General features: G+C 61.2%; 54 protein-coding genes and 1 tRNA gene (1 of these 55 only partly in view). 25 read left to right on the top strand and 30 right to left on the bottom strand.

Annotation, left to right across the window (positions count from 1 at the left end; translation table 11 throughout):
• The 9 genes from purD to AC1DUR_RS16795 all read left to right on the top strand — a co-directional run.
• On the top strand, window positions 1–823 hold the 3' portion of the coding sequence (gene purD, locus AC1DUR_RS16835) for a phosphoribosylamine--glycine ligase (protein WP_477717281.1). The gene continues 470 nt to the left of window position 1, outside the view; only the last 823 of its 1293 coding nucleotides appear in the window; the start codon falls outside the window, past its left edge; the stop codon is at window positions 821–823.
• A gap of 105 nt (window positions 824–928) precedes the next feature.
• Window positions 929–1849 (top strand): oxygen-dependent coproporphyrinogen oxidase, encoded by a 921-nt coding sequence (gene hemF, locus AC1DUR_RS16830; protein ID WP_477717280.1) that lies wholly within the window; start codon window positions 929–931, stop codon window positions 1847–1849.
• Between the two features lie 53 nt (window positions 1850–1902).
• Window positions 1903–2511 carry a nicotinate (nicotinamide) nucleotide adenylyltransferase gene (gene nadD / locus AC1DUR_RS16825; protein ID WP_477717279.1) on the top strand — a complete coding sequence of 203 codons (609 nt, stop codon included), beginning with the start codon at window positions 1903–1905 and terminating at the stop codon, window positions 2509–2511.
• Between the two features lie 28 nt (window positions 2512–2539).
• Complete coding sequence (gene rsfS / locus AC1DUR_RS16820; RefSeq protein ID WP_477717278.1) at window positions 2540–3373, top strand: ribosome silencing factor; 834 nt, start codon at window positions 2540–2542, stop codon at window positions 3371–3373.
• Entirely contained in the window at window positions 3370–3837 is a 468-nt protein-coding gene (rlmH, locus tag AC1DUR_RS16815) for a 23S rRNA (pseudouridine(1915)-N(3))-methyltransferase RlmH (protein WP_477717277.1), read from the top strand. The genes rsfS and rlmH overlap by 4 nt, the downstream gene beginning before the upstream one ends.
• Window positions 3838–3914: 77 nt before the next feature.
• A complete protein-coding gene (locus tag AC1DUR_RS16810; RefSeq protein ID WP_477717276.1) occupies window positions 3915–4523 on the top strand; it encodes a Maf family protein in 609 nt (202 codons plus the stop codon).
• A gap of 45 nt (window positions 4524–4568) precedes the next feature.
• Window positions 4569–6080, top strand: coding sequence for a ribonuclease G (gene rng / locus AC1DUR_RS16805; protein ID WP_477717275.1), 1512 nt, complete (start codon window positions 4569–4571; stop codon window positions 6078–6080).
• Complete coding sequence (locus AC1DUR_RS16800) at window positions 6077–6853, top strand: polysaccharide deacetylase family protein (protein ID WP_477717274.1); 777 nt, start codon at window positions 6077–6079, stop codon at window positions 6851–6853. The genes rng and AC1DUR_RS16800 overlap by 4 nt, the downstream gene beginning before the upstream one ends.
• Window positions 6850–8064: a glycosyltransferase family 4 protein gene (locus tag AC1DUR_RS16795; RefSeq protein ID WP_477717273.1), complete on the top strand. Its 1215-nt coding sequence runs from the start codon at window positions 6850–6852 to the stop codon at window positions 8062–8064. The genes AC1DUR_RS16800 and AC1DUR_RS16795 overlap by 4 nt, the downstream gene beginning before the upstream one ends.
• A 35-nt stretch (window positions 8065–8099) precedes the next feature.
• Here the strand turns inward: AC1DUR_RS16795 and AC1DUR_RS16790 are convergent, their stop codons facing one another.
• From AC1DUR_RS16790 to AC1DUR_RS16780, 3 genes are all read right to left on the bottom strand, one after another.
• Window positions 8100–8972 carry a glycosyltransferase family protein gene (locus tag AC1DUR_RS16790; protein WP_477717272.1) on the bottom strand — a complete coding sequence of 291 codons (873 nt, stop codon included), beginning with the start codon at window positions 8970–8972 and terminating at the stop codon, window positions 8100–8102.
• A gap of 82 nt (window positions 8973–9054) precedes the next feature.
• Complete coding sequence (gene msbA, locus AC1DUR_RS16785; protein ID WP_477717271.1) at window positions 9055–10773, bottom strand: lipid A export permease/ATP-binding protein MsbA; 1719 nt, start codon at window positions 10771–10773, stop codon at window positions 9055–9057.
• Window positions 10774–10826: 53 nt separating this feature from the next.
• Window positions 10827–12086 (bottom strand): O-antigen ligase family protein, encoded by a 1260-nt coding sequence (locus AC1DUR_RS16780; RefSeq protein WP_477717270.1) that lies wholly within the window; start codon window positions 12084–12086, stop codon window positions 10827–10829.
• Between the two features lie 174 nt (window positions 12087–12260).
• Between AC1DUR_RS16780 and AC1DUR_RS16775 the strand changes: the two genes are divergently transcribed.
• The 10 genes from AC1DUR_RS16775 (at window position 12261) to AC1DUR_RS16730 (ending at window position 20029) form a co-directional block, all read left to right on the top strand.
• The gene (locus tag AC1DUR_RS16775) at window positions 12261–13031 is read left to right on the top strand and encodes a glycosyltransferase family 2 protein (RefSeq protein WP_477717269.1); all 771 of its coding nucleotides are present in this window, start codon (window positions 12261–12263) and stop codon (window positions 13029–13031) included.
• On the top strand, window positions 13028–13870 hold the full coding sequence (locus AC1DUR_RS16770; protein ID WP_477717268.1) for a glycosyltransferase: 843 nt from the start codon (window positions 13028–13030) through the stop codon (window positions 13868–13870). The genes AC1DUR_RS16775 and AC1DUR_RS16770 overlap by 4 nt, the downstream gene beginning before the upstream one ends.
• A 13-nt stretch (window positions 13871–13883) precedes the next feature.
• Window positions 13884–15164 carry a Tol-Pal system beta propeller repeat protein TolB gene (gene tolB / locus AC1DUR_RS16765; protein WP_477717267.1) on the top strand — a complete coding sequence of 427 codons (1281 nt, stop codon included), beginning with the start codon at window positions 13884–13886 and terminating at the stop codon, window positions 15162–15164.
• A gap of 53 nt (window positions 15165–15217) precedes the next feature.
• Window positions 15218–15760 (top strand): peptidoglycan-associated lipoprotein Pal, encoded by a 543-nt coding sequence (gene pal, locus AC1DUR_RS16760; RefSeq protein WP_477717266.1) that lies wholly within the window; start codon window positions 15218–15220, stop codon window positions 15758–15760.
• Window positions 15761–15781: 21 nt separating this feature from the next.
• Window positions 15782–16537 (top strand): tol-pal system protein YbgF, encoded by a 756-nt coding sequence (gene ybgF, locus AC1DUR_RS16755; protein ID WP_477717265.1) that lies wholly within the window; start codon window positions 15782–15784, stop codon window positions 16535–16537.
• A gap of 80 nt (window positions 16538–16617) precedes the next feature.
• Entirely contained in the window at window positions 16618–17742 is a 1125-nt protein-coding gene (locus AC1DUR_RS16750) for a YeeE/YedE family protein (protein WP_477717264.1), read from the top strand.
• A 20-nt stretch (window positions 17743–17762) separates the two neighbouring features.
• A complete protein-coding gene (locus tag AC1DUR_RS16745; protein WP_477717263.1) occupies window positions 17763–18608 on the top strand; it encodes a tRNA threonylcarbamoyladenosine dehydratase in 846 nt (281 codons plus the stop codon).
• A 78-nt stretch (window positions 18609–18686) separates the two neighbouring features.
• Window positions 18687–18762: transfer RNA gene (locus AC1DUR_RS16740), tRNA-Lys, on the top strand.
• 457 nt (window positions 18763–19219) lie between these two features.
• Window positions 19220–19522: a hypothetical protein gene (locus AC1DUR_RS16735; RefSeq protein ID WP_477717262.1), complete on the top strand. Its 303-nt coding sequence runs from the start codon at window positions 19220–19222 to the stop codon at window positions 19520–19522.
• Window positions 19523–19819: 297 nt separating this feature from the next.
• Entirely contained in the window at window positions 19820–20029 is a 210-nt protein-coding gene (locus AC1DUR_RS16730) for a DUF1059 domain-containing protein (protein ID WP_477717261.1), read from the top strand.
• A gap of 170 nt (window positions 20030–20199) precedes the next feature.
• Here AC1DUR_RS16730 and AC1DUR_RS16725 read toward each other — a convergent pair whose 3' ends face one another.
• The 8 genes from AC1DUR_RS16725 to AC1DUR_RS16690 all read right to left on the bottom strand — a co-directional run bounded on the left by AC1DUR_RS16725 (window position 20200) and on the right by AC1DUR_RS16690 (window position 29799).
• Window positions 20200–20739 (bottom strand): hypothetical protein, encoded by a 540-nt coding sequence (locus AC1DUR_RS16725; protein WP_477717260.1) that lies wholly within the window; start codon window positions 20737–20739, stop codon window positions 20200–20202.
• 56 nt (window positions 20740–20795) lie between these two features.
• Window positions 20796–22826 (bottom strand): ABC-F family ATP-binding cassette domain-containing protein, encoded by a 2031-nt coding sequence (locus AC1DUR_RS16720; protein WP_477717259.1) that lies wholly within the window; start codon window positions 22824–22826, stop codon window positions 20796–20798.
• Window positions 22827–22921: 95 nt separating this feature from the next.
• Window positions 22922–23812 carry a 50S ribosomal protein L3 N(5)-glutamine methyltransferase gene (gene prmB, locus AC1DUR_RS16715; protein ID WP_477717258.1) on the bottom strand — a complete coding sequence of 297 codons (891 nt, stop codon included), beginning with the start codon at window positions 23810–23812 and terminating at the stop codon, window positions 22922–22924.
• Window positions 23809–25098 (bottom strand): succinyl-diaminopimelate desuccinylase, encoded by a 1290-nt coding sequence (gene dapE, locus AC1DUR_RS16710; RefSeq protein ID WP_477717257.1) that lies wholly within the window; start codon window positions 25096–25098, stop codon window positions 23809–23811. The genes prmB and dapE overlap by 4 nt, the downstream gene beginning before the upstream one ends.
• A 23-nt stretch (window positions 25099–25121) precedes the next feature.
• Window positions 25122–26312 (bottom strand): PilT/PilU family type 4a pilus ATPase, encoded by a 1191-nt coding sequence (locus AC1DUR_RS16705; RefSeq protein ID WP_477717521.1) that lies wholly within the window; start codon window positions 26310–26312, stop codon window positions 25122–25124.
• 48 nt (window positions 26313–26360) lie between these two features.
• The gene (dapD, locus tag AC1DUR_RS16700; RefSeq protein WP_477717256.1) at window positions 26361–27200 is read right to left on the bottom strand and encodes a 2,3,4,5-tetrahydropyridine-2,6-dicarboxylate N-succinyltransferase; all 840 of its coding nucleotides are present in this window, start codon (window positions 27198–27200) and stop codon (window positions 26361–26363) included.
• Window positions 27201–27223: 23 nt separating this feature from the next.
• Entirely contained in the window at window positions 27224–28441 is a 1218-nt protein-coding gene (gene dapC, locus AC1DUR_RS16695; RefSeq protein WP_477717255.1) for a succinyldiaminopimelate transaminase, read from the bottom strand.
• A 305-nt stretch (window positions 28442–28746) separates the two neighbouring features.
• A complete protein-coding gene (locus AC1DUR_RS16690) occupies window positions 28747–29799 on the bottom strand; it encodes a quinone-dependent dihydroorotate dehydrogenase (protein ID WP_477717254.1) in 1053 nt (350 codons plus the stop codon).
• A 109-nt stretch (window positions 29800–29908) separates the two neighbouring features.
• Between AC1DUR_RS16690 and rpiA the strand changes: the two genes are divergently transcribed.
• Window positions 29909–30592, top strand: coding sequence for a ribose-5-phosphate isomerase RpiA (gene rpiA, locus AC1DUR_RS16685; protein ID WP_477717253.1), 684 nt, complete (start codon window positions 29909–29911; stop codon window positions 30590–30592).
• Between the two features lie 36 nt (window positions 30593–30628).
• Here rpiA and AC1DUR_RS16680 read toward each other — a convergent pair whose 3' ends face one another.
• From AC1DUR_RS16680 to AC1DUR_RS16670, 3 genes are all read right to left on the bottom strand, one after another.
• A complete protein-coding gene (locus tag AC1DUR_RS16680; protein WP_477717252.1) occupies window positions 30629–31279 on the bottom strand; it encodes a glutaredoxin family protein in 651 nt (216 codons plus the stop codon).
• A gap of 80 nt (window positions 31280–31359) precedes the next feature.
• Window positions 31360–33420, bottom strand: a complete 2061-nt coding sequence (locus tag AC1DUR_RS16675) for a M3 family metallopeptidase (RefSeq protein WP_477717251.1) — start codon at window positions 33418–33420, stop codon at window positions 31360–31362.
• Window positions 33421–33562: 142 nt separating this feature from the next.
• Window positions 33563–34036 carry a YhbY family RNA-binding protein gene (locus AC1DUR_RS16670; protein WP_477717250.1) on the bottom strand — a complete coding sequence of 158 codons (474 nt, stop codon included), beginning with the start codon at window positions 34034–34036 and terminating at the stop codon, window positions 33563–33565.
• A gap of 42 nt (window positions 34037–34078) precedes the next feature.
• Here AC1DUR_RS16670 and AC1DUR_RS16665 point away from each other — a divergent pair, with 42 nt between their 5' ends.
• The 4 genes from AC1DUR_RS16665 (at window position 34079) to glmM (ending at window position 39394) form a co-directional block, all read left to right on the top strand.
• On the top strand, window positions 34079–34822 hold the full coding sequence (locus AC1DUR_RS16665; protein WP_477717249.1) for an RlmE family RNA methyltransferase: 744 nt from the start codon (window positions 34079–34081) through the stop codon (window positions 34820–34822).
• A 166-nt stretch (window positions 34823–34988) separates the two neighbouring features.
• Window positions 34989–36911: an ATP-dependent zinc metalloprotease FtsH gene (gene ftsH / locus AC1DUR_RS16660; protein WP_477717248.1), complete on the top strand. Its 1923-nt coding sequence runs from the start codon at window positions 34989–34991 to the stop codon at window positions 36909–36911.
• A gap of 117 nt (window positions 36912–37028) precedes the next feature.
• On the top strand, window positions 37029–37886 hold the full coding sequence (gene folP, locus AC1DUR_RS16655) for a dihydropteroate synthase (protein WP_477717247.1): 858 nt from the start codon (window positions 37029–37031) through the stop codon (window positions 37884–37886).
• A 176-nt stretch (window positions 37887–38062) separates the two neighbouring features.
• Window positions 38063–39394 carry a phosphoglucosamine mutase gene (gene glmM / locus AC1DUR_RS16650; RefSeq protein ID WP_477717246.1) on the top strand — a complete coding sequence of 444 codons (1332 nt, stop codon included), beginning with the start codon at window positions 38063–38065 and terminating at the stop codon, window positions 39392–39394.
• A gap of 18 nt (window positions 39395–39412) precedes the next feature.
• Here the strand turns inward: glmM and AC1DUR_RS16645 are convergent, their stop codons facing one another.
• From AC1DUR_RS16645 to AC1DUR_RS16575, 15 genes are all read right to left on the bottom strand, one after another.
• A complete protein-coding gene (locus tag AC1DUR_RS16645; protein ID WP_477717245.1) occupies window positions 39413–40399 on the bottom strand; it encodes a tripartite tricarboxylate transporter substrate binding protein in 987 nt (328 codons plus the stop codon).
• A gap of 85 nt (window positions 40400–40484) precedes the next feature.
• A complete protein-coding gene (locus AC1DUR_RS16640; RefSeq protein WP_477717244.1) occupies window positions 40485–41933 on the bottom strand; it encodes an aldehyde dehydrogenase family protein in 1449 nt (482 codons plus the stop codon).
• Window positions 41934–41938: 5 nt separating this feature from the next.
• Window positions 41939–42169 (bottom strand): hypothetical protein, encoded by a 231-nt coding sequence (locus AC1DUR_RS16635; protein ID WP_477717243.1) that lies wholly within the window; start codon window positions 42167–42169, stop codon window positions 41939–41941.
• 36 nt (window positions 42170–42205) lie between these two features.
• A complete protein-coding gene (locus AC1DUR_RS16630; RefSeq protein ID WP_477717242.1) occupies window positions 42206–42505 on the bottom strand; it encodes a YciI-like protein in 300 nt (99 codons plus the stop codon).
• Window positions 42506–42514: 9 nt separating this feature from the next.
• Entirely contained in the window at window positions 42515–43420 is a 906-nt protein-coding gene (locus tag AC1DUR_RS16625) for an amidohydrolase family protein (RefSeq protein ID WP_477717520.1), read from the bottom strand.
• Window positions 43421–43503: 83 nt separating this feature from the next.
• On the bottom strand, window positions 43504–44511 hold the full coding sequence (locus AC1DUR_RS16620) for a TRAP transporter substrate-binding protein (protein ID WP_477717241.1): 1008 nt from the start codon (window positions 44509–44511) through the stop codon (window positions 43504–43506).
• 42 nt (window positions 44512–44553) lie between these two features.
• On the bottom strand, window positions 44554–45498 hold the full coding sequence (locus tag AC1DUR_RS16615; protein ID WP_477721761.1) for a YncE family protein: 945 nt from the start codon (window positions 45496–45498) through the stop codon (window positions 44554–44556).
• A 40-nt stretch (window positions 45499–45538) separates the two neighbouring features.
• The gene (locus tag AC1DUR_RS16610; protein WP_477717239.1) at window positions 45539–46507 is read right to left on the bottom strand and encodes a DctP family TRAP transporter solute-binding subunit; all 969 of its coding nucleotides are present in this window, start codon (window positions 46505–46507) and stop codon (window positions 45539–45541) included.
• Between the two features lie 70 nt (window positions 46508–46577).
• Window positions 46578–47855, bottom strand: coding sequence for a TRAP transporter large permease subunit (locus AC1DUR_RS16605; protein WP_477717238.1), 1278 nt, complete (start codon window positions 47853–47855; stop codon window positions 46578–46580).
• Window positions 47856–47870: 15 nt separating this feature from the next.
• Window positions 47871–48374, bottom strand: a complete 504-nt coding sequence (locus AC1DUR_RS16600; protein ID WP_477721760.1) for a TRAP transporter small permease — start codon at window positions 48372–48374, stop codon at window positions 47871–47873.
• A 21-nt stretch (window positions 48375–48395) separates the two neighbouring features.
• Window positions 48396–49379 carry a TRAP transporter substrate-binding protein gene (locus AC1DUR_RS16595; protein WP_477717236.1) on the bottom strand — a complete coding sequence of 328 codons (984 nt, stop codon included), beginning with the start codon at window positions 49377–49379 and terminating at the stop codon, window positions 48396–48398.
• Between the two features lie 43 nt (window positions 49380–49422).
• Window positions 49423–50340: a dihydrodipicolinate synthase family protein gene (locus tag AC1DUR_RS16590; RefSeq protein WP_477717235.1), complete on the bottom strand. Its 918-nt coding sequence runs from the start codon at window positions 50338–50340 to the stop codon at window positions 49423–49425.
• 5 nt (window positions 50341–50345) lie between these two features.
• Complete coding sequence (locus AC1DUR_RS16585; protein WP_477717234.1) at window positions 50346–51518, bottom strand: L-rhamnonate dehydratase; 1173 nt, start codon at window positions 51516–51518, stop codon at window positions 50346–50348.
• Window positions 51519–51591: 73 nt separating this feature from the next.
• Window positions 51592–52635 (bottom strand): 4-hydroxythreonine-4-phosphate dehydrogenase PdxA, encoded by a 1044-nt coding sequence (locus tag AC1DUR_RS16580; protein WP_477717233.1) that lies wholly within the window; start codon window positions 52633–52635, stop codon window positions 51592–51594.
• A gap of 4 nt (window positions 52636–52639) precedes the next feature.
• Complete coding sequence (locus AC1DUR_RS16575; protein ID WP_477717232.1) at window positions 52640–53623, bottom strand: Bug family tripartite tricarboxylate transporter substrate binding protein; 984 nt, start codon at window positions 53621–53623, stop codon at window positions 52640–52642.
• A gap of 170 nt (window positions 53624–53793) precedes the next feature.
• Here AC1DUR_RS16575 and AC1DUR_RS16570 point away from each other — a divergent pair, with 170 nt between their 5' ends.
• Entirely contained in the window at window positions 53794–54744 is a 951-nt protein-coding gene (locus AC1DUR_RS16570; protein WP_477717231.1) for a LysR family transcriptional regulator, read from the top strand.
• Between the two features lie 11 nt (window positions 54745–54755).
• Here AC1DUR_RS16570 and AC1DUR_RS16565 read toward each other — a convergent pair whose 3' ends face one another.
• Window positions 54756–56456 (bottom strand): hypothetical protein, encoded by a 1701-nt coding sequence (locus tag AC1DUR_RS16565; protein ID WP_477717230.1) that lies wholly within the window; start codon window positions 56454–56456, stop codon window positions 54756–54758.
• Window positions 56457–56886: the final 430 nt, after the last annotated feature.

The following is a 56886-nucleotide window of genomic DNA, read 5'->3' as shown; positions in this document are numbered from 1 at the left end:
GACGCTGCATGAGGCGCATGAGGCGATCGAGTTCATGTTGGCCACCAGCCCGGACCACAACGTGCTGGGCGTCACCCACAACGAGGGTGGTGCGCGGGTGGTGATTGAGGAGTTTCTCCAGGGCGAGGAGGCCAGTTTCATCGTCATGTGCGATGGCAAAAACGTGACCGCCATGGCCACCAGCCAGGACCACAAACGCCTGCTGGACGGCGACCAGGGCCCAAATACGGGTGGCATGGGGGCGTATTCACCGGCCCCCGTGGTGACGCCGGATGTGCATGCCCGCGCCATGCGGGAGATTATTCTGCCCACCATCAAGGGCATGGAAAAAGACGGCATTCCCTTCACCGGTTTCCTTTACGCCGGCCTCATGATTGATGGCCAGGGTCGGCCCAAGACGCTCGAATTCAACTGCCGCATGGGCGACCCGGAAACCCAGCCCATCATGATGCGGCTGAAAACCGATCTGTTTGACGTGATGATGGCGGCCACTTCCGGCACCCTTGATCAGGTCGAACTGGAGTGGGACCGTCGTCCGGCCCTTGGTGTGGTGATGGCGGCGCACGGTTACCCGCTCAACCCGCGCAAGGGCGATGTCATCCATGGCCTGCCTAAAGCCGCCGAAGACGCCATGGTGTTTCACGCCGGCACCCTCAAGCAGGACGGCGCCACCGTTACTGCGGGTGGTCGCGTGCTGTGCGTCACTGCGCTGGGCGGCACGGTCAAATCGGCCCAGCAGCGCGCTTACGAGGTCGCCCAGTCCATTCAATTTGACGGCGCCCAATACCGCAAGGACATCGGCCACCGGGCCATCAAGTCCTGATGGGCGCAGCTTGGCGCCCAGGGCTGGCGGTGCCGGATTCCGGTGCCCTGTCGGTGCCGGGTGCCACTGCGGCCTGTAACATGGGTCATTACGTGGGTCAATGAGATGACTGATCTTTTGGGCGTTCGCACCTTTTTGCTGGGACTGCAGGAGCGCATCACCGCAGCCGTTGCTGAACTCGATGGCGGGCAATTTTTGGCCGACCCCTGGCAAAAGGAGCCGGGCGAGCCCTTGCAGGGAAACGGCATCACCAAAATCCTGGAGCAGGGCCAGGTGTTTGAGCGCGCGGGTTGCGGGTTTTCGCATGTGCGCGGCCCCAGGTTGCCTCCCTCGGCGACGCAGCACCGGCCCGAGCTTGCCGGCGCGCCGTTTGAGGCCATGGGCGTGTCGCTGGTGTTTCACCCCCGCAATCCCTATGTACCCACCGTGCACATGAACGTGCGCATGTTGGCTGCCACACCGATTTCCGCCGGTCCGGCAGATGCTGTGTGCTGGTTTGGCGGCGGTATGGACCTGACGCCCTATTACGGGTTTGACGAGGATGCCGTGCATTTCCATCAGACCTGCAAGGATGCGCTGGCGCCGTTCGGCAGCGACAAATATCCGCGCTTCAAGCAATGGTGTGATGAGTATTTTTATCTCAAGCACCGCCAGGAGCAGCGCGGCATAGGCGGCATATTTTTCGATGATTTCCAGGAGCTGGGCCTGGACCAGAGCTTTGCCATGATGCAAAGCGTGGCGGACTCCTTCCTTCAAGCCTACCTTCCGATCGTGAGGCGGCGTCAGAACCTGCCCTATGGGGAGCGCGAGCGCAATTTCCAGCTTTACCGGCGTGGCCGCTATGTGGAATTCAACCTGGTTTGGGATCGCGGCACGCATTTTGGCCTGCAGTCGGGCGGTCGCACCGAGTCCATTTTGCTGTCCATGCCGCCGCTGGCCAGCTGGGCCTACCAGCACCAGGTTGAAGCCGGCTCCCCCGAAGAGCGCCTGTACAAAGAGTTTCTGATCAGGCGGGACTGGGTTTGAGTGCCGCGACCCCTTCCCCGGAAGAGCCTGCCGTCCAGCAGCAGGAGACGCAGGTGAGACGCATCGGGGTGTTTGGTGGGGCGTTCGATCCGCCGCACAATGCCCACGTGGCGCTGGCGCTGGTGGCCCTGGCCCAGCTGGAGCTGGACGCGCTGCACATCATTCCTACCGGGCAGGCCTGGCACAAGGCCAGGCAGCTCAGTGCGGCTGTTCACCGGCTGGCCATGACTCGGCTGGCGTTTCAGGACCTGCCGCGCATTGTGCTGGACGAGCGCGAATTGCAGCGTGCGGGGCCGACCTTCACGATTGATACGCTGGAGGCTCTACAGGCGGAAAATCCGCAGGCCCGGCTCTACCTGATCATCGGTGCGGACCAGTTTTCGGCGTTCCGGCAATGGCACCGCTGGAGGGATATTCTGCAACTTGCTATAATTTGTATAGCTGGTCGCATAGAATCCACGCTGGATCAATCCAAATTTGATGCCTATCCGGGGCAAAGCAGCCGCTTTTTGACGCTGGAACTGCCCCTGATGCCTGTCAGCGCAACCCATATCCGCCATCTGATGGCTTCGGGTGCAGCTACCGCCGGGGAAATCGCGCACTTGGTCCCTGAGCCGGTTGCGCGTTATATTTCGCTCCACCAGCTTTACAGTCTCCCTTAATTCCACCCTCATTGAAGCAAAGCCCTGCATGACCTCTATCACTGTCAAAACCACCAGCACCGCCGACAAGAAAGATGTGCAGAAATTGCAGCGGGCCATCATTGACGGCCTGGAGGATGTCAAGGCGCAGGACATTCAGGTATTTGACACAGAGCACATCACCTCGCTCTTTGAGCGCGTGATCGTTGCTTCCGGAACCTCCAACCGCCAGACCAAGGCCCTTGCGGCCAGCGTGCGCGATGCCGTGCGCGACGCGGGTTTTGCCAAGCCCCGGATTGAAGGAGAAGACAACGGAGAGTGGATCATCGTGGATTGCGGCGCTGCCGTCGCGCACATCATGCAGCCCACGATCCGCCAGTACTACCATCTTGAAGAACTCTGGGGCGAGAAGCCGATCAAGTTGAAGCTGGGAGCACCCGCACCGTTGGTGAAGGCGTCAAAGCCCGAACCCGCGGCAGAGCCCAAACCGAAAGCCGGTGCAAAACCGAAAGCAGGCGCCAAGGCCGGAACAAAATCCACCGCTGCACGCGGCGCGCGCATTGCCAAGCCGGCCGTGAAAACAGTGGTCAAGGACCATGCCCCGGGGTATGTGGGCAAGGTCGGAAAAACCAGTGACTGGACCGCCAAACGGAACCAGGCAACACCCGCCGCCGAGCCGGTAGCGAAAGCGGGCAGGGCAACGGCCAAGCCTGCGGCCGCGAAATCCGCTGCAAAACCTGCCGCAAAGCCGGCTACCAGGACACCGATCGTGAAAGTGCCTGCGCCCAAAAGGGCTCCGGCCAAGAAAGCTGCCGCCAAGACCGCGGCCAAGACTGCAGCCAAGAAGCCGGCAGCCAGGAAATCCGCCCCCCGGAGCAAATGAGGCTGACGATCGTAGCCGTCGGCCAGAAAGTGCCCGACTGGGCGCAAACGGCTTACGACGACTACGCCAAGCGTTTTCCGCCCGAGCTGAAGGTCGAACTCAAGGCGGTTAAAACCGAGCCGCGCGCATCCAAAACCCTCGAGAACCTGCTGGCGGCTGAACGCGCACGCATTGAAGGCGTCATCAGCCGCGGAACCCGCGTGGTGGCGCTGGATGAACGCGGTACCGCAGTGACCACCGTGGCGCTCGCCGAAAAACTCAAGGTATGGCAATTGTCGGGTGACGACGTGGCCATCGTGATCGGTGGGCCGGATGGGCTGGATGCCGCCTTCAAGCAGTCAGCGCATGAACGCCTGCGCCTTTCCGATCTGACCCTGCCACATGCCATGGTGCGGGTGTTGCTGATCGAGCAGCTTTACCGGGCCTGGAGCATCACCATCAACCATCCCTATCACCGCGAATAGCATGGTGTTCACGTCTGACGCCGTGTCTGGTTTTTTACGGGCTGCCCGCGGGCAACCGGGTCCCCGTGTGAGTAGCCATGCCTGCTGCTGATTTTGTTTACCTGGCTTCGCAAAGCCCGCGGCGAGCCCAGTTGCTGGAGCAGCTCGGCGTGCGCTACCAGCGTCTGGCGCCCGCTGCCGGCGAGGACACCGAAGCGCTGGAAGCCGTGCTGGGCAAGGAGTCTCCGGTGGCTTACGTCAAGCGGGTAACCCGCCTCAAGCTGGACGCGGCGAGCGAACGCGCGAAGCGCCAGGGGCTGGCCCCGGCACCTATTCTGTGCTCGGACACCACCGTGGCCCTGGGCCGGTCGATTCTGGGTAAGCCCGAAAACGCGGCTGAAGCGACCCGCATGTTGCGCCAGCTCTCCGGTGCCACCCATCGCGTGCTCACCGCAGTGGCCGTGCAGCAGGGACGCCGGCGGACTGAGGCGCTCAGCATTTCCCGCGTCACGTTTGCACCGATGACCGCGGCCCAGATCAGGTCCTACGTCGCGTCGGGCGAACCCATGGGGAAAGCCGGCGCCTATGCGGTGCAGGGCAGGGTGGCCATGTACATCTCGCATATCAGCGGCAGTTATTCCGGGATCATGGGATTGCCCCTGCATGAGACTGCATGGCTCCTGCGCGCCGCCGGCCTCAAAATCTAGCAGTGGCCAGCCAGCAGCGAAGCCACTAGCGGCTACGATAGAGCCATGCAACAAGACATACTGATCAACTGGTCGCCCCAGGAAACCCGTGTGGCCGTGGTGGAGCTCGGTGCGGTCCAGGAGTTGCAGGTCGAACGCACGCTGGAGCGCGGCCTGGTTGGCAATGTTTACCTGGGCAAGGTCGCACGCGTGTTGCCGGGCATGCAGTCGGCCTTTATCGACATTGGCCTGGACCGGGCGGCTTTTCTGCATGTTGCCGATCTGATGAGCAGCATCAACAGCCGTCATGCAGAGACAGAACTCCAGGCTGCCGGCACATCGACCTCTACCTCGGCATCGCCGGCAATGGCAGCCCTTCAGCCCATCGAAAAACAGCTCTTTGAGGGACAGGCCGTGATGGTCCAGGTTCTCAAGGATCCGATTGGCACCAAGGGCGCGCGGCTGACGGCGCAAATCAGCATCGCCGGCAGGCTGCTGGTTTTTTTGCCGCAGGACAATCACATTGGCGTGTCGCAAAAAATACCCCCGCGCCAGCGCGAGGACCTGCGCCAGCGTGTCCAGGCCCTGACCGGGGACATGGGCGGCGGCTTTATCCTCCGGACCAATGGCGAGGATGCCACCGATGCCGAACTGGGAGAGGACATTGCCTACCTGCGCAAAACCTGGTCGCGCATCAAGGAGGCCTCGCTGCGCCTGCCGCCTGCGTCTGTGCTGCACCAGGACCTCAACCTGCTGCAGCGCGTGTTGCGTGACGTGGTGGTGGAGGGCACGCAAACCATCCGCATCGATTCCCGCGAGCAGTTTGACAACCTGAAGGCCTTCGCGGTGGAGTTCATGCCGGCAACTGTGCAAAAGCTTCAGCTTTACAGCGGTGAACGCCCGATTTTTGACCTTTACAACATTGACGAAGACATTGCCAGGGCGCTGGGCCGGCGTGTTGACCTCAAGTCAGGCGGCTACCTGATCATTGACCAGACCGAAGCCCTGACGACTGTCGACGTCAATACGGGTGGATTTGTCGGTGCCCGGAATTTTGACGACACCATCTTCAAGACCAACCTGGAAGCCTCGCAGGCGATTGCCCGGCAGCTTCGCCTGCGCAATCTCGGCGGCATTGTGATTGTCGATTTCATTGACATGATCAAGGAAAACCACCGCGATGCGGTGCTAGCCGAGTTCCAGAAGCAGCTGGCGCGGGACCGCATCAAGACCGCAGTCAACGGGTTTTCGGCGCTGGGACTGCTGGAAATGACCCGCAAGCGAACACGCGAGTCTCTGGCCCACCAGTTGTGCGAGCCGTGCAGCGCCTGCATGGGAAAAGGCGTGGTCAAGACGGCGCGCAGTGTGGGTTACGACATCCTGCGCGAGATCCTGCGCGAAGCGCGCCAGTTCAACCCGCGGGAATTCAGGGTGGTGGCTTCCCCCAAGGTGATTGAGCTTTTCCTGGACGAGGAAAGCCAGCACCTGGCCGGCCTGAGCGACTTCATCGGCAAGCCCATTTCGCTGCAGGCTGAAGCGGCCATGGCGCAGGAACAGTACGACATCGTTTTGCTATGAGCGCAAGCGACCTTCCGGCCATTCTCGCAACAGCTTGCACCGCGAACCGCAGGCCCATTCCCATTCTGGTCTATCACCAGATTGCCGAAGCGCCGCCCAAAGGCAGTCCTTTTCGCAGCCTCTATGTGTCGCCCAAGGCGTTTGCCCGGCAAATGGCCTGGCTTAAGCTGCTGGGCTACACCGGCTTGTCCATGAGCGGCCTGCAGCCTTACCTCAGTGGCGAGCGCGACGGCCGTGTCGTTGGCATTACCTTTGACGACGGCTACCAGAACAACCTCACGCATGCCTTGCCAGCTTTGCTGAAACAGGGCTTTTCGTCCACCTGCTATGCGGTGAGCGGGCTGCTGGGCAAGACCAATGTGTGGGATGCGGGTTTGGGTATTGCGCAGACGCCGCTGATGAACGAAGCCGAAATACGCCAATGGGTGGCAGCCGGGCAGGAGATTGGTTCGCACACGCACCAGCACGTGAATTTGCTGGCGACTGACGAGGCCGGGTGCCGCGTGGAGATGGCCCAGGGAAAAGCCGGGCTTGAATCGGTCATCGGGCAGCCTGTGCGGCATTTTTGTTATCCATATGGCAGCTACGAGTCCAAGCACGTGGCCATGGCGCGTGAACAGGGCTTTGTGACGGCCACGACCACCGCGCGGAGTCGCTGCCATGCGCAGATGGATCTGTTGCAACTGCCACGGGTGCCCGTGCTTCGCTCGACCAGCCTGCCGGTTTTCTGGCTCAAGATCGCGACCGGCTACGAAGACCGCCGACATCAATGAGCCCGCCTTCCCTGAATCCGGCGGAGCATCCAGGCCCCGCCCGGCAAAAACTGCGCATTGCGGTACTCAACCGGACTTTCTCATCCACCGGCGGCGGCGCGGAGCGCTACTCCATTGCGCTGGTCGAGCAACTGTCCGCCGTACACGAGATGCATGTGTTTGCCCAGGAAATAGACCACCAATGGCCGGGCGTTAGCTACCACCGTGTTTCTGCGCCTTTGCGCAAGCCCCGTTGGATCAACCAGTTGTGGTTTGCCACGGCCACCTGGTGGGCCACGCGGCGCGGCTTTGATGTGGTGCATTCGCATGAAAACACCTGGCATGGGAACGTCCAGACGGTTCACGTGTTGCCGGTCAAATACAACCTGCTCCATGGGATCAATGGCTGGCGCCTGCTGCTGCGGTGGATCAAGATCGTGACCAGCCCGCGTTTGCTGACCTATCTGGCTCTGGAGCGCTTGCGGTATGCGGCCCGCCCCGGCCGTCAGGTGGTGGTGACCTCGGGCAGCCTGCAGGCCATCATGGCCGCCAGTTATCCAGCCTGCAAGGAAATGGTCTCGGTTATCACGCCGGGCATCACGATGCCGGCGCAAGCTGTGACGCTCGCGCTAAAACGGGAGGCGCGGGCGATGCTGGGCTTGCCGGTTGAGGCGCGCTGCCTGCTGTTTGCAGGGAACGATTACCGCAAGAAAGGCCTGCAGGCCCTGCTGGAGGCGATGGTGCACTTGCCTTCCGATGTGGTGCTGGCGGTGGTTGGTAACCCGGCGCATATTCCAGCGTTCAGGGCGCAGGCTGAGGCCTTCAAGCTGGGTGCGCGGGTCCTTTTCCTGGGTTCGCTGAAGGAGGTTGGGCCTGCCTACACAGCCGTGGATTGCCTGGTGCATCCAACGCTGGAAGATACCTTTGCCATGGTGGTCCTGGAGGCTATGGCGCATGGCCTGCCGGTGGTGGTAAGCGGCCCTCGCTATTGCGGTATTTCCGGGCTGCTGCAGCATGGTGTTAACGCCATGGTCCTTGACGACCCCAGGGATGCCGACAATTTGGCGCAAGTCATTCAGCAGGTGCTGGTCCAGCCAGCGCTTCACGACGGGCTGACGCACGGCGCCGTGGAGTTCGCCACGCATTACCAGTGGGGTGAACTCGCTTTACAGCAGGAAGCACTCTATTTGTCAGCACTTGCTGCCACAAAGGTTGCGAGCAGTGCGTCGTGACCGCTGGCAAATGACTACGCGCTGCGGGGCGCTAGTCAGGCTACCAGTTTGAAATGCTTGCGGCTGAAATCCAGCCCGGTCAGCGTTTCAACCTGCCGCATGAAGTGGTACTTGTTTTCCTTGGGCGTCGGTTTGTACGCCGGATCGATGTTTAACACCGGCTCGGCCTCCGTGGCGAGCCATTCCTGCACGGCCAGGGGGTGCGTACCGGTAAACGGCCTGAGCGCACGGCGGTCAAACTGGCTATAGGTGATTTGCGCGGCAGCCTCTTCGCCCCAGTACTTGCTCACCTGGTCGAGTTTTTTCTGCATCTCTTCGTTGCGGCGTATCCATCCGTAGTGGTAGATGTGGGCATTGGCGAGTGCGGCGCGCGGGTTGCGGCCGCGCTTGTGATCGGTGGTGACCAGCCAGTACTGGCCATCGGGCGCGTAGCTGCGAATGGTGTTGCGGATCAAACGGCATTCGCGGCGGTACCAGCCCGGGCTGATGGAGATCCAGTCGGGTGAACCGTAAAAATGATGGTAGTCAAACACCAGCGCTTCGACGGCGGGGTTGGCGTGATGGCGCTCGACGCTGGCGCGTATGGCGGCCAGCTCACCCTCATGCACGACTTCATCGCCTTCCAGGTAGAACGCCCAGTCGCCCGTGCAGGAGTACTGGGCAATCATTTTCTGCTGCGCGTAGACAAATCCGCGGTCGGCCATGCGTTCGTTCCACCGGGTCTCGACGATTCGTATCTTGGGGTCTGCAATGGCCCGCACACGCGCCAGCGTCTCGTCGGCGCCCTGGCCAACGGCCACGACAAACTCATCGACCAGGGGTAGCAGGGAGCGTATGGACGCCTCAAAAGGAAAACCGAGGTCTACGCCGTTGCGAATGAAGGTGAAGCCGCTGATCGAAACACTCATCTTGAAGCACTCATCTGAATTGACTCTTGGATATTCGCTGGATGGCAACGCACGGGAATACATGGGAACGTCACGCCAGGTGTCAGGTATTCTGGAAACCAAGCCGGTAAAGGTGGGCGTAGGCGCCATTTTTTGCCAGCAACTCCGCGTGGGTGCCGGATTCGATCATGCGGCCAGCCTCCATCATGATGATGCGGTCGGCATGCTGCACGGTGGACAGCCGATGCGCAATGACCAGCGAGGTGCGGCTGGCGGTGAGCCGCTTGATCGCTTCCTGCACAGCCAGTTCTGATTCGGTATCCAGCGCCGACGTGGCTTCATCCAGCACGAGAATGGGCGCGTCTTTATAAAGGGCGCGTGCAATTGCCAGCCGCTGGCGCTGGCCACCCGACAGCTGCATGGCGTTGTGGCCGAGCATCGTGTCCATTCCTTCGGGCAGTTCGGCCAGCAACCCGGCCAGATTGGCGGCGGCCAGGCACTCCTTCACCCGGTCGCGCTCGACGGGCTGGCCCAGTGCAACGTTCACAGCGATGCTGCTGTTGAGCATCACCACATGCTGGCTCACAAATGCAAACTGCGCACGCAGGGACACCAGGTTCCACGCACGAAGGTCCTGACCATCGAGGTAGATATTGCCCGAACTCATTTCGACAAATCGGGGCAGCAGGTTGACCAGGGTCGTCTTGCCGGAGCCGGATGCGCCTACGATGGCGAGCGTTTCTCCTGCCTTGATGGAAAGGCTGAACTGATCAAGGGCTGGAACGGCATCGGCTTTGTAGATGACGCTGGCATCGGCAAACTCGATGTCGCCATGCGCCCTGGCCTTGACAAACGAGCCGCCGCTTTCGTCAGGCGTCAGATTCATCAGGTCAAGGCCGCGCTCGAGTGCAGCCAATCCGCGGGTCACCGGCGTGGCAGCATCCGACAGGCTTTTGACGGGTGCAATCAGCAGCAGCATGGCCGTCACAAAGGCCACGAACCCGCCGACGGTTGTCGTATTTTCGGCGCTCTGCAGCAAGGCGATGGAAATGACTGCCGACAGCGCCATCGCGGCCAGCACCTGGGTGATCGCACTCATGCCCGCGTAGGCGGCGGTGGATTTCATCGACAGACGGCGCAGCGAGTTGCTGAGGTGATTGAAGCGGCTGGCCTGGCCGGCCTGCGCGCCATGCAGGCGGACATCGCGGTGCGCCATAACGTTTTCTTCGACGACATACGCGAGATCATCTGTAGCGGTCTGGCTTTCCTTGGTGAGTCGGTAGAGGCGCTTGGACAGCACCTGGATGACAAACGCCACGGCCGGAAACAGCAACGCGACCACCAGCATCAGCTTCCAGTTCAAATAGACCAGATAACCTATCAATGCCAGCAGGGTCAGCACATCCCGCGCCAGTTTCATGATGGCGTTGATCAACATGGAGGAGCCGTTGAAGACCTCATAGACCACGGTATTGGCGATAGCGCTGGAGCTTTGGTCGGCAAACAGGGTGAGCCGCGCACTCAGCAGCTTGTCAAACATGGCTCCGCGCAGCTTGAGCAAGCCGTCATTGGTGACTTTGGCCAGCGCAAACTGGGCCAGAAACCCGGACAGCCCGCGCACGGTGAACAGCAGCATCAGCGCGAGCGGCACCAGCCAGAGGTTGAAGGAATCCCTCTGAAAGCCACGGTCGAGCAGCGGTTTGAGCAGCGCGGGTACAAAGGGCTCAGTTGCGGAGGCAACAATGGTCGCACCAATTGCCAGCGCCCAGCCAGCCCGCGAGCCGCTGAAATAGGGCCAGACGCGCGCAATTCTGCGCCACATGGTTGATTTTTCGGCCGCACTGGCGGCTGCTGTGGCGATTGGTGTTGGGGGGCTCACGTGGGCAGCTCGCGTTGGGGCGCGGCAATGACCGGTCCGGCGGCCGGGCTGAGGCCGAGGGCCAGCAGCAAGCCGATCAGGATGCAGAAAAAATCACCAATCAGTGCGTCGTAAATGATGGAATTGAAAAGGCATGCGACCGCCAGTGCAACCAGCGCCGATTGCGCGGCTCGGGCGTACGGTTGTTCCATCTTCAGGCTGTCCCGCAGCACGGAAAGCATGAGGGCAGCCAGCAGGACGAGGCCGGGAATGCCGAGTTGCACGCCCCATTGAAGGTATTCCTGGTGCGGGTTTCCATTGCCCGGGATGTCCTGGTGGGCCGGGTTTTTTGCACGCTGGAGCCGGTTGTATTCGGTGCTCCAGCTACCGATACCTGCCCCCACCACCGGGTGCTGGCCAATGATCTGGGCGGCGCTCAACCAGAGGCCAAGCCGGATGCCCGATGACGTTTTGACTTGCGGCTGGGTTGCATACGACTCCACCTCGGTCTTGACCGCAGTTAGCCGTTCGTGCACCTTGGTTGAGCTGAAAAAAAGAAGCAAAACCAGGAGAAAAGGCAGCAAAACAATGCCGGCCCGGTATTTTCGGGGCAACTCCCACATGATGGCGATGGACAGCAGTGCGATGGCAACCACGTGTCCGCTGCGTCCGCTCAATACAAAAAGCACATTGAACAAGGCGATCACAGCCACGAAAATCGCGAAGTGTCGGCCGAACCGCCCGGGCGCCAGGTCGCGCAAATGCCAGCACACCGCGCCCAGCACCGCCGCCATGATGCCCTGGTCCAGGTAACTCGAAAATACCGCGTACTCTTTCAGCGCCATGTTGGAGGTCGCCCAAGGCACAGGTAAATGGAAAAACAGCATCCATGAACTGGCCACCAGGAACACCTGGGTCAGCACAAACGCGCCCAGCGCATACATGGCCTCGCGGCGGTCGCGGATGAGAAATATCATCAATGCGATCAGGATCAGCTTGCCATACTTGGCGAGGGAGCCCAACACATCGGCTGGCGGTGCGACTGTCCAGAGCATGCTGATCGCGAACGCGAAAAGTGCCGCCAGCACGGCAATGGGCGTGTACAGGCCAGCCAAAGGCCTGCCCGCTGCGGGCGCTCGTCGCCAGAAGAGCAGCGCAGCGATGCCGCACATCAGCAGCAGGAGTTTGGCAATGCTGATGAGGGCCATCGACAAGCCCACGGCGGCCGACGCCAGGCAGACGATGGCAAGCCTGATGTTGATTGTCTTCTTTGGCAAGATGGTCGCAGGGAGGGCACGCAGGGATTGCATCATGGGTAGCCCGCATTATCAGTGATTCCATTTCCGTGCCGGGCGGGCGAATCTGCGAGGCGCTCTGCTATGCTTTGCACGCTTCAGGCCGGTCAGTTTTGCTGGCAAATGCGGGCCTGGCTAATTGCATGAAGGTAATCATTGGCAAGCTTGTCCGTCACAGTCATCACCAAAAACGAGGCACATAACATGGAGGCCTGCCTGCGCTCGGTAATGTTTGCTGACCAGGTGGTGGTACTGGACTCCGGCAGCACCGATGACACCATCGCAATTGCCCGTGCCATGGGTGCGGAGGTCGTGAGCAGCACTGACTGGCAGGGTTTTGGCATCCAGAAAAACCGGGCACTGGCCCTCGCCAGGTGTGATTGGGTCCTGTCGCTGGATGCCGATGAGCGTGTAACGCCGGAGTTGCAGGCTGAAATCCAGGCCATCCTGAAAGCTCCGTCGTTCGATGTTTATGCATTGCCCCGGCTGTCAAGCTACTGTGGGCAATACATGCGCCATTCGGGCTGGTACCCCGACCGTGTCACACGCCTGTTTCGCCGGCAGGCGGCGCAGTTTTCGGAGGACCTGGTTCACGAGCGGGTCGTAACCTCCAGCCAGATCGGGCAACTGCGTTCTCCGATGCTCCACGAGAGCTTCAGGAACTTCGAGGCGGTTCTCGACAAGGCCAACCGCTATTCAACCGCCGGCGCCCTGAGCCTGTTCAGCAAAGGCAAGCAGGCCTCGCTGGGCAAGGCGCTCGGGCATGGGCTGTGGGCCTTTGTCAGGACCTACTTCTTACGATGCGGCTTCCTGGATGGCCGGATGGGGCTGGTCCTGGCCATCTCCAACGCGGAGGGCACTTACTACAGGTATTTGAAGCTCTGGCTGCTGCAGCGTGATGGCGGCGCAGCACCTCCCTCGCAATGAAGATCAGTTTTATCGTCCTGACCTACAACCGGACGGATGCCCTGCTGCCTGTGCTGCGTTCCCTGTCCGAACAATGCGATGAGCGGCATGAGGTGTTGATCGCCGATGATGGCTCGCGGCCGGAGCAGGTGGCGATGCTCCATGAGCACTTGCCGGTTTTCAAATGTCCGGTCCGCCACGTCTGGCATCCCGATGTCGGTTTTACCGCCGCACGGGCCCGCAATCTCGCGGCCCGCCATGCGACAGGGGATTACCTGGTGTTCCTGGACGGTGACTGTGTGCCGAATAAGGCCTTCGTGGCGCAGCACGTCCGCCTTGCCGAGGCGGGTTGCTTTGTGAATGGCAGCCGGGTGCTGCTGAGCCCGGGCCTTACTGCCCAAGTGGTCGATGGCACAATAGATTTGCCGAGTTGTCCGCCTGCTTTCTGGTGGCGCGCGCGTCTGCGGAAGGACTGCAACAAACTGTTGCACCTCGTCGTCTGGCCGTGGCGCTTATTCAGGGTAAAACAAGGCTTTCAGTGGCGCGGCATCCGAAGCTGCAACTTCGGCGTGTGGCAGCGTGATTTCGCCAGTATCAATGGGTTTGATGAGTCGTTTCAAGGCTGGGGCCATGAAGACGCGGACCTGGTTCTGCGGCTCACTCACTTGGGTATTCAAAGAAAAAACGGGTTTATGGCGACAGAAGTTTTTCACCTTTGGCATCGCGAAAACAAGCGCGACCAGGAGTCCGTCAACAAAAACAGGGTATTGCAACGCATGAAAACGGACTTGATCCTGGCTGAAAAAGGGCTACGCGACATTGACCCTGAATCGCCCGTCAAAATAACCCAACTCCATTGATCAACATTCTTCTATGAGCATCCCATCATCATTGAGCCGTCGTACTGTCATGAGTTTGCTGGCGGCGGGCTTGTCGCCGGCATTTGCACAGTTCCGCGTGGAGGTGTCAGGCGTGGGCCTGACTCAATTACCGATTGCCATCGCCTCTTTTCGGGGCGAGGCGCAGGCGCCGCAGAAAATTGGCAGCATTGTCAAGGCCGATCTTGAGCGCAGCGGCATGTTCCGCCCGGTCGACACGACAGGCATCGTGGCGGACGAAAACACGCGGCCAGACCTCGCAAACTGGCGGCAAAAGGGCGCGGACGCGATGGTGACGGGAAGCGTCTCGCCCCTTGCCGACGGCCGATTTGATGTCCGGCTTCGGCTGTGGGATATCGTGCGGGGCCAGGACCTCGGGGGGCAGAGCTATACCGTGGCCCAGGCTGATTTGCGTCTGTCCGCGCACCGGATCTCCGATTTTGTCTACGAAAAACTCACGGGTGAAAAAGGCATCTTCTCGACGCGAATTGCCTATGTCACCAAAACGGCCCAACGCTACAACCTCTGGGTTGCCGATTCGGATGGCGAAGGAGCCCAGTCTGCCCTCACCAGCCCCGAGCCGGTGATCTCGCCTTCATGGTCGCCCAACGGTTCGCAGCTGGCTTATGTTTCCTTCGAATCCCGCAAGCCCGTGATCTATTCGCATGATGTCGCCACCGGAAAGCGGCGCCTGCTGGCCAATTTCAGGGGCTCCAACAGTGCACCAGCCTGGTCACCCGACGGCAAGCAACTGGTTGCCACGCTGAGCCGGGACGGCGGCTCGCAGATCTACGCCATTGGCCTGAGTGGCGGCGACCCCAAGCGCTTAACCCAGTCATCCAGCATTGATACCGAGCCGGCTTATTCGCCCGACGGGCGGTATATTTATTTCGTCAGCGACCGCGGCGGCGCACCACAGATCTACCGCATGAGTCCCGGCGGCGGAAATCCGGAGCGCGTGACGTTCACGGGCAGTTACAACATCTCCCCGGCGATCAGCCCTGATGGGCGTTGGCTGGCTTATGTTTCGAGGGTCGGAGGCGCCTTCAAGCTGCACGTGATGGAACTTGCCAGCGGAACGACCACTCCCATTACCGACACCACGGCCGATGAAAGCCCGAGTTTCGCGCCCAATAGCCGCCTGATTGTGTATGCGACCCAGCAGCAGGGCCGGGAAGCACTGATGACCACGACGCTGGACGGCAAGATCAAGGCCAGGTTATCCGGCGCCGGCGGTGACATCCGTGAGCCCGACTGGGGACCTTTCCAGCGGTGACAGGCACAAATTTTTTTGAATCATCTTTTTTTGTTTTTTTGTAGAGGTACTCCATGAAGCTGAAGCGCGTTCTCTTTTCCATCTTCTCCTCCCTGGCTCTTGCTGCCACGCTGGTGGCCTGCGGCTCCAATGTCAAGCTCAGTGATGTTCCGGTGGAAGACAGGACAGCCAGTGCCAAACCGTCTGGTGATGCGGGTGCCTCCGCCAGCAGGGGAGTCGCACCGGTGCAAATTGGCGGAACGGATGTGTCGGGCGCGGGGCCTGCCAATACGGCTAGAATTATTTACTTTGATTTCGACAGCTACGTGATCAAACCCGAATTTCAGGGGGTTGTTGAGGCCCATGCACGCTATCTGACGGCCAACAAGGCCCGCAAGATGGCCATCGAAGGACACACCGACGAGCGCGGTGGCCGCGAATACAACCTGGCACTGGGGCAGCGACGCTCTGAAGCGGTGCGTCGCGCGCTGGGACTGCTGGGCGTCGCAGATGCCCAGGTGGAGGCCGTGAGCTTTGGCAAGGAAAAACCTGTCGCCATGGGCTCGGACGAAGAATCCATGGCCAAGAATCGCCGCGCCGAGATCAACTACCGCTAAGCCGGCATCACTATTGTGATCATGTTCAGATTTGCCGCGGCTGCTGCTGCCTGCCTGCTGGCCTTCAATGCGCAGGCCGCTCTTTTCGAAGACGATGAGGCGCGCAGGGCCATCCTGGATTTGCGGCAAAAAGTCGACGCTTCGCAGCAACGCACGGCTGACGACCTGCGCAGGGCCAATGACGACAATGCCCAGCTGCGCCGCAGCCTGCTTGAGCTTTCCAACCAGATCGAGGCCCTGCGCAACGAGATGGCCGGCATGCGCGGACAGAACGAGAGGCTGACCCGTGACCTTGCCGATATTCAGCGCAACCAGAAGGACATTACGCAGGGCGTTGACGAGCGGCTGCGAAAGTTTGAGCCCACCAAGATCGCTGTGGACGGCAAGGAGTTTGTGGCGGAGCCGGCTGAAAAGCAGGAGTTCGAGGCGGCGCTTGCTACCTTGCGCAAAGGTGACTTTGCTGCCGCTCAAGCCAGTTTTGTGGCCTTCATGAAGCGCTACCCGCAAAGTGGCTACAGCTCATCTTCGCTGTTCTGGCTGGGCAATGCCCAGTACGCCCTGCGCAACTATCGCGACGCGGTGGCCAACTTCCGCACCCTGGTGACGCTCGAACCCGGTCACATGCGTGCGCCGGAAGCGCTGTTGTCGATGGCCAATTGCCAAGTGGAACTCAAGGACGTCAAGTCTGCCCGCAAAACGCTGGAAGACCTCGTAAAGACCTATCCACAATCTGAAGCGGCCTCGGTCGCCAAAGAGCGTCTGGCCCGGCTCAAGTAGCCCTGAGTTGCCTCAAGCTGCCCCGAGCAGCTCCACGGACGGAGATCCGGCGGTTTTTCATTCCCACTTAAAATTCGGGAATGGATATTTCCGGATCAGCCGCGCTCAACACCCTCACCACCCAGGTTCTTTGGTCTGGTTTTCTCCTCTCGATGGTTTTTGGCGCCATTGCGCAGCGTACCCATTTTTGCACCATGGGCGCTGTCAGCGACATCGTGAACATGGGGGACTGGACGCGCATGCGCATGTGGGGCATGGCGATCGGGGTCGCCATGATTGGCTTTTTCGGCATGGCGGCCGCAGGCCTCATTGATCCGGCCAAAACGCTGTACGCATCCAACCGCTTCATCTGGCTCTCTGCGCTCGTCGGTGGTGCCATGTTCGGTTTTGGCATGGCACTGTCTTCCGGATGCGGCAGCAAGACGCTGGTGCGGATCGGTGGCGGCAGTCTCAAATCACTGGTGGTTTTTGCCGTGATGGGCATCGCCGCATTTGCCACGCTCAAAGGCATTACCGCTGTAGTTCGCGTGGCCACGCTGGACCGGGTGGCCGTCGAGTTCACGGCCAACGCTTCGGCACCCAGTTGGATGGCCAGTGCGATCGGTGTGGCGCCTGCTACAGCCGGTCTCGGGCTGGCCCTGCTGATTGGCGTGAGCCTGATTGTCTGGGCCTTGTGCGGCGCGGATTTTCGCCGCCTCGACCCGCTGTTGGGCGGTCTGGGCATCGGTGCCGTCATCGCCGGCATGTGGTGGGTCAGTGGCAGCCTGGGTTATGTAGCCGAACATCCCGAAACCCTGCAGGAGGCTTTTATCGCCACCAACTCCGGCAGGGCGGAAGCCATGAGCTTTGTTTCGCCAGTGGCTTACACGCTGGACTGGTTCATGTTTTTCAGCGACAAAAGCAAGGTCCTCACGCTGGGCATTGTGTCGGTGTTCGGTGTCGTGGCGGGCTCTGCCGTGTATTCGCTGTTCTCACGCAACTTCCGCTGGGAAGGTTTCCGTGATGTGCAGGACACCGCCAACCATCTCGCAGGCGCCGCATTGATGGGGGTGGGCGGCGTGTGTGCCATGGGCTGCACAGTCGGGCAGGGCCTGTCGGGAATCTCCACCCTGAGCGCCACCAGTTTTGTCGCACTCGCTGCCATATTGGCCGGCTGCGCAGCCGGATTGAAGTACCAGATCTGGCAGCTTGAGCGTTCCCTGTAAACCCAATCCCCAACAGCACCATGACGACATCCGGCGCAGAGCTGTTTCCGCCCGACCTGGAGCGACGCTTCGGCGGTCTCGCGCGGCTGTACGGCGCGGCGGGCGCCCGGCGCATTCGTGAAGCGCATATTGTGGTGGTGGGCGTGGGCGGGGTGGGCTCGTGGGCCGCTGAAGCTGCTGCCCGCAGCGGTGTGGCCCGCATCACCCTGATTGATTTTGACCACATTGCCGAATCCAACATCAACCGCCAGGTGCACGCGCTCGACAACACACTGGGGCAGGCCAAAGTGCAGGCAATGCGCGAGCGCATCGCCTCCATCCATCCGGCTTGCCGGGTGGACTGCATTGAGGAGTTTGTCGATGAAGGCAATTGGCCCGGCCTCCTTGCGCTGGACAGCGGATTTGACGGCAAGCAGCTGGCCGTTATCGACGCATGTGATCAGGTGAGGGCCAAAACGGCCATGGCCGCATGGGCCATCAGGAACCGGATCACCCTGATCAGCGTGGGCGCCGCAGGCGGCAAGCGGCTCGCCCACCGTGTCGACATTGAAGACCTGTCGCTGGTCACACACGACCCCTTGCTGGCGCAGTTGCGCTACCGCCTGCGCAAGCAGCATGGTGCATCCCGTCAGGGAAAGATCGGCGTGGCCTGCGTTTTCAGTCGTGAGCCGGTGCTGCAGCCTGCAGCCGTGAGCGCGTTGAATGAACAGGAAAACAGCGAGGCAGAAGCGCTGGCGCCACAATGCGAGGCACCCGCGCAGAGCGATGGCAGCCTCAATTGCCACGGTTATGGATCAGTCGTCAGCGTCACATCCACCTTCGGATTTTGCGCGACCGGTTGGGTACTTGGCAAAATTGCTGAGTAGTTTGCAAAGAGCTAAAAAATGACGCTATAATTTGAGGCTGTTCTGCACTAAACGCAGTACGACCCGGGAGAAATCCTTGGGGCCTTAGCTCAGTTGGTAGAGCAGCGGACTTTTAATCCGTTTGTCGTGGGTTCGACCCCCGCAGGCCCCACCAAATACGCCTTACAGGCACTAAAAAGCCCGCTACTGAAAAGATAGCGGGCTTTTTTTATTCATGCTCTGGTGACGGTCTGGCGACACTATTTCTCGCTTGAGTGAACATGTCACCTGGCTTCAGTGCCTGGATGCACAATTCGAATTTACAGCTGCTCCCTGCAATCAAATTTCCACGAACTGATCGCCTTGCGCCTTAAGTTTCTTATGTGGAGCGCTGTTCACAAGTACAACAAGTACAGCTCGTTGAAAGAAACACCGGGCTAAAAAAAAAGCGCAGGACTGTGATGCCGCTCCGGACTGCCTTTTTTGGAGTATGGGTAAAAACACACTCCAATTATTTACATAGTCTTTTTGGCTAATGCGGCCTAGTGTCTATCCGGTATTCATGCGGTATTCGCGATCGACACAGCGAACTGCCTGGGTACAAAAAATCACGTCAGCATCCAGGAGAAATCATGTCTGATATTCCTCATCCTCATCCTCATCTGCTCTCTCGCGAATGGATGGAATTGCACCCAACGTTTGTGTTGCTTGTCAAAAGAATTGGCGTGCCGTTTGGCATAGGAATGCTGCTCGCACTTGCAGCCTTGTTCGTGACCAGGCTTGAGTTGGAGCTGAATGCACCACTGAAATTTGGCGGCGCGACCCTGGAGCATACGGCTCTGTCAGTGCTATCCGTCAATCCAGACTACTTGCCTGATCAGTTTTATCGGCAGCAAAAAGAAGCCCCGGCTTCAGAATTGCCGCCCCAGTTTTAGAGGTTCGCGAGCGGCAAAGCGCCAATGGCTCAGGCCCGCAGGACTGTTTGGGCCGGTGGCTTCGCTCCAGACCATTCCGTATTCACGCATTCCTCTTGCGAGGAGGATGAAAAGCAGTCAAATTTCCCCCAAAGGCGGTGATCTTGTCGCCCGGTGGCGCCTTGCGTGAAATGGGATTTTTAACTATAACTAATGGCGGCCAGTCCGCATTTGCACTTCGCCCGGGTAGACGCCATTCAATCGTGAACTACGCCTTGATCCGAGCCTTGCCATCATTTGCTTGATGAGGAGGTTGAAATGACACGCAAATATATTGATTGCCGGGAATTTCCCAGCACCATGAATTGCACGGTGGCACTGGCTGCCGATTCTGACAAGGAGTTGCTGGAGGCCGCGGTACAGCATGCGGTCGCCATCCATCAGCACCAGGATACGCCGGAATTACGCTCGCAGCTTCAGCAATTGTTCAAGGTCGGCACGCCGCCTGTCGAGGCTCCAGCCAAGTAGACCCCTGGATCAGCTTTGCCTGTCCGCCTGGATGGGGGCAGGCGATGCAATCTGCCTTGCCGAAATACGGCGCCCGTACTCCTCGGGCGAGGCGCACGGCATGTGCGGGAAGCGCTTATGCGCTGCTCGAATCGATGCGTATGGCGTCGGGGCACTACCGGGGCAGCGAGTTACGCCTGAACCCATTGCTTTCGGGTGCGCGTAGCGCTGGGTGGGCGCGGTGGCGGCAAAAGCCCTGCGGTCTGGGCCACCCGCACGCAGTCGCGGATGTGCTCCTCGCCAAAATAGCGGATGGCTGCATAGCCTATCACGGCCGAGAAGGCCTGACCCGCCAGGGGGACGAACCTGGCGGCCTGCTTGCTCGTCAGCCTCACACCCAGGCTGCTCGCAGCCTTGATCACCAGATCACGGCTGATGAATTTTCCGATCAGTACCGAACCCACCATGGCAACTGCTTTCTGGACCTGCTCCCGCTTGCTGGGGTTGAGTTGGTCCAGTTGCGCGGGTGTCAGGCCAAACTCCGCGTTAATCTCCGGAATCAGTCGTGAAAGCAGGGCGGCATCGACGGCCCAGTCGAGACCAGGAACGGGCACTGCGCTGGCGACCGCGGCGACCATGGCACGCCGATTCAGCAGCTGGCGGCTGCGCTTGATGGCAGCCTCCAGTGCTGCATCATTGGGTGCCTTGTTCAGTACGGTAGCAGCAGGCATTTCAGGACCCTTTTTTCAAGCGCGTGAAAAGTCGATGGGCGCTGGATGAAGCTACTTTACACCGTGGCAGTTTCAATCTGCTCGGTCAGTTCCAGCCAGCGTTCCTCGAGCGTGCCGATTTCGTTGTCAATGGCCTTGAGGCGTTTGCCGGCCTGGGCGATTTCCGCCGGCGCGGTGATAGTGGTCAGTGCGGTTTGCAGGCTGTCACGCTCGGTGTTCAGGGACTGCATCCGGCTGTCTATCTTTTCCAATTCCTTGCGCAGGGGTTTGGTGGCGTCGGATTGCTGCTGGCGGCGCTGGGCATCATCCTTTTTATGAGGCGGTTTTTTGGCATCAGAGCCGGCTTTGAGCCCACTGGAATTTGGGCTGTTTGCCATGGTTTTTGCGGCGCTGGCCGTAACCGCTGCTGCAACCCCATTGGTGGTCGACTTTTTGGCTTCTTCGCGCTGCCGCTTGGCTTCATCGAGCAGGTAGCGCTGGTAGTCGTCGAGGTCACCGTCAAACGGGGCAACGCCGCCGTGCGAGACCATCCAGAACTCGTCACAGACGGCGCGCAGCAGTGCCCGGTCATGGCTGACCAGCATGACGGTGCCCTCAAACTCATTGAGCGCCATCGACAACGCCTCGCGCGTGGCCAGGTCCAGGTGGTTGGTAGGTTCATCGAGCAGCAGCAGGTTGGGGCGCTGCCAGACGATCATGCACAGCACCAGGCGGGCTTTCTCGCCGCCACTCATGCTGCCCACGGCCTGCTTGACCATGTCGCCACCAAAATTGAACATGCCGAGGAAGCTGCGCAGGTCCTGCTCGCGGGTTTGCTGCCCGCTGATTTTCCCGGCTGCGGTGACCTCTTTGACGAGGCGAATCATGTGCTCCAGTGGCGTGTCGGCCGGACGCAGCACGTCCAGCTCCTGTTGTGCAAAATAGCCGATGTTCAGGCCCTTGCCTTCGGTCATCTCGCCGCTGATCGGCGCCAGCGCCCGTGCTATGGTTTTGACCACGGTCGATTTGCCCTGACCGTTGGCGCCCAGGATGCCGATGCGCTGGCCGGCCAGCACTGATTTGCTGACGTTTTGCACGATGACGGTGGGCGGCGTGCCATCGGGCGCGTCTTCGGGCGGCGGGTAGCCAAAGTAGGCGTTCTGCATCGACAGCATGGGATTGGGCAGGTTGGCCGGCTCCTTGAACTCGAAGGTGAAGTCGGCTTCGGCCAGCAGGGGGGCGATTTTCTCCATGCGGTCCAGCGCCTTGACCCGGCTTTGTGCCTGTTTGGCCTTGCTGGCCTTGGCCTTGAAGCGGGCAATGAACTTCTGCAGGTGGGCGATCTTGTCCTGCTGCTTCGCAAAAGCGGTCTGCTGCAAGGCCATCTGTTCCGAACGCAGGTCTTCAAACTTGCTGTAGTTGCCGCCGTAGCGTGTGAGTTTGGCGTTTTCAATGTGCACCGTGACGTCGGTTACCGCATCCAGAAACTCCCGGTCATGGCTGATGACCAGCATGGTGCCCTGGTAGCGCTTGAGCCAGGCCTCCAGCCAGACCAGCGCATCCAGATCCAGGTGGTTGGTCGGTTCGTCCAGCAGCAGCAGGTCGGAGGGGCACATCAGTGCGCGCGCCAGCTGCAGGCGCATGCGCCAGCCGCCCGAGAAGCTGTTGACCGGGTTGTCGAGCTCGCTGACCTTGAACCCCAGGCCCAGAATCAGTGCTTGTGCGCGTGCCTGGGCATCATGGGCGCCAGCGTCGTACAGATCCATATAGGCGTGGGCCATGCGGTCGCCGTCACCGCTGGCCTCGGAGGCGTCCACTTCAGCCTGCGCGGCCAGCAGGACCACATCACCTTCGACGACATAGCTGGTGGCGCTTTGCTCGGTCTCGGGCATGTCCTGCGCGACCTGGGACATGCGCCACTGTGCGGGGATGGAATATTCGCCGCCATCTTCGTGCAGCGTGCCATTGAGCATGGCAAACAGCGAGGATTTGCCCGCGCCATTGCGCCCCACCAGGCCGATTTTCTCGCCAGGGTTGAGGCTGACAGATGCGTTGTCAAGAATCACTTTGGCGCCACGACGCAGCACCACATTTTTTAGGGTAATCATTTAAAACACTGACTCAAGATCAATCACGATCAGGAAAATTATTGGGGGGCGCATTGCGCCTCCATCGATCCAGGCACAAATTCCGGGCCAGCGCTTCAGGCCAACTGTTCGCGTGTGAGAAGCATCACCTGATCACTCCCGGCGCTGGTTTCAAACCAGAGCGGTTCAAGGTGAGGGAAAGCGCGTTCAAAATTCCCGCGCTCGTTGCCGATTTCCAGCACCAAGACGGCATTTTCGCTCATATGGCGAGCCGCGTTCAGAAAAAGGCTTCGAATGAAGTCCATCCCATCGGCGCCGCCGGCCAGCGCCAGCCCGGGTTCGGCCCGGAATTCAGCGGGCAAGGCGGCCATGCTGGCGGCATTGACGTAGGGTGGATTGCACAAAACCAGGTCATAAGGACCGAGACAGGCGGTCAGGCCATCGGATTCGATCAGCGTGATCCGCTGCTGCAGATGATGCCGCTCCACATTGATGCGAGCCACGGCCAGCGCGTCCAGGCTGATGTCGGCGGCATCGACCGTGACGTCGGGATAGGTCATGGCTGCGAGGACGGCCAGGCTGCCGTTGCCGGTGCACAAATCCAGCACGCGGCGGGTGTTCTCGCCCAGCCAGGGGTCGATGCTGGCGTCGACCAGCAACTCGGCAATGAGGGAGCGCGGAATGATCACGCGCTCGTCGACGTAAAAGGGCAAGCCCATCAGCCAGGCTTCGTGGGTGAGGTAGGCAGCGGGTTTGCGGGTGCTGATGCGTGCTTCAAAAAGCATGGCTACCTGCTCAATATCTGCAGAGGCCACCGGGCTATTTTCCACCGAATCGAGGTCGTCCAGCGGCAGGCCCAGCTTCCACAGCACCAGCCAGGCGGCTTCGTCAAAGGCATTGGTCGTGCCTTGCCCAAAGCCGTTGGAAAAGCTCAGCCCCGCGGCTTCCAGCCTGGCGGCCATTTGCTCGATCAGCGCCAGCACCGTAACAGGCATCGCAGAACTCATGGCGCGGACGCCGAGGACGCCAAATCAGCCACACCATCAACTACGTCCGCCACACTTGCCGTGCCTGCCACGCCAGCCAGCCGCTCCAGGACGCCCTTGTAGATGTTCTTGAGGGGGTCGAGCGAGCTCACGTCCACACATTCGTTGATTTTGTGGATGGATGCGTTGAGCGGGCCAAATTCGATGACCTGCGGGCAGACTTTGGCAATGAACCGGCCGTCGCTGGTACCACCTGTCGTGGACAACTCGGTGTCCAGGCCCGTCTCGGTGCGGATCGCGCCGCGTACCGCATTGACCAGTTCACCGGGTGTCGTCAGAAAAGGCAGGCCGCCCACTGTCCATTTCAGGTCGTAGTCGAGTCCGTGCCGGTCCAGAACCGCTTGCAGGCGATGTTGCAGGCTCTCGGGCGTGGACTCCGTGCAGAACCGGAAGTTGAAATCCACCACCAGCTCGCCCGGAATCACATTTGACGCGCCGGTGCCGCCATGCACGTTGGACACCTGCCAGCTGGTGGCCGGAAAAAATGCATTGCCCTGGTCCCACTCGGTGGCCACCAGCTCTGCCAGGGCCGGGGCAAACAGGTGAATTGGGTTCTTGGCCAGATGCGGGTAAGCGATATGGCCCTGCACCCCCTTGATGGTCAGCTTGCCGCTCATGGTGCCACGCCGGCCGTTTTTGATCATGTCACCGAGATGGCTGACCGATGTCGGCTCACCCACAATGCAGTAGTCCAATATTTCGCCGCGCGCCTTCAGTTGTTCGCAAACCACCACGGTTCCGTCGGTGGCCGGACCTTCTTCGTCGCTGGTGAGCAGGAAGGCAATTGACAGCCCGGGCTGCGGGTGAGCCGCCAGAAATTCCTCGACCGCAACAACCATGGCGGCAATCGAGGTCTTCATGTCGGCGGCGCCGCGGCCGTACAGCCGGCCGTCGCGGTGGCTGGGCGTGAACGGGTGGCTATGCCATTGCTCCAGCGGACCGGTGGGCACCACGTCGGTGTGGCCCGCGAAAACCAGTGTCTTGACGGGCGTCGTATGGGCCTCAACCTGATCTGCTACTGATTTTGGAGCTGACTGCCCGCGGTTCTGCTGGGCCAAAGGGCTAAACCCTTCGCGCTTTGCCCACAGGTTGACAACCCGGAAGCTGTCGGGGCCGCTGTCCATGCGCTCACACACAAAGCCCAGCGCACCAAGCCTGGCGGCAAGGAGGTCGATGCAGCCCTCGTCGAGCGGTGTTACGGACGGCCGGGAAATCAGTTGTTCGGTGAGTCGAAGGGTAGCTGACATAGAAAAGCTTGACGGGGCCGTGCTCAAAGCGAACCGAAGCCCGTGGTGCCGTATTTCGAGCCGTGGTGAACGTCCAGGGTAATCTCGGTGAACGAGGCCTCATCATCCGGCTCTTCCTCGGCTTCCTTCGCCGCCTTGTCCTTGGCTGCTCCGGCAAAGTCGTTCTCAAGGCGCCACATCAGGTTGGTCGGCGAGTCCGCATGCAGGATGCCTTCCTTGCGCGTGACGGTGCCTTCCACGATCATCCGGGCGATGTCCTGTTCAAAGGTCTGCGAGCCCTCGGCCATGGATTTTTCCATGGCCTCCTTGACCCCGGAGAAGTCGCCTTTTTCGATCAGTTCGGCGACCAGCTTGGTGTTGAGCATGACTTCCACCGCCGGCGTGCGGGCGCCGTCCTGTGTGCGCAGCAGGCGCTGCGACACAATGGCCTTGAGCGCCGCGGCCAGGTCGCCCAGCATGGTCGGGCGCACTTCCACCGGGTAAAAGCTCAGGATGCGGTTCAGCGCCTGGTAGCTGTTGTTGGCGTGCATCGTAGCCAGGCACAAATGGCCCGACTGCGCATAGGCAATGGCGGCCGACATGGTTTCGCGGTCGCGGATTTCGCCGATCAGGATCACATCAGGCGCCTGGCGCAGCGCATTTTTTAGCGCCACCTGCAGGGATTGGGTGTCACTGCCCACCTCGCGCTGGTTGACCACCGATTTCTTGTTGGTGAACAGGAATTCGACCGGATCTTCAATGGTGAGGATGTGGCCCAGCGTGGTTTCGTTGCGGTGGTCCATCATGGCCGCCAGCGTGGTGCTCTTGCCTGCGCCGGTGGAGCCCACCATCAGCAGCAGGCCCCGTTTTTCCATGATCAGGCTGGACAGGATGGCCGGCACGTTCAGGGTGTCCAGCGCAGGGATTTCATTCGGAATGAAGCGAATCACCGCCGCATAGGTGCTGCGCTGCCGGAAACCGCTGATGCGGAAATTGCCCAGCCCGGCAATCGGCAGCGCCATGTTGAGCTCGCCCATTTCCTCGAGCTCTTCGATCCGTTCGGGCGGCAGCACTTCGGCCAGCAGGTTGCGCGGCGCGTCGGGCGGCAGGATCTGGGCATTGATGGGAATGGCCTGGCCATTGATCTTGATGAGGGCGGGCGAATGAGCCGACAGGTAAACATCCGAGGCTTTTTTATCCGCCATCAAACGAAGGATCCTCTCCATCGTGCTCATTGTCCGGCCTTCAGTCATGATCAATTTATCCTTTCAGGTGTCAGCAAATCAATCGCGCAGCAGGTCGTTCAGGCTGGTCGTGGCGCGCGTCTTGGCATCCACCCGCTTGACGATCACGGCGCAGTACAGGCTGTACTTGCCGCCGGCCTTCGGCAGGTTGCCCGACACCACGACGGAGCCGGCCGGAATGCGGCCGTAGGTGACGGTGTCCGCTTCACGGTCGTAAATCGGCGTGCTCTGGCCGATGTACACGCCCATGGAGATTACCGAGTTTTCTTCAACAATCACGCCTTCGACCACTTCGGAGCGAGCGCCGATAAAGCAGTTGTCTTCAATGATGGTCGGGTTGGCCTGCAAGGGCTCCAGCACGCCGCCCAGCCCCACGCCGCCGGAAAGGTGCACATTGTTGCCGACTTGCGCGCAGCTGCCCACGGTGGCCCAGGTGTCGACCATGGTGCCTTCGCCGACCCAGGCGCCGATGTTCACATAGCTGGGCATCAAAATCGCGCCCTTGGCAATGTAGCTGCCGCGGCGAGCCACGGCAGGGGGAACCACGCGCACGCCGGTGGCGCGCATTTCTTCCTCACTCAGATGCGCAAACTTGGTCTGCACCTTGTCAAAAAAGCCTAGTTCACCGGCGCGCATGAGCTGGTTGTCCTTGAGGCGAAAGCTCAACAGCACGGCTTTTTTGATCCACTGGTGCGTCGTCCACTGGCCCACGCCTTCGCGCGTGGCGACGCGCAGCTTGCCGCTGTTGAGTTGGGCAATGGTGTGCTCAACCGCTTCCAGCACTTCTTTGGGGGCTGATTTGGGCGACAGGTTGGCGCGATCTTCCCAGGCCGCGTCGATTGTGTTCTGGAGGGTGCTTTGCAGGTTGTCTTGAGTCATGGAGTGAGTCTTCGTTAAGTTTTTCAGCGAGCTTTGGATTGAATGAATTGAACGATACGCTCCGCCGCTTCCACGCATTCGGCGGTTTCCGCCACCAGTGCCATGCGGATTCTGCCGGCGCCGGGGTTATGGCCTTGGGCATCGCGCGCCAGGTAACTGCCCGGCAACACCACCACATTGTAAAGAGCGAGCAGCTCGCGCGAGAATTCGGTGTCCGAGCCCCCAAATATTTCAGGTATGCCAGCCCACAGGTAGAAACCGGCATCGGGCAGGGCCACTTCCATCACCGAGGCCAGCAGTGGCGTCACTCGGGCAAACTTTTCGCGGTACAGGGCGCGGTTGTCCACCACATGCTGCTCGTCGTTCCAGGCTGCAATGCTGGCGGCCTGTACCACCGGGCTCATGGCACTGCCGTGGTAGGTGCGGTAGAGCAAAAAGGGTTTGATCAGCGCCGCATCGCCCGCCACAAAACCGCTGCGCAGGCCCGGCACGTTGCTGCGCTTGGACAGGCTGGTCAGCGAGATCAGGTTTTGGAAGTCATGCCGGCCCAATTGCGCCGCGGCCTGCAGCCCGCCCAGCGGCGCCCCTCCAGCGTCGCCTTCGCGGAAGTAGATTTCGCTGTAGCACTCGTCCGAGGCGATCACAAAGCCGTACCGGTCGCTCAGCTTGAACAGCAGCTCCCACTCCGTCAGCGACATCACCGCGCCGGTAGGGTTGCCGGGCGAGCAGACAAACACCAACTGGGTTTTGGCCCACACGGCCTCGGGCACACCCGCCCAGTCCACCGCAAAGTTCCGTGCCGGGTCGCTGGGCGCAAACCAGGTCTGCGCTCCGCCCAGCAGCGCGGCGCCTTCGTAGATTTGGTAGAAAGGGTTGGGGCAAACCACGGTGGCGCCCGGTTTGCTGGCGTCCAGCACCGTCTGCGCCAGTGAAAAAAGCGCCTCCCGCGAACCGTTGACCGGCAGGATTTGCGTGGCCGGGTCAATCGTCAGGCTATAGCGGCGGGCCAGCCAGTCGCTCATGGCCTGGCGCAATTTGGGCTCACCCAGGGTGCCGGGGTAGCTCGCCAGGCCACTCAGGCTGGCCGTCAGGGCATCCTTGATGAGTTGCGGCGTCGCATGCCGGGGTTCGCCAATGCCCAGGCTGATGGGCCGGTAGGCCGGGTTGGGGGTGACGCCGGCGTGCAGTTGGCGCAGACGTTCAAAAGGGTAGGGCTGGAGGCGGGAAAGCAGGGGATTCATAGCGCAGATTATCCAGCCTTGGCGCTGGGTTGGCTGGGCGGCGTCGCGCCCGCAGGTACGCCATGGTGGGCGCACCGGAAAAAAGAGCCTTGCAAAGCAAAACCATCACAGTAGTTGCTTCTTCACGGCAGGGCGGGTCGCCATAAGTTCGCCGGCGTTTAGGCCTCAACCCGGCAGGCTGCAGCGAAGCGCATGCGATTCGGGTTGGACTCCCCTGACGTAACGGACACAGCGCCCGATTCGAGCTGCGGGCGAGTAGCGAGTAGCGAGTAGCGAGTAGTTTTCCTTTTGTTGGACTATCCGGGTCAACGACTCTTTTTGATGGCGAGTGCGGCTTCGTTCACCAGCTCCGGGCCCTTGTAGATGAGCCCGGTGTAAATCTGCACGACGTCAGCACCCGCCTTGATTTTGGAGACGGCATCCCGTCCGCTCATCACGCCGCCCACGCCAATGATGGGAAAGCCTGCGCCGAGCGTGGCGCGCAGCTGCTGGATGACGCGGTTGCTGGCTTCGAGCACTGGCGCGCCGCTCAGCCCGCCGGCTTCTTCGGCATGGCGCAGGCCCTTGACAGCGTCGCGGCTCAAGGTGGTGTTGGTCGCAACCACGCCGTCCATGGCGTGGCGCTTCAGCGTGGCGGCGATCACGTCGACTTGGGCTTCGTCAAGGTCGGGTGCGATCTTCACAAAAATCGGCACGCGTTTGCCGTGTTGTCTGGCGAGTGATTCGCGGCGTTCGGCAATCCGGCCCAGCAGCGCGTCGAGGGCTTCGTCGCTTTGCAGCGCGCGCAGGTTTTTGGTGTTGGGACTGGAGATGTTGACGGTGACATAGTCGGCATGGGGGTACACGCCGTCCAGGCACACCAGGTAGTCGTCCACCGCGTTTTCAATCGGCGTGGCGGCATTTTTGCCGATGTTCAGGCCGAGAACCAGCGGGTTGGGCGTGTTCTGCCTGCGAACGCGGGACTGCTGCACGTTGGCCAGGAAGGCGTCCAGCCCTTCGTTGTTAAAGCCCAGGCGATTGATCAGCGCATTGGCCTCCGGCAGGCGGAACATGCGGGGCTTGGGGTTGCCGGGCTGGCCCTTGGGCGTGACGGTGCCGACTTCGACAAAGCCAAACCCCATGGCCGCCAGGCCGTCGATGCAGCGGGCATTCTTGTCCAGCCCGGCCGCCAGGCCCACGCGGTTGGAGAATTTCAGGCCGGCCAGCTCGATTGGGTCGTTCACGCGGCTGGAGCACCACGCCAATGACAGCGGCGTGCCCTGGGTGCGTGCCAGCGAGGCCATGGTCAACTCGTGGGCCGTTTCAGGGTCTAGCCCAAATAAAAAGGGACGGGCCAGGGCGTAGGGGAGCAGGGACATTGGATAATTCGACTTGATTTGAAGCAGCTTGCTGTGGATAGCCCGGGCAGGGCCCGGACATCGGCTCCGATTGTCGCAAAAACCAACTTCCCACCTTTACAGACCCAACATGACTCAAGACGAACTCAAAGCCCTGGTTGGCCAGGCCGCCCTGCATTACGTGGAACCTGGCAGCATTGTCGGCGTGGGCACGGGCTCCACCGTCAACAAATTCATTGATGCACTGGCAACGATGAAGGACCGCATTGCCGGGGCGGTTTCCAGCTCGGTGGCGTCTACCGAACGCCTGCAGGCCATTGGCATCAAGGTTTTTGACGCCACCGAAGTGGATGAGCTGGCGGTGTACATCGATGGCGCCGACGAGATCGACCACGCGGGCTACATGATCAAGGGCGGTGGCGCGGCGCTCACGCGCGAAAAAATTGTGGCGGCGCAGTCACGCAAATTTGTCTGCATTGCCGACGAGTCCAAGCTGGTCCAGACGCTGGGCGGCTTTCCCTTGCCGGTGGAGGTGATCCCCATGGCTGCCAGGCGCATTGCACGTCAGTTTGCTGCGCTGGGTGGCACGGCGACCTTGCGGTCTAAAGGTGGAGCGGAGGGCGGGGAGCCGCTGGTGACCGACAACGGCCAGCATATTCTGGATGTGACCGGCCTGAAGATCACCGACCCCCTGGGGTTTGAGTCCCAGGTCAACCAGTGGCCAGGGGTCGTGACGGTGGGGGTGTTTGCCTTCCAGAAGGCTCATGTGTGCCTGCTGGGGGCGTCGGACGGTGTCAGGACCCTGGCGTTTTAACCGCGGTTTTTGGCCCGAGGTGACGGGCCAGCCTGCTTAAAACTTGATGCCGGCCGGGTTTTCATTGGAAGGTGGCGGCGCGGGGCGGGCAGCGGTGGTGGGTGGGACGGGAGTCGGACGGGCCGTGGCGCTATCACCAGTCGCTGCTGCAGGGGCCGTGATAGCGGTCACGAGCGGCGTAGCTGCCGGGGGGCGGTAACTTGAAGGCAATACCGACGATGCCGGGTAGCCGGCAGCGTTGAGGAACTGGGTCCATTCGCTATCAGAAAATCCCTTGAGCTGCTGGCTTCCGATCGTCAGGAAGGGCAGCGACGTATCGCCGCTCAAACGCTGAAGTGCTTTGCCGTCTTCAGTCGTATTGACCGTTTTTTCGGTAAACGGGATACCGCGGCTGGTCAGCAGGGATCGACCTGCACCGCAAGGCCCGCAGTTGTCGCCGACGTACAAGGTAACAGGGTATTTGGTGGCAACCTGCCTCAACTCGAAGGGCAGGCCCGTCGGAGCGGCGCTTCCACCCGGACTGGTGTTGGCGCCGCTGACTTTGGCGTTGCTGGAGGCGGGCGGTGGCTGGTCGGAAAAGGTCACTTTGCCGTCAGGCCCCACGATCCGGTACACCTGCTGGGCTTGCGACAGCGGTGAAACAAGACTGCCCGCGGCGAATGCCAGGGCCAGGAGAGCGTTGGGCATCAAGGATTTAGCAGCATTGAGTCTCATGGTTTTCCAGTCGGTCACAAGTACAAATTTTCAGTCCAGAGCTTATAACGTTTCTAACCCATGCCTTGATGACGCAGCAAGGCATCAATGGACGGCTCCCGGCCCCTGAAGGCTTTGAACGACTCCATGGCCGGGCGGCTTCCGCCGGCCTCCAGTATGGCTTGTCGGTATTTTCTGCCGGTTTCCACCGTTACAGTTGTCTTGCTGACATCTTCGCCAACGGATGAAGCCGGTGCCGCCGCAGTTTCTTCAAAGGCCGCATAAGCGTCGGCAGACAGCACCTCGGCCCATTTATAGCTGTAGTAACCCGCCGCATAACCACCGGAGAAAATGTGGCTGAAGGTGTGTGCGGTACGGCTGTAGGGCGGGGCCGGAATCACGGCGACTTCCCTGCGCACTTCATGGAGCAGGTCCATCAGGTCATCCGAGGGGTTGTGCGAGGTATGCAAGAGCATGTCGAACAGTGAAAACTCGACCTGGCGCAGGGTCTGCATGCCGCTCTGGAAGTTCTTGGCGGCCAGCATTTTTTCAAACAGCGTGCGTGGCAGGGGTTCACCCGTTTCGACATGAGACGTCATGTGCTTGAGCACGTCCCACTCCCAGCAGAAGTTCTCCATGAACTGGCTGGGCAGTTCGACCGCGTCCCATTCGACACCACTGATGCCGGAGACGTCACGCTCGTTGACCTGCGTGAGCATGTGGTGCAGGCCGTGGCCGAATTCGTGAAATAGCGTGGTCACATCGTCGTGGGTCAGCAAGGCAGGCTTGCCGCCAACACCATCGGCAAAATTGCAGACCAGATGCGCGACGGGCGTCTGCAGCTTGTCGGTGTCGGGGCGCAACCAGCGTGCGCGCACATCGTCCATCCAGGCCCCCCCGCGCTTGCCGGTGCGGGCCGGCTGGTCCAGATAGAACTGACCTATCAGCTCATCGTTGCGCTCAATGCGATAAAACGCAACGCCTGGTGTCCAGACGGGCGCGGAATCCTTGCGGATGGTCACTTCAAAGAGGGTCTCGACAATCTTGAACAGGCCCGCCAGCACCTTGGGGGCGGTGAAATACTGTTTGACTTCCTGCTCGCTGAAGGCGTAGCGGGCTTCCTTGAGCTTTTCGCCGATGTAGGCGTAGTCCCATGGCTGTGGATCGGGCTGGTTCAGCGTCTCGGCCGCAAATGCGCGCAGGTCAGTGACGTCTTTTTCCGCATAGGGGCGGGCGCGCCGGGCCAGGTCACGCAGAAAGCTGATGACCTCTTCCGGGGATTTGGCCATCTTGGGCACCACCGACACTTCGCCAAAATTTCGGTAGCCCAGCAACCGGGCCTCTTCAAGGCGCAGCGCCAGAATTTCACGCATGACGGCGCTGTTGTCGAACTGGCGAAATTCGGCCGGCGCCTGGTCGCTGGCGCGGGTGGTATAGGCCTTGTAAAGGGTTTCCCGCAGCGCGCTGCTGTCGGCAAATTGCATGACGGGCAGGTAGCTCGGCATCTTCAGGCTGAGCCGGTAGCCAGGCTTGCCCTCGGCTTCTGCCTGGGTGCGCGCCGTTTGCAGCACATCCTCGGGAATGCCGGCCACTTCATCCGCCCTGGCGTAGTAAGCGAAGGCGTCTGTGGCGTCCAGCGCGTTCTCGCTGAATTTCTGGCTCAACTCGGCCTGGCGCTCCTGGATCCTGGCAAAGCGCTCCTTGGCGGCGCCGATGAGTTCAGCGCCCGACAGCACAAAGTTGCGAATGGCATTTTTGTGGGCCTGGCGCTGTTCAGCGTTCAGCGCGGCCGGATCAATGGCCTTGTATTTGGCGTAAAGGCGCTCATCAGCGCCCAGGCGTGTCCAGAATTCGGTCACGCGTGGCAGGGCAGCGTTGTAGGCGGCGCGCAGCTCGGGTGTATCGGCCACGCTGTTCAGGTGGCTGACCGCGCCCCATGCCCGGCCCAGGTTCTCGGTGGCCACATCCAGCACACGGGCGATATCGCTCCAGGAGGCCGGGAAGCCGGGCGCGGTCACCTGTTCCAGCGCGGCATCCGCCTTGACCAGCAGTTCGTCGACCGCCGGGCCCACATGCTCGGGCTGGATACGGTCAAACAGCGGGAGGTCGGAGAAGTCGAGAAGGGGGTTGGTCATGGTGTCTAACTGTGGGCGAAAACTTGAAATCTAAGGGGCTCACCAGATCCGTGCAACAGGAATGTCGCTATTGCGGCGATTGCGGCGATCGCGCCTTCCGCCCTCTGCGCGGGGCGTACCCGCACCGCTGGCGACCGGCGGGCTAGTCCTGTGAGCTTTTCTTGATGCTGCGCTGCTTGGGCTTGGCGCGTTTGACGGTACCGCCCGGCGTCAGGCGCTGGTTGCCGAGCACGCGCAGGGTTTTGACCTCGGGCCGCTGGCCGTAACGCGAGCTGTTCTTCAGCACTTTCACATCGCGCGGACCGGGCATGCGGTCTTCGTTGATTTTCTTTTCCTTGGGCGGCATGGGCCGCCACAGCACCAGCAGTTTGCCGATGTGCTGGATAGGTGCGGCATTGAGCTCGTTTGCCAGGGTTTGAAAGATTTCTTCGCGGCTGGCGCGGTCGTCGGACTGCACCCTTACCTTGATGAGCCCGTGCGCGTTGAGGGCCGCATCAGTTTCTTTCTGAACGGCAGCGGTCAGCCCGTCGGAGCCGATCATGACGACCGCGTTGAGATGATGGGCCTCGGCGCGGTGTTCTTTGCGCTGGGCGGGGGTAAGTTGAATTTGAGCCATTCGCCAATTATCGGTGGAGTCCACAGGAGGACAATAGCCGGCATGAAAGTAAATCCCAAGAACAGCCCCAAGGACAACATCAAGGACAGCCCAAAGGTGAGCGCCAAGGGCAAAAAGGTGAACAAAGCGTGGTTGCATGAGCACATCAATGATCCTTACGTCAAACTTGCCCAAAAAGAGGGTTATCGCGCCCGTGCGGCCTACAAACTCAAGGAAATTGACGAAACCCTGGGCCTGATCAGGCCGGGTGATTGCGTGGTGGACCTGGGCAGCACGCCCGGCGCCTGGAGCCAGTATGTGCGGCGCAAGCTTTCGCCCACCGGGGCTGCTGCGGGTGAACTTAACGGCCGCATCATTGGCCTGGACATGCTGCCGATGGAACCCATCGAGGGCGTGACGTTCATTCTGGGCGATTTCCGGGAGCCGGAAGTGCTGCAAAAACTGGAGCAGGCTTTGGCGACGGACAAGGGCCAGGTCAAGGTTGACCTGGTCATTTCGGACATGGCCCCGAATCTTTCGGGCATTGAGTCGGCGGATGCGGCACGCATTGCCCACCTGGTGGAGCTGGCGGTGGAGTTTGCCCAGAACCGGATGAAACCGGACGGCACGCTGGTGGTCAAACTGTTTCACGGAAGCGGCTATGACGAGCTGGTCAAGCTGTTCAGGGCCACTTTCAAGGTGGTCAAGCCCATGAAGCCCAAAGCGTCGCGTTCCAATTCTTCTGAAACCTTTTTGGTTGGCAAGGGGCTCAAAAAACGGGCTGACACAGTGTCTGAGAGTGCCTGAGCCGGCCTGAAAGCCGGCCGGAAGTGCCAAAAGTCACTTAAAACCGCTTCAAACCAAGGGACGTAAGCCGGCTTCTTGTCGTTTTTGTCCTTGAAACGCCTAAAATCGGTCGCATGTGCCATCTCATCGGCTTTGGGTTCTTTCGGCCCTTTCATCGGAGTAGTCCTTGAACAATCAGTGGTTTTCAAAAATTGCAATCTGGCTGGTGATCGCCATGGTGCTGTTCACCGTTTTCAAGCAATTTGATACACGTGGTGGCGCAGGCTCCAACTACTTGGGTTATTCCGAGTTTCTGGAGGAGGTGCGGGGCAAGCGCATCAAGACGGCAACCATTGCTGAAGGTCAGGGCGGCACCGAGATCTCCGCCACGACTACCGACGACCGCAAGGTCCGCACCACGGCAACTTACCTGGACCGCGGCCTGGTGGGTGACCTGATCGCCAATGACGTCAAGTTTGACGTCAAACCCCGCGAAGAAGGTTCCCTCCTGATGACCCTGCTGGTCAGCTGGGGCCCGATGCTGCTGCTGATTGGCGTCTGGGTGTATTTCATGCGGCAAATGCAGGGCGGGGGCAAGGGCGGCGCGTTCAGCTTCGGCAAGTCCAAGGCCCGCATGCTTGATGAGTCCACCAATCCAGTGACCTTTGCCGACGTGGCCGGCTGCGACGAAGCCAAGGAAGAGGTCAAGGAAGTTGTCGACTTCCTGAAAGATCCGCAAAAATTCCAGAAATTGGGCGGTCGTATTCCGCGCGGTTTGCTGCTGGTGGGCCCTCCGGGGACCGGTAAAACCCTGCTCGCCAAAGGTATTGCCGGCGAAGCCAAAGTACCGTTTTTCTCGATTTCCGGTTCTGATTTCGTCGAAATGTTTGTCGGCGTGGGTGCGGCCCGCGTGCGCGACATGTTCGAGAATGCCAAGAAAAACGCCCCCTGCATCATTTTCATCGACGAAATTGACGCCGTGGGTCGCCAGCGTGGCGCAGGCCTGGGTGGTGGCAATGACGAGCGCGAACAGACGCTGAATCAGATGCTGGTCGAGATGGATGGCTTTGAAACCAATGTAGGCGTGATCGTGGTGGCTGCCACCAACCGCCCCGACATTCTGGACGCTGCGCTGCTGCGCCCCGGCCGCTTTGACCGCCAGGTGTATGTGACGCTGCCCGACATTCGCGGCCGCGAGCAGATCCTGAACGTGCACATGCGCAAGGTCCCGCTTGGCCAGGACGTGAACGCCAGCGTGATTGCCCGCGGCACGCCCGGCATGTCCGGTGCCGACCTGGCCAACCTCTGCAACGAAGCCGCCCTCATGGCTGCGCGCCGCAATGCCCGCACCGTGGAGATGCAGGACTTCGAAAAAGCCAAGGACAAGATCCTCATGGGCCCCGAGCGCAAGAGCATGGTGATGCCCGAGGAAGAGCGCAGGAACACGGCCTACCATGAATCCGGCCACGCGCTGCTTGGCAAGATGCTGCCCAAGTGCGATCCGGTGCACAAGGTCACTATCATCCCGCGCGGCCGTGCGCTGGGCGTGACCATGAGCCTGCCGGCACAGGACCGCTACAGCTATGACCGCGAGTACATGCTCAGCCAGATCAGCATGCTGTTTGGCGGCCGTATTGCCGAAGAAGTCTTCATGAACCAGATGACCACTGGCGCGAGCAACGACTTTGAACGTGCCACGGCACTGGCCCGCGACATGGTGACGCGTTACGGCATGACCGAGGCTCTGGGCCCCATGGTGTATGCCGAGAACGAAGGCGAAGTGTTTTTGGGCCGTTCGGTTACCAAAACGAACAACATGAGCGAAGCAACCTTGCAAAAGGTTGATGGCGAAGTGCGCCGCATCATCGACCAGCAGTACGCCCAGGCGCGCAAGCTGATCGAAGACAACAAGGACAAGATACACGCCATGGCCAAAGCCCTGCTTGAGTGGGAAACCATTGACGGTGAGCAGCTGGACGACATTATTGCCGGCAAGGAACCGCGTCCTCCCAAGGACTGGACACCGCGCAACTCCTCCGTGGGCGGCGGTGGTGGTCCCAGCGGCGGTACACCGGCGGTGAGCACGGATCCAGCGCCCACGGTGGCCTGATCGATCAGTTGAAGACCGTCCGCAAGTCATGACAACCGGGGCCAGTCCCCGGTTTTTTCTTTGTCGCGGGCTTTGTACCACAACAGCCTCACGGCTCATTTTCAGGAAGACAGCTTCGTGATTTGGCAAACCTCACGTTTTCAAATTGATGTGTCGCAGCCGCGCGTGATGGGCATCGTCAATGTCACGCCCGATTCGTTTTCCGACGGTGGCAAGTACTTCACGCGCAGCGGCGGGTTTTCCGGGGTGTTCGCGCATTGCGAGCAGTTGATCAGCGACGGTGCCGACATGCTCGACATCGGCGGCGAATCAACCCGCCCCGGCGCGTCGCCGGTACCGCTTCAGGACGAGCTGGCGCGCGTGTTGCCGGTTATTCGCCACGCGGCCACTCTCGGCGTACCGCTCTCGGTAGATACCTACAAACCCGAGGTCATGCAGGCTGTGCTGGATTTGGGCGCCGACATCATCAACGACATCTGGGCCCTGCGCCAGCCGGGCGCCAGGCAGGTCGTGGCCGGTCACCCGAGCTGCGGCGTCTGCCTGATGCACATGCATCGCGAGCCGCAAACCATGCAGATGGCCCCCATGGAAGGGGATGTGGTGCCTCAGGTGCTGTCGTTTCTGGAGCATGCTGCGCGCGAGCTGCAATCCGCCGGCGTTGACAGGGCCCGCATCGTGCTCGACGCGGGTGTGGGGTTCGGGAAAACCGTGGCACAGAATTTTTCGCTGCTGGCACGCCAGCGGGAGTTCCTGGCCGCTGGCTACCCGCTGCTGGCCGCGTGGTCTCGCAAATCGTCACTGGTGGCGGTGAGCAGCACTTCACCAGCCGACGCCCCGCTGGCGATTGAGGACCGCCTGGTGCCCAGCGTGGCGGCCGCCTTGCTGGCCGTAGAGCGGGGAGCCCGGGTGGTGCGCGTGCACGATGTGCGCGAAACCGTTCAGGCCCTGAAGGTATGGTCGGCTGCGAGCAGTTAAGTTGCCTGCGTTTGTTTCTGTACTTTGCCGCTGCTTGCCGAGTTTTTCCCCCGAGGGAAAGCGTTCGAAACAACGCCTGACACTTCTCCTGGGCGAATCTGGGCGAACGACCGAGCCTGCAAACCTAAAATAGGCACACACTTCCTGCACAACCAGGCTTCACAGGGACAAGAAACATGACCAGAAAATACTTCGGCACCGACGGCATTCGCGGCACGGTGGGCCAGCCGCCCATCACACCTGACTTTGTGCTGCGGCTGGCACATGCGGTGGGCCGGGTGCTCCGCCGAACGGAATCACGCCCGACCGTACTGATTGGCAAGGACACCCGGATTTCCGGCTACATGCTCGAAAGCGCGCTGGAGTCCGGTTTCAACTCCGCTGGCGTGGACGTGGTGCTTCTCGGGCCGCTGCCAACCCCCGGCGTGGCCTACCTCACGCGGGCCCAGCGTGCCAGTCTGGGGGTCGTCATCAGTGCCAGCCACAATGCCTACCCCGACAACGGCATCAAGTTTTTCAGCGCCCAGGGCACCAAGCTCAGCGACGAGTGGGAACTGGCCGTGGAGGCGACGCTGGAGGAACCGCCGGTATGGGCAGATTCGGCGACGCTGGGCAAGGCGCGCCGCCTGGACGATGCGGCGGGGCGTTACATCGAATTTTGCAAGAGCACGTTTGCCTATGACCTGACGCTCAAGGGCCTGAAGATCGTGGTGGACGGTGCCCACGGGGCGGCCTATCACATCGCACCCAAGGTCTTTCATGAACTGGGTGCCGAAGTGATCGCCATCGGCTGCGCGCCTGATGGCCTGAACATCAATCACGAGGTCGGCGCGACCCATCCTGATGCGCTGATCACGGCAGTCAGGGCCAACCAGGCCGATTACGGCATTGCACTCGATGGCGATGCCGACCGCCTGCAGATGGTGGACGCCGAAGGACGGCTTTTCAACGGCGATGAGGTGCTGTTCCTGATGGTCAGCGAACGCCTGGCGCGCGGCGAGAAAGTGCCGGGCACGGTCGGCACGCTGATGACCAACATGGCCGTGGAGCTGGCCCTGAAAAGCAGGGGAGTCGAGTTTGTGCGCGCCAAGGTTGGCGACCGCTACGTGCTGGAGGAACTCGAAAAGCGTGGCTGGCTGCTGGGCGGTGAGGGCTCGGGCCATTTGCTGGCGCTGGACAAACACACCACCGGCGATGGCCTGATCAGCGCGCTGCAGGTATTGCAGGCCTGTGTGCGCAGCGGGAAAACCATTGCCCAGTTGCTGGGCGATGTGGTGCTCTTTCCCCAGACGCTGGTCAATGTGCGGCTCAAGCCCGGGCAGGACTGGAAAGCCAGCGAAAAACTGGCGCTTGAGACCAAAGCGGTGGAAGCCGAACTGGGCGACACAGGCCGCTTGCTGATTCGTGCGAGTGGCACCGAACCGCTGCTGCGCGTGATGGTCGAAGCGCGCGACGCTCAGCAGGCCAAAGCCTGTGCCGAGCGTGTGGCTGATACGGTGCGCTCCTGACAGGCGCTTGTTCCGCGTTTACTTCTGGATGACCAGCTTCGCCAGCACCTTCTTCAGTGACTCGCGGTCGCTCTCGATCGATGCCTTGAAGGGCGTGGCATCGAGATAAGCTTCGCCCAGGTTGGCCTTGACCAGCGTCTCTTTGTAAGCCGCGTCGCTCGCCGTGCTGCGCGCGGCATTCTTCAACACCTCCACCACGTCTGGCGGCGTATTTTTGGGCACGGCAAGACCACGCCACACGCCGATGGCGAGGTCGATCTTCCTTTCCTTGAGCGTCGGCGAATCGGCAAACACGCCGCCCAGCCTTTGCTCGGACATCACGGCCAGCGTGCGCAATTTGCCGCTCTGCACGTGCGACATCACCTCGCCGGGGCTGACGGAGACGGCGTCCACGTGGCCACCCAGCAGGCTGAGAATGGCCGGCGACGCGCCCTGGAATGGCACATGGTTGAGCTGTGTGCCGGTCCGGTCCTCAAACGCGGCGGAGGCCACATGCCAGATGTCGCCGACGCCGCCGTTGCCGACCTGCATTGCGCCCGGCCGTTTTTTGGCGTCGGCAATGAATTCCTCTATCGTTTTCCAGGGAGCATCGGCCCGCACCGTGATCGCCGAGGGATCGTAGTTCAGGCGCGCGATCGGGATGAAGTCGTCGCTGGTGAGCTTCATGAGGTTCAGCGCCGGCAGGATCACCAGGTTGACGCTGACCACGGCGACCTTGTAGCCGTCGGGCTTGGCGTTGGCGACATCGCCGAAACCGATCGCGCTGGCGGCGCCGGGCTTGTTGATCACGACGATAGGTTGCGGGAAGTGCTTGCGCGCCGCGTCGGCGAAGGCGCGCGCCATCACGTCCGTGCCGCCACCGGCCGAGGCGGCGACCACCAGTTCGACCGGCCGGGTCGGGTAGTCGGCGGCCAGCACTGCAGTGGCGGCCAGCGGTAGCAGGGCAAGGGTCAAGGCGCGACCCGCGCGAGCGAGTGCGAGTGCGAGTGTCAGGGGGATGTTCATGGTGTCTCCGTTATTAAAATTTGAGGGCAGAAAAAAGGTGTAGGCCCCCTGCATGATGACCAGTCCGCCGAGAGCGGGCGCTGCGTCAGGCCAGTGTGTAGGCGGTCTTCACCGTCGTGAAAAATTCCTGCGCGTACCGGCCTTGCTCGCGCGGGCCGTAGCTGCTGCCTTTGCGTCCACCGAATGGCACGTGGTAGTCCACCCCTGCGGTGGGCAGGTTGACCATCACCATGCCGGCCTGGCTGTGCCGTTTGAAGTGGGTGGCGTGTTTCAGCGACGTGGTGGCAATGCCCGCAGACAGGCCAAATGGTGTGTCGTTGGCGGCAGCCAGGGCCGCCTCGTAATCCTTGACGCGGATGATGCTGGCGACCGGGCCGAAGATCTCTTCGCGGTTGATGCGCATGCCGGCCGTGCTTTCGCTGAACAGCGCCGGCGCCATGAAGTAGCCCTCTGCGCCGCTACCGGTGTGGCACTGCACGCGGTCTCCGCCGAACGCCAGCGTCGCGCCTTCGGAATTGCCGATCGCGATGTAGCTCAGGTCCTGCTCGAGTTGCGCCTGCGAGGACACGGGCCCGATGTCGGTGCCCGCGGTCAGCGCATCGCCCACCTTGATCCGGGCCATGCGTTCCTGCAGGGCTTTGACAAAGGCCGGGTAAATGCCGTCCGTCACGATCAGGCGGCTGGACGCCGTGCAGCGCTGGCCGGTGGAATAAAAAGCGCTCTGCGCGCTCAGCTCCACCGCCTGGGTGAGGTCTGCATCGTCCAGGATGACCTGCGGGTTCTTGCCGCCCATCTCGATCTGTACCTTCTTGAGGTTCTTCGCACAGGCCTCGGCAATGCGGCTGCCCACGCCGACCGAGCCGGTGAAGCTGATGGCGTTGATGCCCGGATGGTTGACCAGCGCGTCGCCGATCACGCGTCCCGGCCCCATCACCAGGTTGAAGACACCCGCCGGGATGCCGGAGCGCGAGATGATCTCGGCCAGGGCCCACGCGCTGCCCGGCACCAGGTCGGCCGGCTTCAGGACCACGCAGTTGCCATGGGCCAGCGCGGGCGCGATTTTCCAGGCGGGAATGGCAATCGGGAAATTCCAGGGCGTGATCAGGCCGACCACACCGACGGGCTCGCGGGTAATTTCCACGCCGATGCCGGGACGCACCGACGGAACGGTTTCACCCGACAGACGCAGGCATTCACCGGCGAAAAACTTGAAGATCTGGCCGGCGCGGGTGGCTTCGCCAATGCCTTCCGGCTTTGTTTTGCCTTCTTCGCGCGAGAGCAGGGTGCCCAGCTCCTCACGGCGCGCCAGAATCTCGGTGCCGATCCTGTCGAGTGCATCCGAGCGGGCCTGGATGCCGGAGGTGGACCAGGCGGGGAAGGCCGCTTGCGCCGCCTGTACGGCCGCATCAAGGCCTGCAGCATCGGCCTGCGCGTACTCGCCGATGACGTCGGACAGGTTGGAGGGATTGAGGTTGGCACTGGTGCTGTTGCCGGCCAGCCACTCGCCGTTGATGAAGTTGTTGTGTTGAGTCATATGGTTTATTCCGCGGTGATTTTGGCTTGGGTGATGAGGCGTTTGTAGGACACGTACTCTGCAAGATTGAAGCGCGCAAAGGTTTCGCCATACATCGGCAAAATGTCGCCGCCCAGTTCGCGAATGCGGGCCTTAACTTCAGGCAATGCCAGCACGCGTTTGAGCTCGTCAGTCAGTTGCCTGACCGTGGCGTCGGGCGTGCCGCCCGTCACGTACAGGCCGTACCAGGTCGACATGCGAACTTTGTTATTTTTTTTATGGACTCGATGCGCCTAGACGCGAACCGGTGTTGATGCCCCGTCGCCCACGACGGTGACCCAGGGACGCACGTGCCAGCGCACGACCAGCCCATGCGTGACATAAGGGTCGGCCGCCGCGAAGGCTTGCGCCGCATCGGGCGAGTCACCCTGGAAAAGCAGGGCGGCGCCTTTGACCGGACCGTCGAGTACACCGCCCAGAACCAGTTCGTCACGCGCATGGGCTTGCCAGGCCAGCGTCAAATGCTCGGCGCGCAATGAGGTGCGGCGTTCCATGTAGTCAGGGGCGTAGTCGTAGAACAATAGGTAGCGCATAAATCGTCTTCAGGTGTTTGGGGTGATTCGGTAAAAGCGCAGCGCGTTGTCGCACATCACGGCCCGCTGCTGCGCGGGCGCGAGGCCATCGAGCATGCGCAGCACACCGCTGACCAGTTCCGGGTAGCCGATGCGCAAACCCGCCACCGGGAAATTGCTGGCAAACATGCAGCGCTGCCAGCCGAAGATGGCGAGCGTGTCGCGCACGATGCGGGCGTTGTCCTGCCAGTCCCAAGCGCTGTCGCGCAGCCCGAATTCGGACAACTTCACATGCACGTTGGGTTGACGCGCCAGCACTTCCATCCAGCCACGCCAGCGCTTGAGTCCTTCCTCGCTGCGGTCCCAGGCAAAGCCGTGGTGGTTCAGCACGATGGGTACATCCGGGAACATCTGTGCCACCTGCGCCGCCTCGGGCAAATGCCAAGCGGGTACCCGCAGGTCCCAGCTCAGACCGTGTTTGTGCAGCAGCGAGAAGCCGCGCAGCCAGGCTTCGTCCTGCATGGTGCCGGGCTGGCCTTGCACGCTGTCGGCGGGCGAGCGGGAAGTGACGGGCTTGCTGCGGATGCCGCGCACCAGAGGGTAGCGCAGGTGGTCAAGAAGACATTCCTCGGTGTCGGGCCGGTCAAACCAGGCGTGCGCGACCACCGCGTTGGGGAAGCCGTATTCAGCATGCACCTCGTGCAACCAGGCGGTCTCGGCTACCTGTTCGCTGCGGTCGCGCTCGGCTTCCACGTGGACGGTAGCGAGCACATTGCAGTCATTGCTGGCTGCCCGGTAGTCCGCCGGCAGGAAATTGCGGCACAAAGGCTGGTAGCCGCCCAGAAAGAATTCCTGCGGGTTGTAAGCATCCTGCAGCCACGGATAGTGGCCGCGCGACAGGTCCCACAGGTGATGATGTGCATCAACGATGGGCATGGCATCCTGCCGGGAAGTCGGCTCGTTCACGGTGCGCGCTTTATCAGAAGTGCAAGGAAGGGGGCGGAGTTCGAGGGGGCGGGTCAGCGGGCGCCTTGCACCGCGTCCACCAGTTGCGTGCCGTGCTTCTCGGCAAACAGCTGCTTGATGGGTTCGCCCACCAGTTTGCGGAATGGTTCCGGATTGATGTTTTCCTCGATCTGCATGCCCTGGGATTTCAGGTAGGCGATGTCACCGGCCTCGCTCTTGCGGTTCAACTCGCGCTGAAAGGTGCCGGCCTCGCGTGCGGCGTCGAGCAACACCTTCTGCTGCGCGGGCGTCAGGCTGTCAAAGCGGGCCTTGTTGATGATCACCGGCATGGCGGTATAGGCATGCCGGGTCAGCGACATGTACTTCTGCGCTTCATAAAGCTTGGCTGCCCTGACGATGATCACGGGGTTTTCCTGCCCGTCCACCGTCTTGCTTTCCAGTGCCGGGAAAACCTCTGAAAAGGGCATGGGCGTCGGGCTGGCCCCCAGAATCTGGAACGCCTTGATGTGTGCCGGATTGGGTGTCGTGCGCACCTTCAGGCCCTTGATGTCCTCGGGGCTCTTGATCGCGCGGCGCGAATTGGTCAGGCTGCGAAAACCCACTTCCCAGTACGCCAGGCCCTTCATGCCGTGCGCGTCGAGTTCATCCAGCAGTCCACGGCCGATGGCCCCATCCAGCACTTTGTAGGCGTGCTCGGCATTGGCAAAAATGTAGGGCAGGTCCAGCACGTTCATGCGCCCGACGATGCCGGTGTAGTACGGCGTGCCCGAGGTCGCCATGTCAATGGTGCCGCCCCGTACCCCGGCGATCGAGCTGGTGTCATTGCCCAGCGCACTGTTGGGATAGACCTGCACTTCCACCTGGCCGTTGCTCCGCTCCTTGACCTTGCGCGCGAACTCCAGCGCCGCCGCGTGCTGCGAGTCGGCTTCGGTGCCCGAATGGCTGAAGCGCAGTTTGACTGCCTGTGCCTGCGCCAGTTGCGGCAGGGCCAGCGTCACGGCCAGCAGGCTGCCAGCGAGGGTGGTGGTGATGGCGCGCAGCGCGGTCCGGCGAATCTTCATGCTTTGTCTCCTGTTGTATTTATGAAGCTGGGGCTCGAACTATCAGTGTTGCCACACGTAGGAAGAATCAGGCTCGCGCAAGGTCTTGATCTCCTGCTCGAACTCGAAACTGTCGAGGTTGAGGCGGCGCACCGTCTCGTCCTGAAACGAGATGTAGACCGCGCGCTCCACAGGGTGAAACGACAGCGCCAGCGGATTGCTGGGCAGGGCAAAGCAACGCTGCTCTTGCAGATCGGTGCCGAAGATGGACAGCGACTGCTCGCCCGAATTGGTGGTGAGCAGCAGGTCCTGGCCCTGCGCGCCGCGGAAGCGGTAGACCCGGTTCGGATCACGTCGTGTCTTGCCCGACGCGACCACTTTCATGCTGGCCGTGTCGACGGCGACGATGGTGTCGTCACCCCGGTTGGCCACATACAGCAGCGACTCATCCGCAGACAGCACATTGCCCTCGGGCACCGGGCCCGGCACCATGGCCACCGGCGTGAAGGTCGGGTCATTCGGCTTGATTTTGGTGACCGTGTTCGACAGCAGGTTGAGCGCATACGCAGTTTGCGCGTCCTTCGTCAAGGCGAACAAGTGGGTCTTGTAGCCACCGGAGGGCACGGCGAGGTCGGGCACATGGCGGTTGACCGGGTCGGAGAAGCGCAGCAGCGTGTTGTGTGCCTCCGACATCACGTACAAGCGGCCTTCGGCATCTACCGTCAGGCCGTGCGGGCGGTAAAAGGGCCAGATATTCAGCGTTGCCACATGCGCTTGCTTGTCAAGATCGATCACGAAGACCGAGTGCCCGCCCACGTCGCCCAGGTGGCTGGCGGTCTCGATGCCGTAGTGACCCACATAGGCGCGCCGGCGTACCGGGTCTACCGTGAACTCGTGCGGAAAGTTGGGCAGCACAATGTGTTTTTCAGCCTGGCCGGTGGCAAGGTCGTAGAAGCTGAAGGTGTGGGCGCATTTCTGCACCAGGAGCAAGGTTTCGTGGGATGACATGGCAAACTTTCGTGAGGTTCGTTGATTGGCTATTTATTGCTTATTTGCTGTGGGCCAACTCGGATGAGGCGAGTCTGCGGGAGAAATAGCTTCCACTCTGCTTCGTAGCCAGCAGGCGGAACGGCCTGGAGTCCACTGACTCCAGCACGTTCACACCCTGGCGCCTGAGGTCGGCCAGAATGGTTTTTTCGTTCTTTGCATTCAGCTCCCGCTGGAAATTGCGACCGGCCACGGCCGCTTCCATCAGCGCTTTCTGTTGTACCGCAGTCAGCGACTCGAAGCGGCCCGCGTTGATCGCCACCATCAGGGCCGTGTAGGCATGCCGCGTCATCGTGACGTACTTTTGCACTTCATAGAGCCTGGAGCTGTAGGTGATGGGCAGCGGATGGTCCTGCGCATCGAGCTTGCCGGCCCGGATGGCCTCGTAGAGCTCACCCAGCGGCATGGCCACGGTCTGTGCTCCCAGGGCCTTGAAAAACTCGTGCTGCTCAGGATTGCCCACCACACGCAGCCGGAGCCCCTTCAGGTCATCGGGCGTTTTCACAAACCCCTTGTTGCTGGTGATGATGCGAAAGCCTACTTCCCAGAAGGCCAGACCCTTGATGCCTTTGGCCAGCGGCTCATTGAGCAGTGACTGGCCATAGAACTTCGAGTCCAGCTCCTGGTAGGCCCGCTGTGGCGTGTCGAACGAATAGGGCAGATCGATCTCGACCAGCCGCGGCGCAAGGGCGACGAAGTTGGGGCTGCCGGCCATCACCATGTCCAGTGCGCCCTTTTGTGTGTCGGCAATTGCCTTGGCATCGTTGCCTAGCTGGCTTTCGGGGAAAACGTCAATGCGCAGCGCGCCCTGCGTCTTTTCCTTCACGACTTCGGCCATTCTGAGCGCCGCCAGGTGCTGGCTGGAACTCAGCGAGCCTGCGTGACTGAGGCGCAGGACGGTCTGGGCAGACACCGTGAGGCTGCAAAACCCCAGCAGTGAGCATAGCGCGAGGTGATGGACGGTGCGCATGATGATTCCTGGTATGAAGGGGTGGAAGGGATGGAGCGGATGGGAGGGGTTGGAAGCACCCACCGGGTGTTCAGCGGAACCAGGCCGCCGGCCCCGTGATGAGTTGCGGGAACAACACGAACAGAAACAGCAAAACCGTTTGCGCCAGCAGGAAAGGCCAGACGCCCTTGATGACTTTGTCCAGGTTGACCCTTGCGACACCTGCCACCACATTGAGTACCGTTCCTACGGGGGGTGTCAGCAAACCAATCGCGTTGTTGATGATGAACATCACACCGAAATAGACCGGGTCAATACCCGCTTGCCTGACTACCGGCATCAAAATGGGCGTCAGGATCAAGACGGTGGGCATGAAGTCCAGCGCGGTGCCCACCACAATGACCAGCAGCATCATCACCAGCATGAGCAGCTTGGGGCTGTCCATGAACGGCTGCAGCAACGCAACGGCCTGTGCTGGAATGTCGGCGATGGTGATGAGCCAGGCAGAGACCAGTGCGGTAGCCACCAAAAACATGATGGTGCTGGAGGTCTTGGCGGCGGCCAGCATCAGTTCGGGCAGCTCTGCCAGTTTGAGTTCGCCATAGACAAACAGGCCAACCCCGAGGGAATACACCACCGCAACCACGGCCGCTTCGGTTGGCGTGAACACACCAAATTTCATGCCGCCGATGATCACGATGGGCAATGCCAGCGCCCAGGTGCCACTTACGATGGCGCTAGCCACTTTGGCCAGGCTAAAGGCGCCGCCATTGATCAGCGGCTCCTTCTTGGCGCAAAACCACCACGTGATCCCGAGCGCCACGCCCATCATCACACCCGGAACAATGCCGGCCATGAACAGCTTGGTAATGGATACCTGCGCGGCCACTCCAAAGACCACAAAGCCAATCGAGGGCGGAATGATGGGCGCGATGATGCCGCCCGAGGCAATGAGGCCAGCAGCACGCGGCACGTTGTAGCCCGCCTTGCGCATCATGGGTATCAGTAGCGCTGCCAAGGCAGCTGTATCGGCCACCGCCGAGCCGGAAATACTGGCCATGACGACCGCCGCAATGATGGCGGTGTAACCCAGCCCACCGCGAACATGGCCCACCAGGGCGTTGGCCACGTCGACAATGCGCCGCGACAGGCCGCCGGCATTCATCAGTTCACCGGCAAGCATGAAGAACGGAACAGCCATCAACGGGTAGTTATTGGCACCTTCGAGCAGGTTTTGCGCCAGGATTTGTGTGTCAAAACTGTTCAAGTGCACCATCAGGGCGACGCCGCACACCAGCAGGGAGAACGCAATGGGAACGCCCAGGGTCATGGCTCCCATCAGGGAGGTTAAAAAAATCACAATGGTCATGATGGTCTTTCGCGCTTATTCGCCGCCGTCGCCGCTATGGGAAACGAGCTCTTCTCTTGGCATTCGCCCCGTGGCTTGCCGCCACAGCGACCAGGTCATGACCAGCGCCATACCGGCGCTGCTGATGAGCAGGCTCATGTAGATCAGGCCCAGAGGGACATCGGTCACAGGGGCCCGGTTATCCATGCCAAGCACTACCTGTTTCCAGGTGCCGTGGGCCAGCAGGGCACAGCACGTAAATGTCAGGCTGTCGGCCAAAAAGCGGCAGATGCGCTGCCCTCTTTCGCCCAAGCGGTCTATCAGGCTTGTCATGCCCAGATGARCGTTGTCCTTCATCACCACCAGCGCACCTATCAGGGTAAGCCACATGAAGACAAAGCGCGAGACCTCTTCAGAAAATACGATGCCGGAATTAAACCCATAGCGCAGAACCACGTTGCCGAAAATCAGGACGACCATCGTTCCAAGCAGGACGATGAGCAACCAGTCCACGGCGCGGGTGAACATTTTGACTGCCATAAAGCGTTACCGAGTGGCTGCTTACTTGACGGCTTCGACTGCGACAAGCAGCTCGGGCCCGTTTTTGGCGGTGTAGGTTTTCCGTACTTCTTCGCCCACCACGGCTTTGAAGGGGGTCGGGTCAAAGGTCTCGATCACGTTCATGCCGTTCTTGCGCAGATCGGCAATGATTCCTGCCTCGTTTTTCTGGTTCATGGTGCGTTGGAAAACTTTTGCATCGGCGGCCGATGACAACAACACCTTTTGCAGTTCCGGGTTGAGTGCGTCAAACTTTGTTTTGCTGAACACAACCGGCATTGCGGTAAAGGCGTGCCTGGTCATGGTGAGATGCTTTTGCACTTCGTAAAATTTGGCCGCGTAGGTGATGTCAACCGGGTGTTCCTGTGCATCCACCGCACCCGATTCGAGCGCCTGGTACAACTCGCCCAAAGGCATGGGAACCGGGTTGGTGCCAAGCAGCTTCCAGGCTTGCAGGTGAATCGGGTTGGGCATGGTTCGAATCTTCAAACCCTTGACATCGGCCGGTGTCTTGACGGGCCGATTTTTTGTCGTGATGGAGCGAAAGCCCACCTCCCAAAATGCCAGTTGCTTCAGACCGTTGCCTTCGAGCTCTTTCATCAGGCCCTGACCGATTGCACCGTCTACCGTGGCATAGGCATGCGCCGGGCTACGGAACAAAAAGGGAATGTCCAGCACTTCAAAATGCGAGGCCATGCCTGAGAAATTGCCGCTGCCTGCCATCATCATGTCGATGGTGCCGCCGCGCACCGCGCCCAAAACGGTCGAGTCATTACCCAGTTGGCTACCGGGGTAGACCTGAACCTCCAATTGCCCCTTGCTGCGCTCTTTGACGAGTTTGGCAAACTCCAGCGCGGCCAGATGCTGCGACGCGGTTTCCGGCCCGGCATGGGCAAAGCGGATTTTGGTGGTTTGCGCGTTGGCGCCCAGGGCTGAGGCAAGCACAGCGACAGAAAGAGCGAGTTTGAGAAAGGAACGGGTTTTCATGGTTTGTCTCCAGATTCAGAATTTTTAAGGGCCGGCCAAGAAACTATTTGCCCCAGCGCAAGACCATGGGGTCCAGCCTCTGGGCGGTTTCGATCAGGCCTTTGCGGACTTCGGGATGCATCGCGGGAAAGGGGTGGCGCGGGGCTTCGCAGGAAATGACGCCACCGGCCTTCATCAGCGCCTTGGCCGTCAGAATGCCGCCCTGGCGGTTTTCGTAATTGATCAGCGGCAGCCAGCGCGTGTACTCGGCCACGGCTTCTTCGCGCCGTCCCGCCGCATAGGCGTCCACGATGCGGCGTATGCCGTCGGGGTAGCCGCCGCCGGTCATGGCGCCTGTGGCGCCGGCGTCCAGGTCGGGCAGCAGGGTGATGGCTTCTTCGCCGTCCCACGGGCCTTCGATGGCGTCGCCGCCCAGGCGAATGAGCTCGCGCAGTTTGGAGGCGGCACCGGCTGTTTCAATCTTGAAGTACGACACCTGCTTGATCTCTTTGGCCATGCGCGCCAGGAACGCTGGAGACAGCGGCGTGCCGCTCATGGGGGCATCCTGGATCATGATCGGGATGTTGATGGCGTCTGACAGCGCTGCGTAGAACTCGTAAATCTTCTCCTCACTCGCCCGCAGGGTGGCACCGTGGTAGGGCGGCATGACCATCACCATGGCGGCGCCGGCATCCTGTGCGCGGCGGCTGCGTTCGGCGCATACCCGCGTGCCAAAGTGCGTGGTGGTCACAACCACCGGCACCCGGCCCGCGACGTGCTTGAGAATGGTTTGCGTGAGCGTTTCGCGCTCGTCATCCGACAGCAAAAACTGCTCGGAAAAATTCGCCAGAATGCACAGGCCGTTCGAGCCCGCGTCAATCATGAAGTCGATGCAGCGCTTCTGGCTTTCGAGGTCCAGCTCGCCCGCATCGTTGAAGGTGGTGGGCACCACCGGAAATACGCCCTTGAACCTGGCTGCCATGGTGCTCACTCGATGATGTTGAAGTCTTTGAGGAACTCGGTCTTGAGCGTCAGGCCCAGGCCGGGCTTGTTGTCGTCGAGTTGCAGGAAGCCGTTTTCCGCCACCGGCTCGCCGTCAAAGATGTAATAAAACAGTTCGTTGCCCACTTCGACGTCAAACATCGGAAAGTACTCGCTCATGGGCGAGGCCAGCGTGCTCATGGTCAGGTGGTAGTTGTGCATCTGGCCGGCGTGCGGAATCACCGGCACGCTGTAGGCCTCACACAGCGCATTGATCTTGTGGGCAGCCGTGATGCCGCCGACACGGTTGGTGTCGTACTGCACCACCGACACCGCTTTTTTGTCGAGCAGCTGCTTGAAGCCGTAGAGGGAAAACTCATGCTCGCCACCCGAAATCGGGATGCTGGTGAGCTGGTTCAGTTCGGCGTAGCCGTCAATGTCGTCGGCGATCACCGGTTCCTCGACCCAGCGCGGCTGGAATTTCTCCAGCTTGGGCAGCATGCGCTTGGCGTACTCCAGGTTCCAGCCCATGTAGCATTCGAGCATCAGGTCGTTGTCGTAGCCGATCACTTCACGGATCGCTTCGACTGCCTTCAGGTTTTCCGCCACACCCTTGGTGCCGTGGGCAGGGCCGTAACCGAAGCGCGACTTGAACATGGTGAAACCCTGGTCCAGGTATTTCTGCGCTTCGTCCTGCATGGCTTTGAGGTCGGTGCGATAGAGCTTGGAGTAGTAGCAGGGGATTTTTTCCTTGGTCCGGCCGCCCAGCAGCTTGAACACCGGCTTGTTCACCGACTTGCCCAGGATGTCCCAGATAGCCAGGTCGATTGCCGAGATGGCGGCCATGGTCACGCCCTTGCGGCCCCAGGCGTGCGTGGCACGGTACATGCGCTGCCACAGGTACTCGTAGTCCCAAGGGTCCTGGCCCAGCACCAGCGGTGTGAGGTACTGGTCAATGATGGCTTTGGCGATGGCGGGCGCCAGTGCCACGTTGCCCAGGCCGATGATGCCGTCGTCGGTTTCGATTTCAACCACCGTCCAGGAATGGAAGCGGAAGGTGCTCATGGTCTCCTTGTTGGAGTAGAGCAGGTCCATGGCGTTGGAACAGAAATTACCCTGGGGCGGAACGGTTTTGCCTTTCCACTCAAACACACGTGCGCGAACTGATTTGATTTTCATGCTGGTTTCCTGTGAGGTGAATCTTTCGAGCCCTCTCCCGGGGGGGGGGAGGGTTGGGGAGGGGTGAGCCGGATTACTTCCCTTGGGGAGGCGCCGTCAGTCGTCCTCCCATGCGCTGCGCGATCTGAAAAGCGTTGAGCATGGCATTCACATCGGCCACGCCCTGGCCCGCAATGTCGTAAGCCGTGCCGTGGGCCGGCGTGGTGATGGGCACCGGCAAGCCGCCTTGCACCGTCACGCCCTTGCTGAAGCCCATGAGCTTGATGGCGATCTGCCCCTGGTCGTGGTACATGGTGACGATGGCCTGGTACTGACCATCGCGCGCCTTGAGAAAGATGGTGTCTGCAGGGAAGGGGCCATCGACCGGAAAGCCGCTGGCGCGCAACTCGCGCACGGCCGGCTCGATGATGTCGATCTCTTCGCGTCCGCACATACCGCCATCCCCGCCATGCGGGTTGAAGGCCGCGATCGCCACTGTGGGGCTGGCGGTGCCGCTGGCCTGCAGTGACCGGTAAATCAGGCGGGCGGCATCCACGATGCGCTCTTTGCTGAGCATGGACGCCGCGTCTTTCAGCGGAATGTGCGAGGACACGCGCGAGGTCCACAAGTCGCCGAGGGTGTTGAATTCGCAGAAGTAGCCGGTCACGCCCAGGTATTCGGCAAAGTGGTGCAGTTCGTCCTCGTGCTTCAGGCCGCCCAGCTTCATCGCCTGCTTGTTCAGCGGGGCAAAGCAAATGGCGTCGACCTCGCCGCGCTTGGCGCCGTCCATGCACAGGTTGAGCACCCGCAGCACCGCGGCGCCGCACGCGGCCTGCGCCTGGCTGCGCTGTACCTGCTCCGGACGAATGGTGTCGACGGCGAGGAAGGCCGGCAGGCGCTGGTCGGGGCGCTTGCGCACCTCGGCGAGGCTGGCAACGGCTTGCGTGGCCACGGGCTGCCCGGCAATGGCCTGGCCGTCCTGCCAGACCCAGGGGTCGCCGATCAGCACGATATTGGCGTTGGCGGTGATGCCGGGCTGGCTCAGCAACCGCGCAATCAGCTCGGGGCCGATGCCTGCAGCATCGCCCAGTGTCAGGGCAATGACCGGTGTGGTTGCCGGTGTGGTGTGTTGGCTCATGAGGTCAATCCAGTCTGATGTTCTTTTTGGCGATCAGGTCGCCGTATCGTTTGTTTTCAGCCGTGTGAAACTGTGCGAACTGCGCCTGCGTCATGGGCGTCAGGTCCGCGCCGATGGCGCCCAGGCGGGTCTGCGTCTCAGGCATGGCCAGTACCTTGGTAACTTCGGTGTAAACGCGCTCCTGCACGGCTTTGGGTGTGGAGGCCGGCATGTAGATGCCGTACCAGGCGCTCATTTCCACGCCCTTGAGACCGGCTTCGGCCATGGTGGGCACATCGGGAAGCTGCGGGTTGCGGCGGGAAGCCGCCACGGCCAGGGCCCGGATGCGGCCATTCTTGATCTGCCCGATCACCGAGGGCATGGTGTCAAAGCTCAGCTGCACTTGGCCACCGACCAGGTCGACCAGCGCCGGGCCGCTGCCGCGGTAAGGAATGTGCGTGATGAAGACGCCCGCCTGGTCCTTGAACAGCTCGGCCGCGATGTGCTGCGTGCTGCCGGCGCCGCTGGTGGCGTAATTGAGCTTGCCGGGCTGGCTCTTGGCCAGCTTGACGAGCGACTGGACCGAATCCGCAGGCAGGGCGTTGTTGACCACCAGTACATTGGGCACCGCGCCGACAAACACCACCGACACCAGGTCCTTGTTGTTGTCGTAGCCGAGCTTGAGCAGGTGGGGCGCAATCGCGTGAGCGGTGGAAACACCCATCACCATGGTGTGGCCGTCAGTGGCCTTGGCGGTGACGTCGGCGGCCAGTGTGTTGGACACACCCGGGCGGTTTTCCACCACCACGGGTTGCTTGAGCAGCGGGCCCAACCGGTCCGCCACAGCACGGGCCATGGCGTCGGTTCCGCCACCGGGGGCCGAGCCCACCAGAATGCGGACGGGCTTGGTCGGCCACTCCTGGGCAAAAGCCTGGGTTTGGCCGCTCAGCGCGCAGGCGGCCAGCACAACGGCGGGAAATATTCTCGATAGTTGCGAGGGTTTCATCATCAGATGTCTCCAGATTTTTGTTATGAACGAATGCGCTGATGGTAGAGACCCAGACAGTTAACGTAAATTGAAAATTGATGATTATTTGATAATTTGTAGTTATCATTTAAAAATACCCATCGAGGCCCTCAAGGCGCTCAAGGTCACCATCTTTTTTTTGCACTGCTTTCATGTCCCATCCTGCACCCATTCCCCAGCTTCTTAACCGCCTGCGCATGCGCCAGGTGGCCCTCATCCTGGCGGTGGGCGAGCACGGCACCCTGCGCAAGGCTTCGGCTGAGCTGGGCATGACGCAGCCAGCGGCCACCAAAATGATCCAGGAGCTGGAGTCGGCTCTGGGTCAGCGCCTGTTTGAACGGGTCGGGCGCGGGCAGAAGCTCACCGCAGCGGGCACCAGCGTACTGGGCTACTTTCGCGGCATGCGGGGCTCGATGGAATCGATGACGCGCGAACTGGCAGAGTTGCAGCTGGGCTCTTCGGGGCGGCTCTCAATCGGTACCATCATGGCGCCGTCACCCACCTTGCTGACGAACGCCATCATTGCGCTCAAGAAGGCCTACCCACTGTTGTCGGTCGGCATCACCATGGACACCAGCGACCGACTGCTGGAGTTGTTGCGCGAAGGCGCGCTGGACGTGGCGATTGGCCGTATGCGTGATGAACACTGGCAGGACTACAGTTTTGCGTCGCTGGATAACGAAGCGCTGTCGGTGGTGGTGGGGGCGCACCACCCGCTGGGCCACAAAAAATCGGTGAAGTTCGCCAGCCTGCTGAACTACCCCTGGATATTGCAGCCTACCGGCAGCCCGATGCGTGAGGTGCTGGACCAGGAGTTTCGCATGCTGCAGATGCCGGCGCCCCGAAGCCTGATTGAAACCGCTTCCATCCTGACCACGACCGACCTGATCGACAAGACGGACATGATTGCCGTCATGCCGCGGTCGATTGCCGACACCTATGCCCAACACGGCCTGCTCAAGGTCCTGCCTTGCGAGATCCGGCACAAGATGGAGTCGTTCGGCTCCATCACCCGCAAGGACAGGCCACTCAGCGAGGCGGCGCGGTTTTTCCTCGGGGCGCTGCACCAGCGGGCGCCGTCTGGCCTTGCCGATGGGGTGTAGTTACCTGAAATTCAATCCGTCCCCGACCGCCACACCCGCGCCAGCGCAGCGAGCTTGCCGCGCACGCTGAGGCGGTCATTCGACAGTGCGTCGATAAAGTCGGACAGCTGTTTTGACTTGACCATGGTGTACAGCGTCAGCGTGGTGGTGGCGACAAACACCACGCCAAACCAGATGGCCTTGCGCCACAGCGGTGCGTCCGCCTCGGCCAGCAGGTTCATGCCCAGAAAGCCGGTCGTGATGGTGCCTATCAAACCGAACAGCGTGACCACGGTCAGCCGCACTACCGTGCTGGCCTGTCGACGCAGGCTGTCGGCGTCCAGGTAGGTGTTCATGTCGGCAATGCGCTCTTTGACCTCGTTGTAGAGCGGGTCAAGCCCCAGGTGGGTGGTGCACAGGTGTGACAGTGCGCGTACCTGGGCTTGCTCTGAAATCTCGTGAAACCAGTAGCGGTGAGTGAAGCGCAGAAAGCGCTCAAAACTGGCGCGAATGGCGCGCTTGAAGTCCTTGACGCTGGGCGTGTTATGGATGTCCAGCCGCTTGAGTGCTTCGACCAGCTGGTCGGAAAACATCAGCAAGGCGGCTTTTTGAAAGTGCGCAATCAGGAACAGCAGGAAGTGCTGGTGCCGAAACTGCGCCAGCACGCCGCGGTCGCCGCAGCAAAAGAAGGCTGAGTGTGCGTCGCCCACCACAATCAGGGCGTGGCCGTTGCACAGGTAGCGCGTGTTGGGTGCCGCGCCGGTATCGCCCCAGAAGCGGTCGTAGCAGTAGCGCTGTTCAAAATCAGCCAGGTGTTGTGCGGCGTAAGGCAGATTTCCGTCGGTCGCGCCCGCGCCAGTGACCAGCCCAAGCCGGATGAAGTCGGTGCGCGTGAGGCGGCGCGGGTCGTCGAGCGACAGGTAAGCCATCACCGGCATCCGGTGGTACTCAATCTGGCGGTAGCGCAGGGCACCGGGCGTCTCCGAATGGTCGCTCACCAAGGGCTGCATCAGATAGGCCCAGTGGGCGGCGATGCGCGGCGCCCGGTGCTGGGCGACATGCGACAGGAATGTTTCGCGTTGCTGCGCGTCGGAACTGGCGAGCACGGTGCCGTCGGCGGCCAGCCACTCCACGCTGGCCATGCAGTGCTGCGCAGCACCGTCGGCATCCCAGCCAGCGGGGTAGGCGCGGCCAAAGCGGTAAAGCAGCTCCTGGGCCTGCGCCAGGCTCAGGTCGTTGGCGCAAATCTCAAGGTTGAGCAGCACCACGTCGATATCAAAGAAAAAATGGAGGTTGCAATGCTCCACGGCGAGCGTGACGGGCGCATCACCGGGCTGCGCAACCACGCGTACCGCGGCAATGTCGCGGCGCCGGAAGACCCGCATGGGCGAATCGCCATCGCTGCCGGGCGCTTTGCTGCCCTGGTTTCGCGAGCGGCCTTCGCCGTACAGAAAACGCTGCACATAGGGCAAAAAGCTCACAAATTCGCTGTAGTGGCGCTCATGAAAACCTTCCCGATCGCCGGTGTACTCGTCAAATTCTTCGCGCCAGGGTGTGGCATCTCCGAGCTCCCGAAGAACCTCCCAGGGGCCGTGGTGCAGGCGCTTTGCGTCTGCCGCCGCTATAAGACGCAAGGGCCAAAGCAGTGATTGGCGAAACTGCTTCACGGCTGGTGTGCTGGAAGCGGCGGTTGTGTCCCCGAGAGTGGGGCTGGTGATGGGTGAAATCAGCATCGCTTCAGTGTAAGCGTGCAGGTCTGCCGGAGCATCCGGTATGCCCCCTATAAAACCGGTTTTATGTGCCGCAGCCCGTCGCATCGAAACCCGGCCGGCCGCCGCCCGGCCACTGGATCATGGCCGCGGTGGCGATTTGGTGGTCCACCCTGGCTTGCCCCTGCGAACACCACCCTTAGCGTGAATGGCACTTACTTTGGCAGGTTGGCCTTCGGCGACGTGCGTAAGTGCTTGAAAGCAAAGGGAGATGGCTGACCAAAGGGTCGATAGGATGGTTGTTTACGAAGCACCCAAACCATCTTCCCAAAGGCCAGCCACCATGGATCGTAATGCCCAAAGCGTCTTGCATCAACGTTGCAGCAGCATTGGACGCCGGGCGAGATCGACCCAGGCGGTGGAATTCTTCAACGTTCTGACGAGTCCGGAGTTG

Source organism: Polaromonas sp. P4_F4 (assembly GCF_056401355.1).
The sequence above is the reverse complement of the archived record's forward strand: the minus strand, read 5'-3'. Positions and strand labels throughout refer to the sequence as shown.

Coding starts and splice junctions, on each gene's coding strand:
- AC1DUR_RS16720 (WP_477717259.1), bottom strand. CDS start 22,826: ATGATTACCCTAAAAAATGTGGTGCTGCGTCGTGGCGCCAAAGTGATT.
- AC1DUR_RS16585 (WP_477717234.1), bottom strand. CDS start 51,518: ATGAAAATCAAATCAGTTCGCGCACGTGTGTTTGAGTGGAAAGGCAAA.
- AC1DUR_RS16645 (WP_477717245.1), bottom strand. CDS start 40,399: ATGAACATCCCCCTGACACTCGCACTCGCACTCGCTCGCGCGGGTCGC.
- hemF (WP_477717280.1), top strand. CDS start 929: ATGACTGATCTTTTGGGCGTTCGCACCTTTTTGCTGGGACTGCAGGAG.
- AC1DUR_RS16795 (WP_477717273.1), top strand. CDS start 6,850: ATGAGCCCGCCTTCCCTGAATCCGGCGGAGCATCCAGGCCCCGCCCGG.
- AC1DUR_RS16630 (WP_477717242.1), bottom strand. CDS start 42,505: ATGCGCTACCTATTGTTCTACGACTACGCCCCTGACTACATGGAACGC.
- AC1DUR_RS16750 (WP_477717264.1), top strand. CDS start 16,618: ATGGATATTTCCGGATCAGCCGCGCTCAACACCCTCACCACCCAGGTT.
- ybgF (WP_477717265.1), top strand. CDS start 15,782: ATGTTCAGATTTGCCGCGGCTGCTGCTGCCTGCCTGCTGGCCTTCAAT.
- AC1DUR_RS16575 (WP_477717232.1), bottom strand. CDS start 53,623: ATGATGAAACCCTCGCAACTATCGAGAATATTTCCCGCCGTTGTGCTG.
- AC1DUR_RS16595 (WP_477717236.1), bottom strand. CDS start 49,379: ATGAAAACCCGTTCCTTTCTCAAACTCGCTCTTTCTGTCGCTGTGCTT.
- AC1DUR_RS16725 (WP_477717260.1), bottom strand. CDS start 20,739: ATGCCTGCTGCTACCGTACTGAACAAGGCACCCAATGATGCAGCACTG.
- AC1DUR_RS16605 (WP_477717238.1), bottom strand. CDS start 47,855: ATGACCATTGTGATTTTTTTAACCTCCCTGATGGGAGCCATGACCCTG.
- AC1DUR_RS16690 (WP_477717254.1), bottom strand. CDS start 29,799: ATGTCCCTGCTCCCCTACGCCCTGGCCCGTCCCTTTTTATTTGGGCTA.
- AC1DUR_RS16610 (WP_477717239.1), bottom strand. CDS start 46,507: ATGCGCACCGTCCATCACCTCGCGCTATGCTCACTGCTGGGGTTTTGC.
- AC1DUR_RS16665 (WP_477717249.1), top strand. CDS start 34,079: ATGAAAGTAAATCCCAAGAACAGCCCCAAGGACAACATCAAGGACAGC.
- AC1DUR_RS16810 (WP_477717276.1), top strand. CDS start 3,915: ATGCCTGCTGCTGATTTTGTTTACCTGGCTTCGCAAAGCCCGCGGCGA.
- dapC (WP_477717255.1), bottom strand. CDS start 28,441: ATGAATCCCCTGCTTTCCCGCCTCCAGCCCTACCCTTTTGAACGTCTG.
- AC1DUR_RS16800 (WP_477717274.1), top strand. CDS start 6,077: ATGAGCGCAAGCGACCTTCCGGCCATTCTCGCAACAGCTTGCACCGCG.
- rpiA (WP_477717253.1), top strand. CDS start 29,909: ATGACTCAAGACGAACTCAAAGCCCTGGTTGGCCAGGCCGCCCTGCAT.
- AC1DUR_RS16620 (WP_477717241.1), bottom strand. CDS start 44,511: ATGAAGATTCGCCGGACCGCGCTGCGCGCCATCACCACCACCCTCGCT.
- AC1DUR_RS16625 (WP_477717520.1), bottom strand. CDS start 43,420: ATGCCCATCGTTGATGCACATCATCACCTGTGGGACCTGTCGCGCGGC.
- AC1DUR_RS16670 (WP_477717250.1), bottom strand. CDS start 34,036: ATGGCTCAAATTCAACTTACCCCCGCCCAGCGCAAAGAACACCGCGCC.
- rsfS (WP_477717278.1), top strand. CDS start 2,540: ATGACCTCTATCACTGTCAAAACCACCAGCACCGCCGACAAGAAAGAT.
- AC1DUR_RS16640 (WP_477717244.1), bottom strand. CDS start 41,933: ATGACTCAACACAACAACTTCATCAACGGCGAGTGGCTGGCCGGCAAC.
- glmM (WP_477717246.1), top strand. CDS start 38,063: ATGACCAGAAAATACTTCGGCACCGACGGCATTCGCGGCACGGTGGGC.
- AC1DUR_RS16565 (WP_477717230.1), bottom strand. CDS start 56,456: ATGCTGATTTCACCCATCACCAGCCCCACTCTCGGGGACACAACCGCC.
- tolB (WP_477717267.1), top strand. CDS start 13,884: ATGAGCATCCCATCATCATTGAGCCGTCGTACTGTCATGAGTTTGCTG.
- AC1DUR_RS16635 (WP_477717243.1), bottom strand. CDS start 42,169: ATGTCGACCTGGTACGGCCTGTACGTGACGGGCGGCACGCCCGACGCC.
- msbA (WP_477717271.1), bottom strand. CDS start 10,773: ATGTGGCGCAGAATTGCGCGCGTCTGGCCCTATTTCAGCGGCTCGCGG.
- AC1DUR_RS16770 (WP_477717268.1), top strand. CDS start 13,028: ATGAAGATCAGTTTTATCGTCCTGACCTACAACCGGACGGATGCCCTG.
- AC1DUR_RS16570 (WP_477717231.1), top strand. CDS start 53,794: ATGTCCCATCCTGCACCCATTCCCCAGCTTCTTAACCGCCTGCGCATG.
- AC1DUR_RS16735 (WP_477717262.1), top strand. CDS start 19,220: ATGTCTGATATTCCTCATCCTCATCCTCATCTGCTCTCTCGCGAATGG.
- rng (WP_477717275.1), top strand. CDS start 4,569: ATGCAACAAGACATACTGATCAACTGGTCGCCCCAGGAAACCCGTGTG.
- AC1DUR_RS16745 (WP_477717263.1), top strand. CDS start 17,763: ATGACGACATCCGGCGCAGAGCTGTTTCCGCCCGACCTGGAGCGACGC.
- AC1DUR_RS16590 (WP_477717235.1), bottom strand. CDS start 50,340: ATGGCAGCCAGGTTCAAGGGCGTATTTCCGGTGGTGCCCACCACCTTC.
- pal (WP_477717266.1), top strand. CDS start 15,218: ATGAAGCTGAAGCGCGTTCTCTTTTCCATCTTCTCCTCCCTGGCTCTT.
- dapD (WP_477717256.1), bottom strand. CDS start 27,200: ATGACTCAAGACAACCTGCAAAGCACCCTCCAGAACACAATCGACGCG.
- rlmH (WP_477717277.1), top strand. CDS start 3,370: ATGAGGCTGACGATCGTAGCCGTCGGCCAGAAAGTGCCCGACTGGGCG.
- AC1DUR_RS16680 (WP_477717252.1), bottom strand. CDS start 31,279: ATGCCCAACGCTCTCCTGGCCCTGGCATTCGCCGCGGGCAGTCTTGTT.
- dapE (WP_477717257.1), bottom strand. CDS start 25,098: ATGTCAGCTACCCTTCGACTCACCGAACAACTGATTTCCCGGCCGTCC.
- AC1DUR_RS16675 (WP_477717251.1), bottom strand. CDS start 33,420: ATGACCAACCCCCTTCTCGACTTCTCCGACCTCCCGCTGTTTGACCGT.
- AC1DUR_RS16615 (WP_477721761.1), bottom strand. CDS start 45,498: ATGTCATCCCACGAAACCTTGCTCCTGGTGCAGAAATGCGCCCACACC.
- AC1DUR_RS16705 (WP_477717521.1), bottom strand. CDS start 26,312: ATGAGCACGATGGAGAGGATCCTTCGTTTGATGGCGGATAAAAAAGCC.
- AC1DUR_RS16580 (WP_477717233.1), bottom strand. CDS start 52,635: ATGAGCCAACACACCACACCGGCAACCACACCGGTCATTGCCCTGACA.
- AC1DUR_RS16790 (WP_477717272.1), bottom strand. CDS start 8,972: ATGAGTGTTTCGATCAGCGGCTTCACCTTCATTCGCAACGGCGTAGAC.
- prmB (WP_477717258.1), bottom strand. CDS start 23,812: ATGAGTTCTGCGATGCCTGTTACGGTGCTGGCGCTGATCGAGCAAATG.
- AC1DUR_RS16730 (WP_477717261.1), top strand. CDS start 19,820: ATGACACGCAAATATATTGATTGCCGGGAATTTCCCAGCACCATGAAT.